Below are 56,177 nucleotides of genomic sequence, written 5' to 3' on the forward strand. Positions count from 1 at the left end.
CGCCCGTGTGCCGTGCGCGCGGGCGATCGCGGCGACGATGGACAGGCCGAGGCCCGCACCCTCACCGCGCGCGTGGGTACGTTCCCGCAGGCGCCGGAAGGGCTCGAAGAGGCGCGGCACTGTTTCCGGCGGGACGACGGGCCCGGTGTTGGTGACCTCGATGCCGTCGGGCCCTGTGCGCACATCGACCCGCCCGCCCTTGACGTTGTAGTCCACGGCGTTCGCCACCAGGTTGTGCACGAGGCGGTCGAGGAGAACCCCGTCGCCCTGCACGGTGAGCGGCTCCGCGTGCAGGGAGAGGGTGACGTCCCGCTCGGCGGCCCGCCCCGCGAGCCCCCGTGTCACCGCGTCGGCAATGACGTCCAGGGCGATCGGCTCACGCCGCTCTAGACCCTGCTCCGAGGTGGCGAGGAGCAGCAGCCCCTCGATCAGATGCTCGCTGTCGTCGGCGACGGAGATGAGCTTCGTACGGATGCGGGCCACCTGTTCCGTGTCGGGCTCCCCGGCGAGCCCGATCTCGGCGGCGGCCCGCTGGACGGCGAGCGGGGTGCGCAGCTCGTGCGCGGCATTGGCGGCGAACCGCTGCTGCGCCCCGACCAGTCGCTCTATCCGACCGAGCATCTCGTCGAAGGTGTCGGCCAGCTGCTTCAGCTCGCCGGGCGGGGCGTCGAGCGCGATCCGCTCGTGCAGGTTCTCGCCGGACAGGCGCCGCGCGGTGCCGGTGATCACGGCCACCGGGTGCAGGACGCGGCCCGCCATCCACCAGGCGAGCAGGATGGAGAGCGCCGCGTAGACGAACAGCACGATGACGGACACGGTGAGCAGCCTGCTCAGGGCAGCCTGCTCGGCGACATCGCTGATCTTCGTGATGGCGAGCCCCGGAGTGACTTCGCGGAACGTGCCGTCGTCGGCGGGCATCGGCTTCGCGACCGACGCGGACGCGGCCGGGGTGGGCATCCGCCAGGGCGGATGCATTCTGCGGGCGGGGACGGCGGTGGTGACGGCGGTGCTGATGGAGGAGTAGAGACCCTGGCGCACCAGGAAGTAGACGAGCCCGGTGAGCAGCGCGCCCGCGAGGAGGAGCATGCCGCCGTAGAGGGCGGTGAGTCGGGCACGTTCGCTGCGCATGGCCGGGCGGCGCATCATCCGGACACGGGCCGGGGCGCGGCGCCCCACCCCAAGCCGGTCCACGCGAAGCCGCCTCACGCCGACCGGCCCGTGATCCGGTAGCCCGCACCCGGGACCGTCTCCACCACCGGCGGTTCGCCCAGCTTGCCGCGGAGTTTGGAGAGGGTGACGCGGACCGCGTTCGTGCGGTAGCTGGTGTCCTCCTCCCAGACCTGTTCGATCAGGTCATCGCCGCTCACCACCGCGCCGTCCGCCCGCAGCAGCGCCTCAAGGACCGCGAACTCCTTGCGGGAGAGCGCGAGATGGCGACCCTCACGGCTGGCCTGGCGGCGGGCCGTGTCCAGGACAAGGCCCGCGCGTTCGATGACGGGCGGGAGCGCGGGGCGCGTGCGGCGGCCGAGGGCGAGAACACGGGCGAGGAGTTCGTCGTACGCGAAGGGCTTGGTCAGATAGTCGTCGGCGCCCAGGCCGAGGCCCGCGACCCGCTCCCGGATCGTGGCCGACGCCGTCAGCATCAGGACCCGGGTGAGCAGCCGCTGCGAGACCACCCTGCGGCACACCTCGTCGCCGTGCAGGCCAGGCAGGTCCCGGTCCAGGATGACGACGTCGTACTCGCCGAGCTGTAGCTTGCGCAGCGCCGTCAGGCCGTCGGCCGCGACATCGACCGCGAGCGCGTCGCGGCGCAGCCCGTCGGCGATCATCTCGGCCAGGAATTCCTCGTCCTCCACCAGCAGTACGCGCATGCGGCCCTGTGTACCTGAAGTGCACCTTTCGTCGGTGTAAGCGTCTCCGTTGAGAGAAACGAAACCTCGCTTCCCGCGAGCCTGAGCGCCACAACGCGACCAGTGACGCGACCAGTGACGTGATCAGTGAAGGGGACGCCATGAGGACTCGTACGCGCTCAGGAGCCATCGCGACGGGGTTCGCCGCACTCGCCCTGTTCGCCGGAGCCTGCTCCTCCGGCGGCGGCGAAAGCAGCAGCCAGGACAAGGCCGACGGCGGCAAGGGAAAGCAGGCCGACGCCGCCTTCAAGGAGCGCGAGTGCCTGCGCAAGCACGGCCTCAAGGTGTCCGAGCCCAAGTCCGGCGAGGACGCCCGCGGGATCACCATCGGCGGTGACATGAGCAAGGAGAAGATGCAGGCCGCCATGAAGGCCTGCACCGGCAAGGGCGGCAGCGCGGGCGCCGGAGCGCCCTCGCAGGCCGACAAGGACAAGATGCTGAAGTACGCCCGGTGTATGCGCGAGAACGGCTACAACATGCCCGACCCGAAGTTCGACGGCGGCGCCATGGAAGCCCAGAAGATGCCCGAGGGCGCCGAGGCGAAGAAGATGGAGAAGGCCGCCAAGGCGTGCAAGGACATCGTCGCGTGAGGCGCCGCACCGCCGTCGTCGCCACCGTCGTGGCCCTGCTCGCGATCACCGGAGGCGGCGTCGCCGTCACCGCGCTCGCCGACAACGGCAAGGACGGATCCGTGCGCCAGGACGCCGGACTCCCGCCCGCCACCGCCCCCGTCGAACGCGGCGACCTCAGCAGCGGAACCCAGACCGACGGCACCCTCGGCTACGCCAAGGAACGCAAGATCAACGCGGGCACCACAGGCACCCTCACCTGGTCCACGGGCAACGGCTCGACGATCGAACGCGACGGGCGCCTGTACGAGGTCAACGGCATCCCGGTACGCCTCATGTACGGCACCGAGCCCATGTACCGCACGCTGAAGAGCGGCGACGAGGGCAACGACGTACGGCAGCTCGAGGAGAATCTCCAGGCGCTCGGGTACGGGGCCGGACTCGCCGTCGACGACGAGTACACGGCGGGTACGGCGGCCGCCGTCAAGCAGTGGCAGAAGGCGCACGACGAGAAGCGGACGGGCCGCGTCGGCCCCGACCAGATCGCCTTCTCGCCGGGCGGCGTCCGCGTGAAGTCCACCGAGTCGGCCGTCGGCGACCAGGTCGCGCCGGGCAAGCCGGTGCTCGCCACGACGGGCGCCGAGCGGGTCGTACGTTTCCAGCTCGACGTCGCCGAGGGGAAGCTCGCCAAGGTGGGTACCAAGGTCACCGTGGACCTGCCGGACGGCTCGACGGTCAAGGGCGAGGTCGCCTCCGTCGGCAAGACCGCCAAGCCGGGCGACGACCCGGCCGACAAGACCCCCAAGATCCCGGTGACGGTCTCCTTCGACGACCCCGGCAAGGTCGACGGCTTCGACCAGTCCCCGGTGACGGTCAACCTCACCGGAGAGACCCGCGAGAACGTCCTCTCCGTCCCCGTCAACGCCCTGCTCGCACTGCCCGGCGGCGGCTACGGCGTCCAGGTCGTCGAACACGGCCGCGCCCGCCAGGTGAAGGTCGAACTCGGCATGTTCGGTCAGGGGCGGGTCGAGGTCACCGGCGGCGGCCTGAAGGACGACATGTTGGTCGGGGTACCCAAGATATGAGAGACACGAGCGCCGTCGTGGAGTTGGGCGGGGTCACCAAGGAGTACCCGGGCGGTGTCGCCGCCCTGCGCGGAGTGGACCTGAAGGTGGAGGAGGGCGAACTCCTCGCCATCGTCGGCCCCTCCGGGTCCGGCAAGTCGACGCTGCTGCACATCATCGGCACCCTCGACCGCCCATCGGAAGGCTCGGTGGCCATCGCGGGACACGACGTCGCCACGCTCGCCGACCGCAGCCTCTCCGCGCTGCGCGCACGGCACATCGGCTTCGTCTTCCAGGCGTTCCACCTGGTGCCGGGGATCAGCGCGCGCGACAACGTGGCGGAAGGGCTCCTGTACTCCGGCCTCTCGCGCGGGGAGCGCCGAGCGCGGGCCGCGGAGGCCCTCGACCGCGTCGGCCTCGCCGACCGCATGAAGCACCGCCCGCACGAACTCTCCGGCGGCCAGAAGCAGCGCGTCGCCATCGCGCGTGCGGTGGTCGGAGCGCCGGACCTGCTCCTCGCCGACGAGCCGACCGGGGCGCTGGACTCGGCGTCCGGCGAAGCGGTGATGGAGCTGCTCCACGACCTCAACGCGGAAGGCTCGACGATCGCCGTCATCACGCACGACACGGAGATCGCGGAGAGGCTGCCGCGACAGGTGCGGATCCGGGACGGGCAGGTGGTGGCGGATACAGGCGCCGTGGTTGGCGAGGGGGTGCTCGCCGGATGATCCGTACGAAGAAGGTCAGGAGTACGCGGCTGAAGGCGGCGCGGCTCGGACCCCGGGACGTCCTCCACGTCGGCTCGGCGGGACTGCGCAGCCGCCCCGTGCGGGTCGTCCTGTCGGCGCTCGGCATCGCCATCGGGATCGCCACGATGATCGCGGTGGTCGGCATCTCCTCCTCCAGCAAGGCGCAACTCATGCGCGAACTGGACGAATTGGGCACGAACATGCTGGTGGCTTCCCCCGGGGAGCCCATGTTCTCCGGGGAGAAGGTGGTGCTCCCGCGTGACGCGGCGGGCCGGGTCTCCCGCGTGGAGGGCGTACGGGACGTAGGAGCGACCGGTGACCTCGAACGCAGTGTGCGGCGCAGCGAGAAGATCCCCGAGGACGAGACCGGCGGCATCTCCGTCAAGGCGGCGACCGAGGGCCTGCTGAAGGTCCTTCGCGGCGAGACGGGACACGGCACGTGGTTCAACGCGGCCAACAGCCGCTACCCGTCGATCGTCCTCGGCCACGTCGCGGCCGACCGCCTCGGCATCACGGAGCCCGGCCAGCAGGTCTGGGTGGACGACCGCTACTTCACGGTCGTCGGCATCCTCGACCCGCTGCCGCTCTCGCCGGACGTCGAGCGCTCGGCCCTGGTGGGCTGGGAGGCGGCGAAGAGCGAGCTCGGCTTCGACGGCCGCCCGACATCGGTGTACGAGCGGTCGACCGACGACTCGGTGCACGACGTCCGCAGCCTGCTCGCCGCCTCGATCGACCCGGAGAACCCGCGCAACGTCCAGGTGACGGACCCCTCTTCGGCACTCAAGGCGAAGGCGGCCACGGAGGGCGCGTTCTCCACGCTCCTCCTCGGCCTCGGCGGAATCGCCTTGCTCGTGGGAGGAGTCGGAGTAGCCAACACCATGATCATCTCGGTCCTGGAGAGACGGTACGAGATCGGTCTGCGCCGCTCGATGGGCGCGACGAAGGGACAGATCCGGATCCAGTTCGTGACGGAGTCCCTGATGCTGTCCGGCCTCGGCGGCCTGGCGGGCATCGCACTGGGCGCGGCGGCGACCGGCGCGTACGCGGCGTCGGGCGGACTCCCCTGGGTGGTCCCCTTGTGGGCGGTGAGCGGCGGCTTCGGCGCGACGCTGGTCATCGGCACGGTGGCGGGCCTGTACCCGGCGGTACGGGCGGCACGCCTCTCCCCGACGCTGGCGCTGCACGCGGCTTAGTCGGGCCCCTGGGCCTGGGACCGGGGCGCGGGGCCTGTCGGACTGGTGGGTGGTGCGCCTGGACCGCCGCTTCGCGACGGATATCTCCCGCCCATCCACCCGATCACCCGGGGTTTCGGGCGGGTGGGCGGGAAAAAATCGCCGCGAAGCGGCGCCCTGGAAGCCCGCACCCCGCATGAGGTGAGCCCGCCCCCCCGCACAGGCTCACCCCGCGCCCAACACCCCCGCCAGATCAAGCGAAGCCGCAACCCTCGCCGAGACGCTCTCCGCATACGTCGCGTCCGCCCGTTCGAACTGGGTGCGGCTCGCACCCCGGAGGAACGTCACCACCCCCAGCGTCCTGCCCCGGCTGCGCAGCACCGTGCACAGGGCGTGGACGGAGTCCTCCGGCCACTGCCTGGCCGCCGCCCACCCCCGGGCGCGCTCGGGGGGCGCGGTGCCCGCGCTGGCCCGTACGGAACCCACCCGGTCCACGCACTGCGGGGCCGGGTGGCCCTCCAGATAGCGGACGGGCAGGCCCGCCTTGGCCACCGGCAGACACGGCCCCGGGGCGCCTGCGGGCGTGGCGGCGACACGGATGAGCCGCACCGGCTCCCCGTCCGCCGTCTGGGAGGCCACCAGGTCGATCAGCGCGTGGTCGGCGAACCCGGCAAGGGCGAAGTCCAGCTGGACCGTCGCCGCCTCGGTCGGGTCCTCGCACTCGCCCGCCGCCCGCGAGGCCCGGTGCAACTGCTGCGAACGGAAGCGCAACTGCGCCGCCTCCTGCTCCGTCTGCTTGGCCTCCGTGACGTCCAGGAAGAGCCAGGCGACCCCCAGGGGCACCGGCTCCTCCGCGAGCGGCGATGCGAGCCGCAGGAAGCCGCTGCGCCAGCAACGCCGCTCCGGCTCACCGCTCTCCGTGGCCCGCACGGACAGCCACATCTCGGCGGGCGCGGGCGGCGCCCCCTCGGCGAGCACATGGCTCAGCGCGCTCTCCAGCTCCTCCACGCCCTGCCCGAGCAATTCCCCCAGGGGCCGCCCCAGCAGAGCCGTACGCCCCATCCCCAGGGCCCGCGCGGCATGTTCGTTCGCCACGGCAGGACGGAGATCGGCGTCGACGAGCACCACACCCCACGACGCGTTCTCGAGCAGGGCCTCGCTCAGCGCGATGGACCGCTCCAGGTCGATCTGCGCGTGGACCTCGCTGAAGGCGCAGTACACCCCGGCGGGCTTACCGTCCCCGCCCCGCACGGCCGCGGACTGGGTCCGCACGAGCACCCGCCCGCCGTCCTTCGTCAGGAGCGCGAACTCGTGCACCTGCCGCCCGTGCGCGTCCATGGCCGACAGGAGCCGCGCCTCGACCTCCTCGGCGTCGGCCGTCCGCACCGCCCATCCCGAGAACCCCTGCCGCCCGACGGCCTCCGCCGCCGACCAGCCGAGAATCCGCTCGGCCTCACGATTCCAGTGCGTCACCACCCCATCGGCATCGAACGCACACAACGCGGCGTCCATCCCGTCAAGCAATGCCGCAAGCAATTCGGCCCCACCGGGCCCGGGTTCTTCAGGCCCGAGCTCATCGGTGGTCCCACTACGCCGGGAAGCACTCACCTGGCACCCCCTGCAGGCCGTGTCCTCATGAGCTGCATGTTCTGCGACTTACGCATGTACCGCACGTCAGATCATTGAACTCGAACGTGACGCAGCCCACAGGTACTTCCCAGAAGTTGGACGAAATCGTTGCCCCCAAAGGCTCGAGCGAAGCTCCCCAAAAATCGCTTGTGCGACGGACAGGCCCGTTCCTAGGGTGGCACGTACACACGAAGGGAGGTGGTTCGGCAGATGTATGGAAACCGGACGCGTGAGGTGACTGCGGGCTAGTGGCCCGTCGTCGCAACTCGATTTCGGCGCCGGACCAGCACGTGTGATGTGCGTGCAACCGGCCCAATCCCAAGCAGTCACCCGACCCGCGAGCCGCCGGTGAGTCCGGCCGGCTTCCCGCCGTCCCGTACGGCGGGGACCACGGCTCGCGGGTCGTCTGCGTTCCCTGGCTCCAATAAAAGTTGTCGGCCGCTGTCGATCCGGCCCCATCTCGTTCGACGTCATGGTGTGCGGCACCCCGCCGCGCGATGACGTGACAGGAACTGGCGAGGGAAGACGTGGATCAACTGCTGAGAGTCATGAACTTCAACGTCTCGGGTGACGGCATCGGTGCCGGTGCCGGTGAGCACCAGAGGCTCGATCTGCCGTTCGGCCTCGACCGTCCCGAGAGGCTGTTCTCCTGGGCCGGAGCCACCGCGAGCTGGCCCATGCGTACGGATTCCGGAGGGAGCCGGGGTCTCGACGACTACTTCACGCGGGACTTCGCACGCAACGTCGGCGCCGAGATCATGGGCCGCAACAAGTTCGGGCCCCAGCGCGGGCCCTGGCAGGACCATGAGTGGCAGGGCTGGTGGGGGGACGAGCCCCCGTTCCACACACCGGTGTTCGTCATGACCCATCACGAGCGGCCGTCGTTCACGCTCTCCGACACCACGTTCCACTTCGTCGACGGCGATCCGGCCGCGGTCCTCGAACGGGCGCGGGAAGCGGCGCGGGGCAAGGACGTCCGACTCGGCGGCGGGGTCAGCACCATCCGGCAGTTCCTCGATGCCGATCTCGTCGACACCCTGCATGTGGCGGTGGCGCCGATACAGCTCGGGTCCGGACTGCGCCTCTGGGATTCCCCCGACGAACTGCTCGACCGGTTCCACCTGGAGGTCGTGCCGAGCCCGAGCGGCGTGACGCACCACCTGTTCTGGCGAAGGTGACCCCCCGCACCCCCGCACCCCGGCACAGCACCGGCGCCTCTCAGCCCCTGCTGACCGCCGTCAGGATCTCCGGCAGCCGCCGCGCCACCCTCGGCGCCGCCAGTCGTACGCCGAAGTACGTGATCGCGGCTCCGTAGGCCCCGCCGAGGGGCAGCAGCAGCCACGTCCAGGAGTCCGCGCCCGATACGTGCAGCCAGATGGTGAAGGCGATGACCGGGGCGCAGAGCAGGGCCGCGGCGACCATTCCGCCGAAGATCGAGATCCAGGCCAGGCCCGCCTGCCCGGGGGCCACGTTCTTGTAGCCCTCCTGCGGGATCGAGTACGGGAAGCGGGCCGATGTCCACGCGCCCGTCGCCAGCATCGCGCCGAGCAGGGCGAAGGAGAGGCCGAGCGCCTCCGGCAGGCCGGTCCAGTCGCCGAGCACGGCCGCCGTGATGACCGTCACCAGGGTGGCGTACGGAACGGTGATCACTATCAGTGCCAGTGCGCGGGCGCGGAGTTCGATGTACGCGTCGTACGTCGACGAGATCGTCGTCGCGACCATCCAGAACGCCGAGGTGTCCTGGCCGAACTGGTTGTACATCAGGACGCCGAGCATCCCGGCCGCGAAGCACGCGAAGTAGATCGACCCTGTGCCCTGCAGGGCGTTGAAGAGCGGCACGATGAGCCCGATGGCCAGGGATGTCACCCAGGCCGCCTTCGTCTTCGGGTCGCGCCACACGTAGCGCAGGCTGCGTTCCATGACCGTGCCGGTGCGCCCGCCGGGCAGCAGCCTGCCCGGGCCGCGCGCCGCGCGGCCCTTGGTGGGTTCCGCCGCCGCGAGCGTCGAGCCGTCGGGGGTCGTCATGAGGTGGGTGAGGCTGCGTTGCCAGAGGGCGAGGAGGGCGGCGAGCGCGGCGGCGCTCAGGGCCAGTTGCGCGATCCCCGCCGCGTACGATCCCTCGCTCACGGAGTCGACGGCGCCGATCGCCGAGGCGGGCGGGATCCAGCGGATGACGTCCGCCGTCGGTTCGAGTTGCGAGAGGCCCGATGAACCGAGCCGCTGCGCCCCGAAGTTGACGAGCTGCGCGCCGATCGCGATGACCAGGCCGCTCAGAACGGCAAGGTCGCGCCCCTTGCGGCTGGTCAGGAGGCGGATGTTGGCGGCGGCGACGGTGCGCGCGAGGGCCACGCAGACGAGCAGGGTCAGCGCGATGGCGATGACGCCGGTGACGGCCGCCGCCGCACCGTGTGCGAGGGAGATGACCGAGCCGAGGGCGAGGCAGAGGGTGAAGAGCGGGCCGATGCCCACCAGGGACGCCACGAGGAGGGCGCGCACCAGTGGCCGCGGGCGCAGCGGCAGCATCACCAGGCGGGTGGGGTCGAGGGTCTCGTCGCCGCTGGGGAAGAACAGCGGCATCACCGCCCAGCCGAGCGCGAGCACCGCGGTGAGCAGGACGGAGACGGTGGCGGCGTGTTCGTTGCCGCGCAGGGCGATCAGGCCGAGGAGCTGGAGTGCGGCGACGAGGAGCGCCGCGACGACGGACGCGATGTAGGCGGCGCGGCGTCCGGACGACTGGTGCAGGCCGTTGCGCAGAAGCGAGAGCTTGAGACGTACGAAGACGGGGGTGATGGAGGGGGCGGAGGCAGGGGCGGGCGCGGACGTCGTCGTCGGCGCGCTCATCGGGTGCCGCCGCCCAGCCAGTCGAGGTGTGAGCCGTTGTCGCGTCCGTTGGCGCCGACCAGCTCCAGGAACGCCTCCTGGAGCGAGGGTGCGGCGCCGCGCACCTCGGCGAGGGTGCCCTGGGCGCGGATGCGTCCCGCCGCCATCACGGCGACCCAGTCGCAGAGCGATTCGACGAGTTCCATGACGTGCGAGGAGAAGACGACGGTGGCGCCGGATGCGGTGTAGCGCTCCAGGACGCCGCGGATGATCTGTGCGGACACCGGGTCGACGCCCTCGAAGGGCTCGTCGAGGAAGAGGACTTCGGGGTTGTGGAGCAGGGCCGCGGCGAGGCCGATCTTCTTCCGCATGCCTGTCGAGTAGTCGACGACCAGTTTGTGCTGGGCGCCCGCGAGGTCCAGTACGTCCAGGAGCTGGGTCGCCCTCTTGTCGACCTCGTCGCCGGGGAGCCCGCGCAGCCGTCCGGTGTACGCGAGGAGTTCGCGCCCCGAGAGGCGCTCGAAGAGGCGAAGCCCTTCGGGGAGGACGCCGATGCGGGCCTTGACCTGGACGGGGTCGGCCCATACGTCGTGGCCGACGACCTCCACGGTGCCTTGATCCGGGCGGAGGAGTCCGGTCACCATGGAGAGGGTGGTGGTCTTGCCCGCGCCGTTCGGGCCGACGAGGCCGATGAACTTGCCCGCGGGGAGGGTGAGGTCGATCCCGGCGACGGCGACTTGCTGGCCGAAGGCCTTCCACAGTCCCTGTACCCGTACCGCCGGTGGTGCTGCCGATGCTGGCTCGCTCACCGTGTCCGCCCTTCGTCGCCGCCGCTGGATTCGCACGATACGTCCTGCGCACCGCCGATCACCGGCTCCGCCGAGTTCGCCCTCAATCGCCGGACAGGCTCTATCTGCGCGCCTCCCGCCCGCACGCGTACGCCAGCGGCGAGATGATCTCCTCCGCGTCGGGGAGCCACCGGTTCGCCGCGGTGGGGCGGCAGGCCCACTGCACGGCGCCGAACGCCCCGAACCGCGTGGGCGGCGCCGCCACGTACGCTCCCTCGCCCAGCGACACGAGGTCGATCGTGGCCGGCGGCCACCCCAGCTTGCGTACGAGGTCGGGCACCTTCGCGGTGGCTCCGGGGAGGACGAAGAACTGCATCCGGCGATCGGGCGTGCAGGTCACGGGGCCGAGTGTCAGCTCCATGCGCTCCATGCGGGCGAGCGCGAGGAACCCGGCCGTCTCCGGTACGTCGATCGCGTCGAACGTACGGCCTGTCGGCAGCAGGATCGAGGACTTCGGCTGCTTGGTCCACAGCCGCCTGGCCACGGTCGCGCTCCCCGTCGCCTGCGTCGCCCAGTCCTCGCGCGCCGGGTGCGAACCGGGCGTCGTACACGCGGTGTCACCGCACGAGCAGATTTCGGACCCCTCGACGGACTCGAGCCACGTCCCCGGGAACACGTCCCAGTGGCGCTCTTCCGCGTATCGCACGGCCGTGTCCAGCAAGGATTCTCCGCGCTGCTTCGGGATGTGCGCGGCTGACGTGACTCCCAAGGTCTCTTCCACGGACATCTCAACTCCGTCCGACACCTACGGTTACGGCCGTCGTGTGCGCGGGGGCGGAGCATCGATCCTGCATGTGGGGCGCATGGGTGCACGGGCGGGGGCGCGCATGGGGAATGGGTTCCATGTGCGGGTAGCCAAGACTGGGGCACTCCGAAGAAGCAGCCCGGTTACCGACTTATGGTCCGTTTGTGGTGCATCTTCCGTTTGTTCCAAGGGCATTGATCATCTGGGGTGGCTGATTCCGGCCTCTCCGTCCGGTCCGTCCAGATGAACCACGGTGCACATCAGGGGGTACGCCATGGCCGCAAGGCCGCTCGTCGCGCGGCAGCCCAATGAAAGGCTGCAGGCACTCATTCAGGAAGCGGGTTGCTCGAACGCGGGCCTGGCCCGCCGGGTCAACATGTGCGGCGCGGAGCATGGTCTCGACCTGCGCTACGACAAGACGTCGGTCGCCCGGTGGCTGCGGGGCCAGCAGCCGCGCGGCAGGGCGCCCGGCATCATCGCGGAAGCCCTCGGCCGCAAGCTGGGCCGGACCGTCACGATCGACGAGATCGGCATGGCGAACGGCAAGAACCTCGCGTCCGGCGTCGGTCTGCAGTTCTCGCCCACCGTGCTCGGCGCCATCGAGCAGGTCTGCGAGCTGTGGCGCAGTGACGTGGGGCGGCGGGACTTCCTGTCCGGTTCGTCGGTCGCCGCGTCCGCGCTCGTCGAGCCGAGCAGGGACTGGTTGATCTCGTCCCCTGACGCGCAGGTCGGGCGGATGGCGGGGCCGCGGGTCGGGCTCTGTGACGTGGCGGCGGTGCGGGCCATGACGGAGGCACTGACGAAGCTGGACCATCAGTACGGCAGCGGGCATGTGCGGCCGGTCGTCGTGCACTACCTGAACAGCGTGGTGTCGGGGCTGCTCGCCGGTTCGTACCGCGAGTCCGTGGGGCGTGAACTGTTCGCCGCCGTCGCGCGGTTGACGGAACTCGCCGGGTACATGGCGGTGGACACGGGCCAGCCGGGCCTGGCCCAGCGCTACTACATCCAGGCGCTGCGGCTCGCGCAGGCCGCGGGCGACCGGGGTTACGGCGGCTATGTCCTTGCCGCGTCCATGAGCCATCTCGCGGCCCAGCTGGGAAATCCGAGAGAGATCGCGCAGTTGGCGCGGGCGGCCCAGGAGGGGACGCGCGGCCGGGTCACCCCGCGCGCGGAGGCCATGTTCTACGCCGCCGAGGCGAGGGGGCACGCGCTGCTCGGGGACGGGCGGTCGACGCAGGTGGTCGCGGGCCATGCGGTCGAGGCGATGGACCGGGCGGCGGGGCAGGCGGAGTCGGGCGACGACCCGGTGTGGATCCGGCACTTCGACCACGCGTATCTGGCCGATGAACTCGCTCACTGTCACCGTGACTTGGGGCAGGCGGACGCGGCGGCGCGCAGCGCGGAGGAGTCTCTCGCGGGGCATCCCGAGACGCGGGCGCGGCGGCGGGCGATCGGTCTCGTCCTGCTCGCCACCGCGCAGGTGCAGCGGCGGGACGTCGAGCAGGCGTGCCACACGGGCCTGAAGGCGGTCGAACTCCTCGGCACGCTGCGGTCCAACCGCGGCGCGGAGTACCTGGAGGACTTGCAGGACCGGCTCGCGCCGTACCGGGAGGAGCCGGTGGTAAGGGAGTTCGGGGCGCGAGTGGACATCCAGGCGGCGTGAAGGGGCGCGGGCCGGGCGCGGGATCGGTGCGGGATCGGGCGCGTGAAGAATTTGTGATGTGTGTCGCGCAACAGTGAACGTGGCCCGTCCCCGCCCTTTCCGTACCGTGAATGTCCAACTTCCGTGCGCGAGCGATCCTTCCTGGTGACGTAACCAGCGTTTCGCGGAGAGCTTTTGTTACTTCCGCGATTTATGCGGCTACAGAGGTTTGAGCTGCGTAGCAGAGGGCTGTGGGGACCCGGTAGCGTGAGCCGACGGTTCCGTAGGTTCCCCCATATGTAGGAGTCCCGGTGACGCAGCAGAGCGGGCATGGCGCCGCTTCCTCCGATCCGCATCCCGCGGACCGGCACGCGCACGAAGGCATCGTGCTGCCTGCCGACGGAAGCGAGCCGTTGATGCCCGGCACCACCGGCGACCACGTGGCCCCTCCCGGCGGCAGCCCCTGGGGCCAGCCGTGGGGCCCGGCACCGGCGGACCCGCAGCCCGGCTCCGGCCAGGCGTGGGACTCCGCGGCCGGCCAGCAGCAGTCCTACGGCGCGGGCACCCCGCTGCCCGCCGAGGGCGCGCAGCATCAGGGCTATCCGCAGGGCCCTTCTTACGGGGGCCAGCAGTCTTACGAGGGCCAGCAGTCCTACGGTGGCCAGCAGTCCTATGGGGGCCAGCCCTCGGACGCTTCGTACGCTCCGGGCGCTTCGTACGGAGGGCAGCCCTCGGGCGCCTCGTACGGCGGCCAGGCGCAGGGTGCCGGGTACGGCGGACAGCCCCAGGGCGGGCCGTACGCGGGCCAGGCTCAGGGCGGCCAGCACGCGGGTCAGCATGCGGGCCAGCACGCCGCCGACGGCCCCTACGCGGGGCCGGGCGCGGGCGGGGCCCACGCGGGGCAGCCCGCCGACGCCGCGTACCCCGGACAGCCGGGACAGCCGCTTCCCCCGGCCGGTCAGGCAGGGCAGTCAGGTCAGGCAGGGCAGTCAGGTCAGGCAGGGCAGGCGGGGCAGCTTCCGCCTGCCGTCCAGGCCGGGCAGCTTCCCCCCGGCGGCTCCGGCGCGGGCGCACCGCTGCCGCCCGTCGCAGGTGCCGTCGCACCGCTGCCGCCCGTCGCCCCGGGTGACGCGGACGCGACGCAGTACATACCCGCGGTGCCCGGCAACGGAGCCGGGGTCGACGAAGGTGCCACGCAGTACATACCGCCCGTGGCCCCCGGCGCCCTGCCGCCCGAGGCGCCCGCCGGAGAGGCCACGCAGTTCCTGGGGCGCTCGCCCATGCCGGGCGCGCCGATGCCCCCCGCGGCCGGTTCCGACAGCGAGCCCACGCAGTACATCGCCCCCGTGCCCGCCGAACCCGGCAAGGCACCCTTCGGGATACGGCCCGGCGCCCCGGGTGACCGGCAGCCGCCCGCCGAGTTCGACAGCCTCTTCCGCACCGAGCAGCCGGAGCCCGAAGGCCCCGCGTCGACGCAGCAGATGCCCCGCTTCGAGCCGCCGCAGCCCGCCGCCCAGGCCCAGGCCCCCGCGTACGGGGACGGCGGAGGCGGAGGACGTGCCGCGCGCCGAGCCGCTGCCGCCGCCCCCGCGTCGCGCGGCGGGGGCCGCACCGGCTCGAAGGTGCCGCTCTTCGCGGCCATCGGTGTCGTCATCGCACTGATCGGCGTCGGAGCGGGCGCCCTCCTCAGCGGCGGCGGTGACGAGGAGAAGGAAAGCCCCAAGACCGTCTCCGAGTCCGCGCCGTCCGACGAGAAACCCTCGCCGACCGTCGACCCGGCCAAGGAGCAGGCCGTCGCCCTGGACAAGCTCCTCGCCGACAGCAACAACAGCCGCGACTCGGTGATCGCCGCCGTCCGCAACGTAGGAAAGTGCGACAACCTCGGTCAGTCGGCCACCGATCTGCGCAACGCGGCCAAGCAGCGCAACGGCCTGGTCACGCGCCTTTCGCAGCTCTCCGTGGACAAGCTCCCGGCCAACGCCCAGCTGACCGCGTCCCTCACCAAGGCCTGGAAGGCGTCCGCCGCGGCCGACAACCACTACGCCGCGTGGGCGGGCCAGGTCGCGGGCAAGAAGGGCTGCAAGAAGGGCCGCGCCCACGGGACGCCGCAGGCGGTCGCCGGGAACAAGTCGAGCGGCGAGGCGACCACGGCCAAGCAGGAAGCGGCCGGGCTGTGGAACACCATCGCCAAGCAGTACGGGCTCACCACGCGCGACAAGTCACAGCTGTAGGACACCGACGGTGTGGGGTCCTGCAGCGGGTTACTGCACCCGCTCCAGGGTCTTCGAGACGTTCACGAAGCCCTTGCGCGCGGGCACCAGGCGGCCGTCCCGCACCACCTGGAACGTGATGTCGGCGTTGATCAGGCGCGGGAAGTCGCTCGCCGCGAGCATGTCCTTGAAGCGCCAGCTCAAGGTGGGCGTGAGGCCGCCCGTCTCGACCTTGAGCCCTTGGTCGAGGGCCCGCCGCAGCGTCCGCGACGAGACCTCGCCGCCGTCGAGCGACTCGACGGCCTTCTTCAGGACGGTGTAGGCGATCCATGTCGTCTGCACGCCCGCGTCCGTCGGGTCGATCCTGTTGTCGCCGAAGGCCTGCCGGCGGATGGCCTCGCGCATCTCGTCCCAGCGGGCATCGCTCGCCGCCGGGTACCAGCCGGTGACGTAGGCGCCTTCGTACGGTCCTTCGCCGCCGCCCGTGCGGTCGACGAGGGACTGGTCGACGCTGCCGAGCACGGAGGAGATCTTCGTGGTCGGGTACGTGTCCCGGGTGCGCCGGTAGGAGTCGTAGAACGTGTCCGTGCGCTCGCCGAGCGCCGCCGTCACACAGCCGCCGGTGCCCGCGCGCTGCAGTGCCTGCTCGGCCTGGCCCGTGAAGTCGGTGCCGTCCTCGGGTGCCCGGATGTCGGCGGATGGCCTCCGGTGGCCTTCGGTGAGGCCCGCGTCCAGGAGCTTGTGGAGATCGTCGCCTGCGATCGTGTCGGGGCGTACGAGGGAGACGCGTTCGCAGCGGGCGGCGAGCTGTCTGCCGTTGCCCGCCATGAGCGCCGGCTGGCCGCCGTTGACGGGGTACGACAGGGGGCTGCTGAACTCCTCGTCGGTGACGCCGTATCCGCCTATGTAGGGGATTCCGGCGACCTGGAGGGGGGAGAGGAAGGACTGGCCGTGCTGGCTGTAGGAGCCGACGACGGCCGCGACCTCCTTGTCGACCGCCTCGCGGGCGCAGTCGGCGGCGCCCACCGGGTCGTTGTGGTCGTTGCAGGTGATGACCTTGAGCTTGTGGCCGTCGAGCCCGCCGTTCGCGTTGACCCAGCGCGCGTAGGCCTGCGCCATGGCGGGGATGCCGGGTTTGTTGGTCGCCTTGGTCTTCTCGGGGGCCCAGGTCATGACGGTCACGGGGTCTTCCCTGGATCCCCCCGTGGAACCAGGGATGACCCCGCACGCGGTGGTCAGGGACGCACAGACCGCCACCAGGGCGACCGCGGCGAGCGATGCGGTCTTGGAGGGGCTTGAGGGGCTTGAGGGGCGGCGGGGGAGCAAGGTGCGTCGCGAGGCGGGCATGGTCATGCACGATTCCGCCGCAGTGCCAACCATGGAGTGACGCGCTCTCAACGCATGGTGACAAGAAGGTGAATGGCAGGGGCCGATTCGGCGGCGCGAAGGGGGAACGTACGATCGATGACCGTGCAAGGTTCGGAGAACTCTTCCCGTCGCGGCAGTCGCTCAAGCACCATGGGCGGCATGCCAACGAACGACATGCCGTGGTGGCGCTGGCGCAGCAACGTGCGCTCGGCGCTGCACATGCTCTCCGACCCGGGGTTCCAGCGTGAGTGCTGGCTCGCCGGGCGCGACGAGTACGGGGACGTGACTGACGCCGTATACCGCCTGGTCGAGGACACGTGGCTCGACAACTGGTCCGCCGAGAAGTACGTCGGGACGATCTTCCGCGATGCGGAGGAGGCGGCCCTCGTCGACGCTGCGGTGCTGAGGGTCCTGCGGATCATGCACGAGGTCGGGCCCGACGCGTTGGTCTCCGCCTATCTGGATCACCCGGGGTGGCCGGAGGCGGTCCGGGCGGCGCGGGAGGCCCATGTGCGGCTCTCCGTGAGTGACGGGGAAGAGCCGGATGTGCCGCCGCGGACGCTTGAGATCCTTCGGATCATGACGCGGGCCGCCAGCTAGGCCCTCACATGCGGCGGCCCGGTCCCGACCTCTGGAAGGGCGGACCAGGGGGGTGCCCGATTGTGGGAACCTTGGGCGCATGAACGAGCCGTCCGTCGCCGCGTCCGCCGACCCCGCTGAGCAGTACGTCCTCACCCTCGCCTGCCCGGACAAGCAGGGCATCGTGCACGCCGTGTCGAGTTACCTCTTCATGACCGGGTGCAACATCGAGGACAGTCAGCAGTTCGGCGACCGTGACACCGGTCTTTTCTTCATGCGCGTCCACTTCTCGGCGGAGCCGCCGGTGACGGTGGAGAAGCTGCGGGCGAGCTTCGCGGCGATCGGTGACTCCTTCCACATGGACTGGCAGCTGGGCCGCGCCGACGACAAGATGCGCATCGTCCTCCTGGTGTCCAAGTTCGGGCACTGCCTGAACGACCTGCTGTTCCGTTCGCGGATCGGCGCACTGCCGGTCGAGATCGCGGCGGTCGTCTCCAACCACACGGACTTCGCCGAGCTGGTCGCGTCGTACGGCATCCCCTTCCACCACATCCCGGTGACCAAGGACAACAAGGCGCAGGCCGAGGCGCAGATCCTTGAGGTCGTGCGCGGCGAGAACGTGGAGCTCGTCGTCCTCGCCCGCTATATGCAGGTGCTCTCGGACGACTTCTGCAAGCAGCTCAGCGGCCGGATCATCAACATCCACCACTCCTTCCTGCCGAGCTTCAAGGGTGCGAAGCCCTACCACCAGGCGCACGCGCGCGGTGTGAAGCTGATCGGCGCGACCGCGCACTATGTGACGGCGGACCTCGACGAGGGGCCGATCATCGAGCAGGAGGTCGAGCGGGTCGGCCACGACGTCACGCCGAACCAGCTGGTCGCGATCGGCCGTGACGTGGAGTGCCAGGCTCTTGCGCGGGCCGTGAAGTGGCATGCGGAGCGCAGGATCCTGCTGAACGGGCACCGCACGGTCGTCTTCGCCTAGCGGCGGCTCTTCGCTCGGCCCTCTGCATACGACATACGACACATATGGCTCGACGCCTTACATACGGCTCAGCGACGCCGCCGCGGACAGCACGTCCTTGATCGCCCTGCGGTCCCCGTCCTGCCCCGCTGCCGCCTCCTGGGGAGAAACATGGCCCGCGGCCAGGCGGCAGAACTCGACGCCGTCCAGCGCGACATGGGCCACCTCACGGTCCGCCGACGCCTCGGCGCCGGGGGAGTCGAGCGGGATGAACCACTCGCCGCCGCCCATGCCTTCGATCTCCAGGCGCAGGCTGCGGCCGGGAGCGCCCGCCGCCACCAGGCCGTGCGACGGGTCGGCGAGGCCAGAGCGGCGGCGCGCGGCGAGCGTGCCGGGGAGCAGCCGGGCGGCGAGGTCGATCATGCGGTGCAGATGGCGCGGGGACGGCGGCGCGTAGGGATAGTCCACGGCGTCGGCGATGTCGCCCGCGTGGATCCAGCACTCGAAGGCGCGGTCGAGCATCGAGTCCCGCAACGGCAGTTCGACGCGGCGGCCCTCGTCGTCCGGGGCGCTGTACGGAACGGCGAGGCGGCCCGAGCCGGGGCCGTACGCGCCGCCTGCCGTGAAGGACACCGTGCGGATCAGCTCATGGCTCTGCTCGCGCCAGGGGCCGCGCACCCCGCGCGTGGGCGGGAAGTACGAAGCGCTCCAGTAGGCCTCGGTGCGGCGGCTGGGGTCGGAGGGCGGCGTTCCCTCCCTGCCCAGCGGGTCGTCGAGGCCGAGGGCGAGCGCGACCAGGCCGTCGACGGCGAGGAGATGCGCGATCACCCCGGCCACCGTCGTCTCGCGGCTGACGGGGTGGTCCTCGTCGAACCACCGCAGCTGCACCGGAGCGTGCCACTCCGATGTGCCGATGTCGCGCAGGAGCGCGTCGAGCCGCGCGGTCTCCGCGTCGTACGGCATGGCCCACTCGGGTACCGGGATGCGTGGTGGGCGCCGCCCCAGGCAGCTCGCGATGACGCGGTTGCGCAGGCCCGGGTCGAGGTCGAGGCTCTCCTCCTGGTGCAGCAGGCCCACCGCGTCGCGCAGCCGCAGGGCCTCTTCCGCGCAGGGCCCGCAGTGCCCCAGGTGTTCCTCGACGGCGATGGCTTCGTCGACGGAGCAGGCGGCGAGAGCCCAGGCCCCGAGGAGGGACTTCAGAACGCGGTGGTCGAGGGCGAGGGGAGGATCGGGCAAGGGGTTGCCGGTGTCCTCTATGGAGGTGCGGGGCAGCGGTATGCGGGGCGGCCTGCGGGCGTCCTTCTGCTCGCCCCGGCCCTGCGCGCCCTCTCCGCTCTCGGGGCGGTTCGGTTCCTCGAACGGGTCTTGCCGGTCGGGCCCGTTCACAACGCTCTCCCGTAACCGGGAGGCGGGCCCGTCGCGGGATGCGGCTCCACGGGCCCCGCCACGTCGTTCGCGGTGGAGAGCAGCTGCAGGCCGAGCCGGAGACGGCGCCGCGCCTCGTCCTCCGTCACGCCGAGATCGGCCGCCGTCTGGCGGTAGTCGCGCCGCTGGAAGTAGGCGAGCTCGAGGGCGGCGCGCAGCGGGGCGGGCATGGCCGTGACGATGTAGTCCGCGCGGGCGGCGGCCGAGGCGCGGCGCACCTTGCGCTCCAGGTCCTCCGTGGTGCCTTCGCCGCCACGGGCGAGGGCGGCGGCCTCGGTCTGGCGCAGCCGCCGGACGGCCCGCTGGTGGGTGAGCGTGGCGACCCAGGAGCGCAGGGGGCCCTGCCTGGGGTCGTACGCGTCGGGGTTCTCCCAGATGTGGGCGAAGACCTCGCGGGTGAGCCGGTCGGCGGCGTCCTCGTCGCCGAGCACGCGGTGGGCGAGGCCGTGCACGAGCGAGGCGAAGCGGTCGTACAGCTCGCCGAGTGCGGCGGCCTCCCCGTGCGCAAGCCGCTGCTGCATGCGACGGTCCCAGCGACGCGGCGCGTCCTTCGCCATGCGGCCCCCTCGCGTGCCGTTCCTTGCTAACTCCCCATCGAATGTAGTCGCCACCGCCGACAACACGCTCCCTTTGCGGCAAAGTACGCCGCTGTCCGGCCTCGGATGATAGGGAAAGGCGTTCCTGGTGTTTCATGGGGAAGAGGTGGGGCAGCCGCGACGTACGCAGGAAGCGTAGGGAAGGCTTCCGCATAGGCGAGCAGAGCTACGAGCGAGCGGTATCAGCGAGCGAGAGGCGTGCGAGTGACGCTGCAGGTGGCGGTGGACGAGCAGGACGGCTGGGCCGTTCTGCGGGTGTCAGGCGAGATGGACCTGGTGACCTCGCCCATCGTGCGCCAGCGCGTGCACGACGCGGTGGCCGACGGTCGCCACAGCCTTGTCCTTGACCTCTCCGACGTCCTGTTCTGCGACTCGAGCGGCGTCGGCGTGCTGATAGCCACGCGCCGCCTGTTCCGCTCCTGCCAGGGCCGCCTGCGCCTGATCCTGCCCGCGAAGGGCGCCGAGGACGGCTCGCACGTGAACCGCGTCTTCGCCGCCCTCGGCGTACGCCGCCTCTTCGAGGTCTTCCCGGACGTGACGGCGGCGGTCGACGACGAGGCGATCCCGCTCTCCGCCTGACGCCGCCGCCCTCCGCGTGAGGCCGCCCGCCTCCGCTCGTACCCGGCAACTCAGTCCCGCCGGATCAGCTCCGGATCGATGCGCCGCCCCACCAGCGGCAGCGTCCCCGCGACCGCAAGGACGAGCACGCCGGCCATGGCCGCGACCAGGAGCGGCACCCCGGCCCCGTCCCAGAAGGTCTCGCCGCCGCCGGTGACCAGATAGGCGGACTCGGCGAGCTTCCCCGCGACGAGCGCGAGCAGCAGGCCCACGGCCAGCGGCAGCACGACCTGGGTGCACTGCACGAGACGCAGGGTGCGGGCCCGCGCACCGATCAGGGACAGCGCGGTGACCTGCGGGCGGCGCTCCACGGCCCGGTCGGTGACGGAGACGAGGAACGCCGCGACGCCGATGATCAGGCCCATCACCATGCCGAGCGCGAGCAGCGTCTCGATGACGGTGATCTGCTGGAGGCCGTCGATGTTGATGCCCGCCGGATCGACGTCGGCCGTGGGCGCGACGGCGCCGACGCGGTCGAGCACGTCCCGTACGGTCCCGGGGTCCGAGCTGCTCGTGAGGACGAGCGTGGCGGCGGTGGGCAGGGCGTGCGCCGGGAGTGCGGAGGGCGGGACCAGGAGGCCGGGACTCGGCATGTTGGTGACGTCGTACCCGTCGAACAGGACGGTGGCGTCGGGCACCTTCACCTTCAGCGAGGCGTGCTTGCCGCCCTGCTGCTGCTTCATCGCGTACGTGGAGGTCTTGATGGGCGACTCGGACACGTTCGGGTCCTGGAGCCGGAGCACCTTGCCCTCCTCGCAGCCCGCAGCGTGCTCCACCAGCTTCGCGAGCTGCGCGCAGGTGGCGACCAGGGCCGGGGCCTGCCAGTCGCCGCCCTCCTTGTCGGGGTCGGTGCGCGGATCCATCACGATCGCGTCCGCCCGCACGGCCGGAATGTCCCGCAGCCTGCCCTGCTGCTCCCCGCTGAGCTGCGAGAGCCGCAGGCCGTACTCCTGCACGGGCGAGTCGGAGCGGGTGATCTGCTGCTCCTCCACCAGAACGCCCTGCGCGAGCGACGCCGAGAACACGAGCAGGACGAGCCCCGTGACGACACGCATCGCGCTGCCCGGCTCGACCTCGTTGCGCCGCATGGCAAGGCTCAGGGCGAGATTGCCGGAGCGGGCGAGGCGGGTTGCGATGCCGTACGAGAGCAGCGGCATGACCGTCACCAGGCCGAGCCCGGTGAGCAGCACCCCGCCGGGCACCAGAAGGGAGTTGATGCCGGTGGACTGCGCGGGGTTGTCGGTGAGGCCGGTCGCGCTGTAGCCGACGACGATGCCGAGCCCGGTGACGAGCAGCAGGCCGCCCCAGACGCGGGGCGCTCGGGGGGCCGCGGTGCGCCGGGTGCTCAGCGGGTTGGTGGCCGCCGCGCGAGCGCTCCCGCGGCCGACGAACCAGGAGAGCGCCGTGCAGCCGATCAGGCAGACGGCGATCGTGGACGCGGAGAGCGCGCCGTCGGCCGGGTACCACTTGAGGCCCGGAAGGCCGGTCCTCGCCATGATCTGGTTGAGGAGCCAGAATTCGGCGAGGCCGATGAGCGCCCCCAGGAAGGCGGCGACGACGGTCTCGGCGGCGTTCACGCGCTGTGTGCCCTTGGTGCTCAGACCGAGCAGGCGCAGGGCGGCGAGGCGCCGGTTGCGGCTTGCTGCGGAGAGCTTGGCGCAGACCGAGAGGAAGACGCCCAGGGGCAGCAGCACGAGGGCGGCGAGGGCGAAGCGCAGGATGTCGAGGGTGGACTTCTCGACGGCGGTGGTGGGCGGGTGCTCGGATCCGAAGCTCTTCAACGCGCGTGCGTCGTCGCCGAGTCGGTCCTTGGTGGTGCCGACGTAGGCGTACAGCTCGTTCGGGTCGGTCAGGCCCGAGGGGCCGATCAGGCCCTTCTCCTCGCCGGGGAGCAGCCCTTTGAGGCCGGGCTCGCGGCGGAGCTGGTCGTGCAGTGCGGGGGAGACGAACACCTCGCCGGGTGCGGGGAGTTCACTCAGTCCTGGCGGTGGCCGTACGTCGGCGCCGTCCTTGCCGCGGGCGAGGAAGACGCGGCTGAACGGCTTCGAGCCGTGCGGGTCGGAGCGCTGGACGACGAGGGTGGGCTGCCCGGACTTCTTGCCGACGAAGACCTGCGGGTCGCGGTCGGCGGCCCGTCCGTCGTGGGCGCCCAGGATCGAGGGGATCGTCAGGACGAGCGCGAGGCAGCACACCCCGAGGGAGCCGCCGAGGGTCATGAGCAGGAAACGTACGCGGGAGCCGCGCCCGGAGCCGAAGAGGAGCCGCAGGCCGAGCAGGAACTCGCTCATGCCGGTGCGCCCTTCGTGGCGAGGACTCCGTCGGCCATCGTGTAGTTGTGGTCGGCCTGGGCCGCTACGGCCGCGTCGTGCGTGACCAGGAGGACGGCGGTGCCCTGCGAGCGGGCGAGGCCGAGGAACTCCTTGAGGACGGTGGCGGCGTTGGCGCTGTCGAGCGAGCCGGTCGGCTCGTCGGCGAAGACCACGGCCGGCTTGTGCACCAACGCCCGCGCCACGGCGACGCGCTGGCTCTGCCCTCCGGACACCTGCGAGGGCCGCCGCTCGCGCAGGTCGGCGATCCCGAGGCGGTCGAGCACCTCGGCGGCGGCCTTGAGCGCGGGGCGCTTGCGCTGTCCCGCGAGGCGCAGGGGCAGGGCGGTGTTCTCCTCGATGGTCAGCTCGGGGAGCAGCTCGCCGTACTGGAAGACGAAGCCGAAGCGCTCGCGGCGCAGCGCGCTGATGCCCTCGTCGTCGAGCTCGCCGTACGCCCGTCCCTCGAACCGCACCTCGCCGCGTGCGGGCGGCAGCACGCCCGCCAGGCAGTACAGGAGCGAGGACTTGCCGGAGCCGCTCGCCCCGGTGATCGCCGCGATCTCGCCGCGCGCCAGGGTCAGATGGGCGTCACGGACGGCGGTCGTTGAGCCGTAGGAGAGGTCGACTCCCGTGGCGCTGAGGACTTCTGACGTACTGCCTGACGTACTGCTCGACGTACTGATCGCTTCCCCCGACGACAGTTTGCTCAAGAAATGCAGGAACGTAGCACCCGGAAGCGACAGCGTCAGTTGAGATTTGGCGTGCACGGACCGTAGGGCATGTCTCGCTGTGTGTTCGCTTTGCGCGTCCGTAAATGATCTTTGACCGGATCATGACACTCGGGAGGTTTGGATCACTGGTCGTGGCCGCATGAAAGCGCGCACATCGGCAAGGTGTGTGACGAGGTCAAGGCGGACCCAAAAGATCACCAAGGATCGCCCCCTGGTACAACCTCTCTTGTTCCGGTCTTGGCACAAGCGTCGGCTTCACGCCTCCGGGCGGTCGCCGAAGACGTACGCTCGCTGCCAGAGACACCCGGGGAACCCCCTGTGCACACGCACCCAACCGCAGAAGTGAGGCGGCCCGAACACCATGGACAGTGCCGAGTACGAGCGTAAGATCGCGGCCCGTTTCGCCACCTTCGATCAAGATGGCAATGGCTACATCTCCCGTGAGGACTTCAGCACGGCGGCCGCCGCCCTGCTCACCGAGTTCGGCGCGAAGGCACGCTCCGAGAAGGGCCAGTCCCTCTACATCGGGGCCGAGGCCTTCTGGCAGGGCATGGCCGGGATCGCCGACCGTGACGGTGACCAGCGGATCACCAAGCCGGAGTTCGTGGGCGGCGCGGTGAAGCGCCTGCGGGACAACCCGGCCCGGTTCGCCGAGATCGCACGGCCCTTCCTGGACGCCGTGATCGCCGTCGCGGACGGCGACGGGGACGGTGCGCTCAGCCCCGGAGAGGTCGAGCGCGTCCTGAAGGCCTTCGGTGTCCCGACGGACATCGCGAGCGCCGCGGGCAGCTCGCTCGACACGGACGGGGACGGGCGTGTGACGGAGGAAGAGGTCGTCGCGGCGTTCGCGGCGTACTTCACCGTTCCTGAGTGAGCCGGGACGATCGGACCGGCTAGGGCCCTAGCCCCGCGCGAACCGCTCCCGCAGCTTGTACTTGAGCACTTTGCGCAACGTCTCGTTGCGGGGAAGGGCCTCCACCACCTCCAGTTGCTCCGGCAGCTTGTACGTGGAGAGCCCCTCCCCGCGCAGATACGCCGTCATGGAATCCAGGGTCAGGGCGGGGACATCGTCGCCCGCCGGTCGCTGCTCGATCACCGCGCAGACCCGTTCGCCCCGTTCGGGGTCCGGGAGGCCGATGACCGCCGCGTCCCCCACGGCCGGATGCCGGTGGAGCAGGTCCTCGATCTCCTTCGCGGAGATGTTCTCGCCCTTGCGGATGATGATGTCCTTGGCCCGGCCGGTCAGGACGAGGTGCCCCGTCGTCCGTACGTGCCCCAGGTCACCCGTGATCAGGAAGCCGTCCGCGTCGAAGACCCCCGCACTCTGCTCGGGGTCCACATATCCCTGGCAGACGGCCTCGCCGCGCAGCCGCACCTCGCCGTCGACACCGGCGGGCACCTCCTTGCCCTCGGCGTCCGTGATCCGGATCTCCATCCCCTTCGGCGGCAGCCCCTCCGTCGTCGCCAGGTTCTCGGCGGTGTCGTCCGGCGCGCCCATGGTGATCATCGGCACCTCGGTCATGCCGTAGCCGTGGGTGAGCTGGCAGCCCATCTCCCGTACGACCGCGTGATAGATCTCCGGCGGCTTCGGCGCCCCACCGCCCGCGAGGAGGCGCAGGGTGGGAATGACCCTCGCGCCCGGCGCCAGCTTGCGCTGCTCGGCGAGGAACATCGAGTAGAACGCGGTCGACCCGCCCGCCACCGTCACGCCGTGCCGCCGGTAGCCGTCGAGCGCGTCCGGCAGCGCGAAGTACTCGAACATGACCGCGGGGAAGCCGTACAGGAGCAGCATCACCGTGTAGTCGGGGCCCGCGATGTGCGCGAAGGGGAACGCCATCGAGCCGATGTCGTTCGCCGACAGATGCAGCGCGTGCGCGAGACACGAGCCGCCCGCTATCAGCGAACGGTCCGTGTGCAGCACGCCCTTGGGGTCGGACGTCGTGCCCGATGTCCAGTAGATCCAGCGCACCGACGTGCCGTCGGACGGCGGCGCGGGCAGCACGGAGGGATCGGCGTCCGGCAGATCGTCGTACGCGTACGCCTCGAAGACGCCCCGCGCGCCGAGCCGTCGCGCCATCTCGGTGTGGTCGAAGCCGCGCCACACCCCCGGCACGGCGAAGAACTCCGCCTTCGACTCCCGTAGTGCGAAGCCGACTTCGCGGTCGCGGTAGAAGGGGATGACCGGCGACTGGACCGCGCCGATACGGGCGAGCGCGAAGGAGAGCAGGGCGGTCTCGATGCGGGTGGGCAGCTGCCAGGCCACTACAGTGCCGGGGCGTACGCCCATTTCGTAGAGCCCGGCGGCCACGCGTTCGCACCGGTCGCGCAGCTCGCCGAAGGTGAGGCGCCGGTCGTCGGCGGGCAGGGCCCGGCCTGCGGACGCCTGGATCAGGACCGGGGCGTCGGGCGTGAGAGCGGCGCGGCGTTCGATGAGCTCCCAGAGGGTGCGGGAGGCGCCGAGTGCGTGCGCGGTCTCGTCGACTGCGTTCCCTGAGGCCTTCATGTGATCCCCTCGCGGCCGGAGTCCAGCGGGATGAGAGACAGACAGCTGACGGTCAGGTAGCTGACGGATAGTCAGATCGTGCCGAGAGCGTAAGGCTCACCGCCTTGTCGGTCCAGGGGTGCGGAGCTAGCCTGCCATCTGACGGGTCATCAGATCGCCCGCCGGGACTGGACGCGCGGCCGGAGGAGACACCATGACCGACAGGCGGGCCTGACGTGGACCTCACGTACACCGATGAGGAGGAATCCTTCCGGGCCGGACTGCGCGAGTGGCTGGCCAAGACGCTGCCCCAACTGCCCGCACGGCCCGACCCGTTGGACTGGCCCGGCAGGCGCGCGTACGACATGGGGTGGCAGCGCAGGCTGTACGACGCGGGGTACGCGGGCCTGCACTGGCCCGTCGACGCGGGCGGCCGTGGGGCCACCCCCACCCAGCACCTCATCTTCCTGGAGGAGACGGAGAAGGCGGGCGCGCCCTACGTGGGGGCGAACTTCGTGGGTCTGCTGCACGCGGGCCCGACCATCGCCTCCGAAGGGACGCCGGAACAGCGGGCCCGATGGCTGCCGCCCGTCCTTCGCGGCGACGAGGTGTGGTGCCAGGGGTTCAGCGAGCCGGACGCGGGCTCGGACCTCGCGTCACTGCGCACGCGCGCGTGGCGGGACGGCGACGACTACGTGGTGAGCGGTTCCAAGATCTGGACCTCGCACGCGGAGGTCGCCGACTGGTGCGAGCTCCTCGTGCGTACGACACCGGTGAGCGAGGACGTGCCCAAGCACCGCGGCATCTCCTGGCTCGCGATGCCGATGGACGCCCCCGGGATCACGGTCAGGCCGCTGCGCACGCTCGCGGGCTCGGCCGAGTTCGCCGAGATGTTCCTCGACGAGGTGCGGGTTCCGGTGGCGAACCGGGTCGGCGCGGAGAACGACGGCTGGCGCGTGACGATGGTGACGCTGTCCTACGAGCGCGGGACGGCCTTCGTGGGGGAGGTCGTCGCCTGCCGCCGTGTCCTGGGCGAGCTCGCCCGCGAGGCCCGCAAGAACGGGCGCTGGGACGACGCAGTCCTGCGTCGCAGGCTCGGCAGGCTGAGCGCGGAGTTCGGGGCGCTGTGGCGGCTCACGCAGTGGAACGTGAGCGAGTCGCAGCGGGCGGGGAGCGGTGTGCCGGGGGTGGGCGGGTCCGTCTTCAAGCTGCGGTACTCGTACGCACGACAGGAGCTGTACGAGGCCGCGGGCGAGGTCCTGGGCCCCGGCGCGCTCGACCTGGACCACGAGTGGACCCTGGACCGGCTCTCCTCCCTCTCGTACACGATCGCCGCCGGGACCTCGCAGATCCAGCAGAACATCGTGGCCGAGCGGATACTCGGCCTCCCGAAGGGGCGGTGAGGGTTCGTATGGACTTCCAACTGACGGAGGACCAGCGGGCGTTGCGGGGCGGTGTGCGGGAGATCTTGGAGGGTCGGTTCGACGTGGGTGCCTTGCGGGCCGCCGCGGACTCCTCCGGGGTTCCCTCGCTGGACCGGGCCCTTTGGCGGGAGCTGGGGGACGCCGGGTTCTTCTCGCTGCGGGTGCCGGAGGAGGAGGGCGGGGTCGGACTCGGACTTCCTGAAGCCGTGTTGGCCTTCGAGGAGGCGGGGCGGGCGCTGCTTCCCGGACCGCTGGTGGCCACGTTCCTCGCGGCGCGGGACGTCGAGGGTGCGGATCGGGGGGCGGTCGTGGTGACTGCTGTATCCGGCGGGCTCGGTGGCGGGATCGAGGGGGGACTTGGTGGCGGGCTCGTTCCCTGGCTGGACGAGGCGGATGTGGTCCTGGGGGATGTCTCCGGCGCCGTTCCGCTGCGGTCCGTCGATCCGCTGACGCCACTGCACCGGGTGCCCGGTGGCGGGGCGGGGGCGAGGACAGGGACGGAGGCGGAGGCGGACCTGCTGATCGCCGCCGAGCAGGTGGGCAGCGCGGGGAAGACCTGCGAGATGGCCGTCCAGTATGCCCGGGAACGTACGCAATTCGGCCAGGCCATCGGGGCATTTCAGGCCGTCAAGCACCTCTGTGCACAGATGCTCGTCCGCACCGAGGTCGCCCGGGCCGCCGTCTACGCCGCGGCCGTCACCGGTGACGTACTGGAGATCGCGGGAGCCAAGCTGCTCGCCGACGAGGCGGCGGTGCGGGGCGCGCGGGACTGTCTTCAGGTGCACGGCGGGATGGGGTTCACCTGGGAGGCCGACGTACATCTGCATCTGAAGCGGGCCTGGGTGCGGGCCGGCCTCGGGCGGACGGCGGCCCGGGCGGAGGAGGAGCTGGCGGCGGCGCTGTGAGGCCTGTGGCCTGTGGGGCCTCTGTGCGAAGAGTGATCGACTTGTGGAGTCCCCCAAGTGGGGGGAGGCTACTGAGCGTCGATATCGGGTTGTGTCCTAGGCGTGACTCGTCACGGCATGGAGTCGGGCTTCCGCTCCGGTACCTTGTGTGAGATGCGAGTGGTTCTGAGGTCGAGCCATGCCGGTGTTGCCCCTGAGGCAGCGCCGGACCTGGCAATGCGTGCCGCTCGCAGTGCAGGAAGGGGCTGTATGCCCGCCTGTTCGACCCCCCGCAGCGCGCGTCGCACAGTATGCCGCACGCGTACTCCTTCGCGCTGGTATATGCCTGAAGCGCTTGTTGGGGTGACTGAACGTCAACCATGCTGTCTCTCAAGGGGATCACGTTCCGTGACCCTTTGGAGTCGCGAGGCGATGTGTCCGCCGGTTCGGATGGTGTGAGCGGTGCAGGTGCTTCATGTTCAGCTGGAGGTCAGGCCCGACCCCGCGGAGGTGGGGCGGGCCCGCAGGTGGGCGCGTTCGCGGCTCGCCTGTTCCGGGATAGGGGTCGACGAGCCGCTGGCCGAGACGTTGATCCTGCTGATCTCGGAGCTCGTCACCAACGCGGTCGTGCATACGGGCTGTCCGGCCGTACTGCGCATGCGGCTCCCGGACGCCCCCGATGCCGCCGATGAAGCCGCGGCCACGGGGAGCACGGGAGGCTCGGGCGCCGCGCAGGCGGGGCCCGGGACCGTTCGGGTCGAGGTCGCCGACGCCAGTGCGCGCCCGCCGACACCGCGGCGCGCGGACGGCGACGCGACCAACGGCCGCGGCCTCGAACTCGTCGAGGGCCTCGCCGACCGCTGGGGCTGGCAGGCCGAAGGTGTGGGCAAGAGCATCTGGTGCGAGGTGGACCGGTGCGAGCCGGGCGTCGAGGCGGCCGCGTTCGACGGAGCGACCTATGAGGACTACGAGGGCGTCGCATACGAGGCGGTCTGAGCCCCGCATCTCGGCGCCGTGCGCCTGCGTATCGGCACCGGACGCCCGCATGCCGGCGTCGAACGCCTGTATGCGCCGCCGAGTGCCACGGTGCGCGGCCGTGCGCAGCCGGTACAAAAACGGCATAATTCACTAATCATCGAACGGGTGTTGACGTACCGTGTCCGCGTGGTCACGCTTGTGTGCAGCGATTCGCCGCGAGGGGACGTCGAGGGACTGTGGCCTGTGGCCCGGCCCTTGACGAGATGTGGGTCGCCGTCGGCGCCGGTCCCTTCGTGGCCGGAGAAGGCAGGACCTGTGCGCCGGAGCCGGATGGCGGCGCGTGCGGCAACGCGCTCGGGCGGGAGCCGGGGCGCCGCCATCCGAAGGCTCACGGGCCGCAGGCCACGGCTCGCAGATCACATCCCGCAGATCACAGCACCGCGACCGGTGCTACGGGCGTTCCCGTGCCGCCGATGAACGGCTCGGGCATCGCGGAGAGCAGGAAGCTGTAGCGGGAAACTTCTGCACAGGCTGTGGACAACTTTTCCAGATTCCAGTTCTGGCCCTGCAGCATCCCCATCTCGACCAGGTCGAGCGCGTGCACGGGCAGCCAGAGGTTCTCGATCTCGGGCGGGAAGATCTCGAAGGTGAGAGTGTCGTTGGCGACCGCCGCGACATCCCGCGCGTGGAACCACTCCGGGGTGCGGATCGAGAGGCCGGGGGACGGATAGCCGTACGCGTGCTTGTCGCCCGCCAGATAGGTCTGGATCTGCCCCGTGCGTACGAGGACGATGTCGCCGGCGCGGACGGTGAGCCCCGCGAACTCCTCGGCCTCCGCGAGGTCTTCGGGGGTGACCGCGTGATCGCCGGGCAGCCGGTCGACGCCCTTGGCGCGGGCGACGTCGAGCAGGACGCCGCGTGAGACGAGGTGCGGCACCTTGTCGATGCCGCTGAACCGGGCGCCGGTGTGGGCGGCGATGGTGTCCGCGGGGCGGCCGTTGTAGATCTTTCCCGAGTGCGACGCGTGGGTGAGGGCGTCCCAGTGGGTGGCTGTCTGCAGCCCCATCGTGACCGCGTCGTCGCTGGTGGCGACCGTGCCGGGGCCGAAGAGCTCCTGGTTGATCTGCACCATCGTGTGGAGGGGGTTGACCCGGCCGGGTATCAGGCCGGTCTGGACGCCGTCCTCCTTGAGGTCAAGCGCGATCGGAATGCGCCTACCGGCGCGAATGGTGGCGGCGGCCTCGCGTACGACCTCGTCGGTGATGAGGTTGAGGGTGCCGATCTCGTCGTCGGCTCCCCAACGGCCCCAGTTGTTGACGCGTTTGGCGATGTCGTGGAACTCGGGTGGCAGGGCGGAGGGGGTGGAGCTGGGGGCGGTGGTGCCTGTGGATGCCGAGTCTGAGGGTGCCGAGTCTGACATGGGTCCTCCCCGGGGCTTGTCTTCTGGTATCTGACGGGTCATAGAATCTAACGGTCCGTCAGAAACCGCGGGAAGGGGCCGGACGTGGGGAACTTCTTGGCAGGCAAGGTGGTGGCCGTGACCGGTGCCGGGCGCGGCATCGGCAGGGCGGTCGCTCTCGCCGCCGCAGCCGAGGGCGCGAGGGTCGTCGTGAACGACTACGGCGTCTCCATGGAGGGCGCGGAACCGACCAGCGAGATAGCCGACGGCGTGGTCAAGGAGATCCAGGCGGCGGGCGGCGAGGCCGTCGCCGTCGCCGACGACATCTCGACCATGGCGGGCGGCCAGCGGATCGTGGACATCGCGCTCGCCGAGTACGGGCGCATCGACGGTGTGGTGTGCGTCGCCGGGATCCTGCGCGAGCGGATGCTCTTCAACATGTCCGAGCAGGAGTGGGACCCGGTGATCGCCACGCACCTGAAGGGCACGTTCACCGTCTTCAAGGCCGCATCGGCGGTCATGCGGAAGCAGGGCACGGGGACGCTGATCGGCTTCACGAGCGGCAACCACCAGGGGTCCGTCGCGCAGGCCAATTACAGCGCGGCCAAGGGCGGGATCATCTCGCTGGTGCGGAGTGCGGCGCTCGGTTTGAACAAGTACGGCGTGACGGCGAATGCGGTGGCGCCCGTCGCGCGGACGAGGATGTCCGCCAACGTGCCCATGGAGCTGAAGGAGATCGGGGAGCCGGAGGACGTGGCCGCGCTCGTCACGTACCTGCTGAGCGACCGGGCGCGCGAGGAGAAGATCACCGGGCAGGTCTATACGGTCGCCGGACCGAAGATCGCCGTATGGGCCCAGCCCCGTGAGCTGCGGGCCGGGTATGTCGAGGGCGGCTGGACCCCGGAGAAGATCGCCGACTTCCTGCCGGGGACGGTGGGGGTCGACCCGATGCCGATGCTGGCGCAACTGGAGGCGATGGCGAAGGCCGCCGCCGCCAAAGACCGGCCGAACGCGTAGGCCGGGGCCGGGCGGTGGAGTTCGGATTCGGGCCCGAGGACGAGGAGTTCCGCGCGGAGGCACGGGCCTGGCTCGGTGAGCATCTGACGGGGGTGTTCGCCGGTGCGGTCGGGCGGGGCGGGCCGGGGAGTGAGCACGAGGGGGCGGCGGAACGGCGGGCCTGGGAGCGGGAGTTGGGGCGGGGTGGGTGGATCGGGCTCGGGTGGGATGTGGGGGCGGGGTCGGGTGCGGGGGTGGGTGCGGGTTTGGGTCCGGGGTCTGGCTCTGGTTCTGGCTCGGGTTCGGGGGCGTACTCGGGTGCGTACGGGAATCGTCGGGCGTCGTTGACCCAGCAGGTGGTCTGGGCCGAGGAGTACGCGCGGGCCCGGGCGCCCGGGCGCCACGGCCACATCGGCGAGAACCTGCTGGCCCCGACGCTCATCGCCCACGGCACGCAGGAGCAGCGGGACGAGTTCCTGCCGCCCATCGCACGCGGGGAGACGCTGTGGTGCCAGGGGTACAGCGAGCCGGGCGCCGGGTCGGACCTGGCGGGGCTGCGGACGGTGGCGGTGCGGGACGGGGGCGGGGACGGGGGCGGTGACGTGTACCGCATCACCGGGCAGAAGATCTGGACCTCGCTCGCCCATGAGGCGGACTGGTGCTTCGTGCTCGCGCGGACGGAGGAGGGGTCCCGTGGGCACCGGGGGATTTCGTTCCTGCTGGTGCCGATGGATCAGCCCGGACGTATCGAGGTGCGGCCCGTACGGCAGTTGACGGGCACGAGCGAGTTCAACGAGGTCTTCTTCGACGGGGCGATCGCGCGTGCCTCGCACGTGGTGGGCGGTGCCGGGAACGGGTGGCGCGTGGCCATGGGGCTGCTGGGATTCGAGCGGGGCGTCTCCACGCTCGTGCAGCAGATCGGGTTCGCGGAGGAGTTGGAGGGCGTGGTCCGGGAGGCCGTCGACAGCGGGGCCGTCGAGGATCCCGTACTGCGGGAGCGGCTCGTACGGCAGTGGGCGGAGTTGCGGGTCATGCGGTGGAACGCGCTGCGTACGTTGGGCAGTTCGAGCGGTAGCGCCACTGGTGACGAGGGCGCGCCCAGTGTGGCCAAGCTCCTGTGGGGGCGGTGGCATCAGCGGCTGGGGGAGCTGGCCATGGGGGTGCGGGGGGCCGTGGCTGCCGTCGGGCCCGCGGACTGGAGCGAGAGCGCTCCTTACGAACTCGACGCCCTGCAAAGGCTCTTCCTCTTCACGCGGGCCGACACCATCTACGGCGGCTCGGACGAGATTCAGCGGAACATCATCGCCGAGCGCGTGCTCGGCCTGCCGAGGGAGGCGCGATGAGGGGTGTCGTTTTCGACAGGAGCAGGGCCGAGGGGAGCCGGGGCGGGGGGAACGGAGGGAACGGCGTCGAGGTGGTCGACGACCTTGAGATACGGGTCCCCGGGCCGGGGGAGGTGCTTGTCGCCGTCAAGGCCGCGGGTCTCTGCCACAGCGATCTGTCCGTGATCGACGGGACCATTCCCTTCCCTTCGCCGGTGGTGCTCGGGCATGAAGGGGCGGGGGTGGTGGAGGCGGTCGGTGCGGGCGTGACGCATGTGGAGATCGGCGATCACGTGGCGCTCTCGACCATTGCCAGCTGCGGGGCCTGCGGGGAGTGCAACCGGGGGCGGCCGACGATGTGCCGGCGGGCGATCGGGATGCCGGACCAGCCGTTCTCGCGGGGCGGCAAGCCGGTCTATCAGTTCGCGGCGAACTCCGCTTTCGCGGAACGCACGGTGGTGAAGGCCGTGCAGGCCGTGAAGATCCCGCAGGACATTCCGCTGACGTCGGCCGCGTTGATCGGGTGCGGGGTGGTGACGGGGGTCGGCGCTGTCCTCAACCGCGCGAAGGTGGATCGCGGGGACAGTGTGGTGGTCATCGGGACCGGGGGCATCGGCCTGAATGTGCTGCAGGGGGCGCGGATCGCGGGGGCGACGCGGATCGTGGCCGTCGACTCGAACCCTGAGAAGGAGGGCGTGGCGCGGCAGTTCGGGGCGACGCACTTCTTGTCCTCGGCGGAGGGGGACGCGGTCAAGGAGATCCTGCCGACGGGGGCCGACCACGCGTTTGAGTGCGTGGGCCGGGTCGAGCTGATCCGGCAGGCGATCGACCTTCTGGACCGGCATGGGCAGGCGGTGCTGCTCGGGGTTCCGGCGGCGACGGCCGAGGCGTCGTTCCTGGTGTCGTCACTGTTCCTGGACAAGTCGATCCTGGGTTGCCGATACGGGTCGGCGCGACCGCAGCGGGACTTCGCGCTGTACGCGGAGCTGTATCGGGAGGGGCGGCTGCTCCTCGACGAGCTGGTGACGGAGACGTACCCGGTGGAGGACTTCGCCAAGGCGGTGGCGGATGCGGAGGCGGGGCGGGTGGCGCGGGGGGTGCTGACGTTCTGAGGGGTCTCGCCGGGGGCGGCTGTAGCGGGGCGGCCCGGGTGCGGGTGCGGGTGCGGTTCCGGTCCGGTTGTGGGGGCGGGGCCGCGCCGGTATGTCCGTCCTCGCTATCCGCTACTGGTCGCTGCCCGCTTCGGTGGGGGGGAGCGCTGAGTACCGTGCTCCGGGCAGACATACCGACACGTCCCCTCGCGTCTCGATGCCGACTGCGGGTGTGTCGGGGCTGGTCCCATGGCTGGGGCGCGTCGCGTCCTGCCTGCTTGCCTGCCGACGTCCAATGCCCCACCCCGTCGGTGGCACCTGTGCTCTCCCACCGGCCCCCCCCGGTGGCACCCGAGCTCTCCCGCCCACCCCCGCCTGTGCCAATCAATCCACCCGCCCACCGCTTGGCGACGCGGGGCAATCGGGCGGGTGGGAGGGAAAGGCTTGTTCGTTCAGGACTGGACGCGGGGTGATCGGGCGGGTGGTGGGGAAGGCCTGTTCGGGGCGGGGGTACCCCGGGTCACCGCAAGGCCCGTTGGGCGAAGGTGCGGCGGTATGCCGTCGGGGTTACGCCCAGGGCCGCCTGCAAGTGCTGCCGCATGGACTGGGCCGTGCCGAACCCCGCGTCCCGGGCGACCTGGTCGACGGAGAGGTCGCTGGACTCCAGGAGGTGCCGAGCCCGTTCGACCCGCTGCTGCGTCAGCCACTGCCCGGGGCTGATCCCCACCTCCTCGCGGAACCGGCGCGTAAAGGTGCGTACGGACATGGATTCCTGATCCGCCATGTCGCGGAGCTGAATCGGCTCGTGGAGTCGGGCAAGGGCCCAGGCCCGCGCAGACGTCGTGGTCGCGAACTGGGGTTCAGGGACCGGGCGTTGGATGTACTGGGCCTGGCCACCGTCCCGGTGCGGGGGCACCACCGTACGGCGGGCGACGTCATTGGCGACGGCCGCCCCGTGGTCGCTGCGTACGACATGGAGACAGAGGTCGAGGCCCGCCGCCACACCCGCCGAGGTGAGGACATCCCCGTCGTCGATGAACAGCACCTCCGCGTCCACCGTGATCCGGGGGAAGAGGCGCTGGAAGTGCTCCGCCGACGACCAGTGCGTCGTCGCGGTGCGGCCGTCGAGATAGCCCGCGGCGGCGAGGACGTAGCCGCCGGTGCAGATGGAGATCAGGCGCGTGCCCGGCGTGATGTGGGCGAGTGCTGACGTCAGTTCGTCGGTCAGGCGGCCTTCCTCGTAGACCGGGCCCAGTTCGTACGACGCCGGGATCACGACTGTGTCGGCCGTGGCCAGGCATTCCGGGCCGTTCTCCACGAGGATCGCGAAGTCGGCGTCCGTGCGCACCGGGCCCGGAGCGCGGACGGAGGCGGTCACGACCTCGTACAGCGGCGCGCCGTCGGCGGTCCTCGCGCGGCCGAAGATCCGCTGCGGGATGCCGAACTCGAAGGGGATGACGCCGTCCATGGCGAGGACCACCACGCGGTGAGGGGTGGCGGTGGTGGTGCCGGTCGATGAGGCCATGGCCCGATTCTAGCTAATGCTGTCCTTTGGGCCACTCGTTCGGGAGTCGAGCGACCCGGATGCTGTTTGTCGTGACCCAGACAGACGTGAATCAGCCGGTCGAGCCGCCCGTGGACGCGGCGGGGCCGCCCGTGGAGACGCCGGGGCCCTCCATGGAGGCGCCGAGGCAGCGGCGTCGTATCCACCGGGCGTGGTTCGTCGCCGCCGTGACCTTCGTGACGATCATTGGTGCCGCGGCCTTCCGGTCCCTGCCGGGCCTGCTCATCGACCCGCTGCACGAGGAGTTCGACTGGTCGCGCGGCACGATCGGCCTCGCGGTCTCCATCAATCTCGCGCTGTACGGGCTCACCGCGCCGTTCGCCGCCGCGCTCATGGACCGCTTCGGCATCCGGAAGGTGGTGGCCGTCGCTCTTGTCGTGATCGCGCTCGGGTCCGGTCTTACCGTCTGGATGGAGTCCGCCTGGCAGTTGTTGCTGTGCTGGGGGCTGCTCGTCGGGCTCGGGTCGGGGTCCATGGCGCTCGCCTTCGCCGCCACCGTCACCAACCGGTGGTTCACCACACGGCGCGGCCTCGTCACCGGCATCCTGACGGCCGCCTCCGCCTCCGGGCAGCTGATCTTCCTGCCGGTGCTCTCCTGGCTCGTGGACGCCTACAACTGGCGCCCCGCCGCGGTGACCGTCGCCTTGGCCGCGCTCGTCGTCGTTCCGTTCGTGTGGCTGCTGTTGCGCGATCATCCCGCGGACGTGGGCCTGAAGCCGTACGGGTCCGAGGAGTTCGTGGAGAAGCCGCCGCCCGCCACGGGGGCCGCGCGGCGTGCGGTCACCGTGCTGTTCAAGGCGGCCCGCACCGGACCGTTCTGGCTGCTGGCCGGGACCTTCGCCATCTGCGGCGCCTCGACGAACGGTCTGATCCAGACGCACTTCGTGCCCGCCGCACACGACCACCACATGCCGGTCAGGGCGGCCGCGTCGCTCCTCGCCGTCATCGGCATCTTCGACGTCGTGGGCACGATCGCGTCCGGCTGGTTCACGGACCGCTTCGACGCGCGGCGGCTGCTCGCCGTCTACTACTCGCTGCGCGGCATCTCGCTGCTCTTCCTGCCGCTGCTGCTCGATTCGACGGTGAACCCGCCGATGATCTTCTTCATCGTCTTCTACGGCCTCGACTGGGTGGCGACCGTGCCGCCGACCCTCGCCCTCTGCCGCGAGCAGTACGGCGACGACAGCGCCATCGTCTTCGGCTGGGTGCTCGCGTCGCACCAGGTGGGTGCCGCGCTCGTGGCATTCATCGGCGGTGTCGTGCGGGACACCTTCGGGAAGTACGACGTGATGTGGATCGCCTCGGGGGCGCTGTGCGCGGTGGCGGCGCTGATGTCCCTGGTCATCCGGCGTCGGATCGGTGACGACGAGACAGCCGCGCGGCCCGCGCTCACGTAGCGAACTTGCCGAACCCGCCGAACTTGCCCCGGTGGAACAGGAGCGGTTCGCCGTCGTCGGTGGCGCCCAGGGCGTCCACGCGGCCGACCACGATCAGGTGGTCGCCCCCGGTGTGCACCGCCTGGATCGTGCAGTCGATCCAGGCCGGTACGCCGGCCAGGCGGGGCGAGCCGGAGACGGGCGCGGAGTCGTACACGACACCGGCGAACTTGTCGGCGCCGCTCACCGCGAAACCGCGGCACAGCGCGCCCTGGCCAGCGCCCAGGACGTTGACGCAGAAGACGCCCGCGCGGGCGATGCGCGGCCACGTCGTCGACGTACGCGCGACCATGAAGGAGACGAGGGGCGGGTCGAGGGAGAGCGCGGAGAAGGACTGACAGGCGAATCCGGCCGGGCCCGGTTCGCCTTCGGATGCCGGTGCTGTCACAACGGTCACGCCGGTCGCGAAGTTCCCGAGGACGCGCCGGAATTCGCCCGCGTCGAGGGGCGCCCGCTCGTCGTCGCCGACCGCCCGCAGCCGCGGGCGCGGGCGCGGAAGGGCTTCGACCGGTCCTGTGGTGGTCGGTGCTCCGACCGACCTGAGGTATCGGACGGCGGTGGCCGCCATTCCCGCATGTCCCATCACATCAATCATTGAAGCTGACGGGGCATCAGATTGGAAGAGTGTGGGGGCGGTCCCGTGCATCCTTGGTGTGTCGTGGGAGTCCTCGGACGGACTCAACGTCCCTCGTACGAAGGTGAACGGCGTTCCACGAAGCTGGCCACGCCCTCGTTCGCGTCCGCCGTCGTCATGTTGATCTCCTGCGCCGCGGCCTCCGCCGCGAAGGCCGTCGCGCGGTCCGATTCGAGCGCCGCGTTGACCAGTTGCTTGGTCATGGCGATGGCGCGGGTCGGCCCGCTCGCGAGGCGTTCCGCCCAGGCGCGGGCCGTCTTCTCCAGCTCGTCGACGGGCACGACGCGGTTGACGAGCCCGAGCCGTTCGGCGTCCGCGGCCGGCACGGAGTCCCCGAAGAACATCAGCTCCTTGGCCCGCTGCGGCCCGATGAGACGGGGCAGCAGATAGGCCCCGCCGCCGTCCGGGACCAGGCCACGGCGCACGAACACCTCGATGAACTTGGCCTGTTCGGCGGCGATGACGAGATCGCAGGCGAAGGCGAGATGCGCGCCGATCCCGGCCGCGGTCCCGTTCACCGCGGCGATCACCGGCTTCTCGCAGTCAAGGACGGCGGAAACGAGGCGCTGGGCGCCCAGCTTGATCGTGCGGGCCACGTCACCGGGCACGCGCTCGGCACTGCCCGGCGCACCGCGCAGATCGGCCCCCGCGCAGAAGCCCTTGCCGGTCGCGGTGATCACGACCGCACGGACGCCGGGATCGCCGGAGGCTTCGGCGAGCAGCGAGATGACGCGTTCGCGCTGGTCCCAGGTGACGGCGTTCATGGCTTCGGGGCGATTGAGGGTGATCCACGAGACGGCGTTGTCAGTGGCGTGGAGTACCAATGAGTCGAGGGAGGTGTCCGACATGGGCGAGTGGCTCCGAATCGTGTGCGGGGTGATCAGGTGGGTTGGCGGGAAACACCCGCTGCGAAGCGGTGGTCTGCTGCGACACTCACCGGCATACGGCCAAGGCATCGAGCGCGACAGCGCCCTGCCCCCGCGGCAACACCATCAGGGGGTTGATATCCAGCTCCGCAAGTTCGTCACCAAGCTCAAGAGCCATCCGCTGTACCCGAAGCACCACCTCGACGAGGGCGTCGATGTCGGCCGGGGGCGCGCCACGGACCCCGTCGAGCAACGGCCTCCCGCGCAGCTCGGAGAGCATCGCAAGCGCCTGGTCCTCACCGAAGGGCGGCACCCGCACGGCCACGTCCCGCAGGACCTCGACAAGGACACCCCCGAGCCCGACGGTCACCGTCGGCCCGAACAGGTCGTCGTGCGTCACGCCCACCACCATCTCGACGCCCCGCTCCACCATCTGGCAGACAAGGACGCCGTCCAGCGCGATCCCTTCGTAGCGGGCGATGTCGGTCAGTTCCCGATAGGCGTCGCGCACCTGGCTGGCCGAGGTCAACCCGACCTTCACCAGGCCCAGTTCCGTCTTGTGGGCAAGGTGCGCCCCGGACGCCTTCATCACCACCGGGTAGCCGACGAGCCCCGCCGCCCGCACGGCGGCCGCCGCACTGGTCACCAACTGCTCGCGCGGCACGCGAATCCCGTACGCGCGCAGCAACTGCTTCGCCGCGTGCTCGCTCAGCTGCTGACCGGGCCGCATCAGGGCCTGGGCCTTGCGGAAAGAGGGGGAGGCCGTGCGCGGCGCGTCGGCGAAAGGGGAGCGGTAGCGGGTCGTGAACCGGTGGTGGTCCAGATAGGCGCGCACCGCCGTGATGCAGTTGGCGAACGTGCGGAAGGTGGCGACGCGCGACGAGCCGAGCAGCGTCGTGCGGTAGGCCTCCTCGGTGCCCACGGGCGAGCCCCACACCACGCACACCAGCTTGTCGGTCTGCTCCGCCGCGTCCACCAGGTCCTGCGCCAGCTTGTCGCTCATGGGCGGAAAGGGCCCGGTGATGGGACAGATCAGCACCCCCACCTCCGGGTCGTCCAGGATCGCGTCGATGATCTTCCGGCCGCGCCAGTCGCCCACCGGGTGCCCGCCGTTGTCGACGGGGTTCGCGACGTTGAGGTAGTCCGGTATCCACTGGTGCAGCTCCGTCTGCTTGGCGTCGGAGAGGGCGGGAAGCCGAAGCCCCGCCTCGGTCGCCAGGTCCGAGAAGTGCGCGCCCGTGCCGCCCGAGATCGAATACACGACGACGCCCTCGGCCTGCGGAGCCCGCGCCCGCGCCAGCAGGGCGGAGGTGTCCTGAAGTTCGTCGAGCCCGTCCACGCGGATCACGCCGAACTGCCGCATCGCCGCGTCGACGACCGCGTCGGCGCCGGTGAGTTTGCCGGTATGTGAGGCGGCCATGCGGGCGCCGGTCTCGGTGCGGCCGACCTTGACCGCGACGACGGGCACGCCTTGCTGGGCGGCGCGGTCGGCGGCGAGCAGGAAGGAGCGGCCGTCCTTGAGGCCCTCGACGTAACAGGCGATGGCTCCGACCTCAGGGCGTTCGGCGAAGTAGGAGATGAAGTCGGCGGTCTCCAGATCGGCTTCGTTGCCGGTGGGCGCCCAGTGCGAGAGGCGTACGCCGATCTCCTGCATCGTGAAGACGGGGCGGCCCTGGTGGCCGGACTGGGTGATCAGGGCGATCGCCGGTCCTTCGAGGTCGTCGCGGAACTTCTCGAAGGCGTTGAGATTGGTGTTGGGCCCGAGGAGACGGAGCCCCGAGCGCTCCACGGCGGCGGCCAGGCGGGCCTGCGCGGCCGCGCCCTCCTCACCGGTCTCGGCGAATCCGGAGGCGAAGGCGACGGCGAACTTCACCTTGGACTCGGCGAGTTCCTCGATCACGGGAAGGGGGTCACTGACGAGGAGTACGGCCAGATCGACCTGTTCCGGCAGGTCGGCGACGGAGGGGAAGCAGGGTGTGCCGAAGACGGACTGGCGTGTGGGGTGCACGGGATACAGCCGTGCGCCGCCCCGCTCGGCCCAGTCCATGAGCTGACGGGTGATGCCGGTGTTCGGCCGTCCGTCGGCGTCGGACGCGCCGATGACGGCGACGGATTCGGGCCGGAAGAACCGGTCCAGGTCCGGTATGTCGGCGTGCAGGGGCCGTCCGCCGACATCCAGGTCGTCCGCCGTGGCGGCCTGTCCGTGGACGGCGGGTGCCGGGGTCTCGCCGCAGGCCACAACACGCGCGCGGCGGGGGTCGGTGGTGAAGGTGCCGTAAGTCGATCCAAGCATCGGTCCGCCCCGCTCCTGTGTGACAGCAACTCAACTGACGCATAGTCAGATTACTTAACTGACGCTGTGTCAGGAACAGTGCTGCACGCAAAAGCCTGAAGCGGGGCCTGCCCGTACCGCCCGTAACACCCTTGTCGTCCGTGCCGGAACGCTGCCTCATCCGTACCCATGTGCACGCGAGCGCTACCCCGCCCCGGCGGTCGAGGCCACCGGGGCGGGGGGTTCAAGCCATCGGAGAGAGGGGCGCCGCAGGAGAGCCGCCCGAGGGGGTGGGGAGCGAGGGGCCTCGTCAGCTCGCTCTGGACACCGCCTTCGCGATCTTCTCGGCGTCCAGGGCCATTTCGCGCAGCATGCCGCTGATGGGGTTGGTGAACCCGGTGAAGTAGAGGCCGGGGGCCGACTTCGAGGTGCGGGCGCCGCGGACGAGCGGGACGCCCTTCTTGTCGAGTACGCCGAGGTCGCCGATGAGCGGCTCCAGGGCGCGCCGGTATCCCGTGGCCGCGATGACCGCCTCCGGGGCGATCAGCGTGCCGTCGGTGAGGGTGATCTTGCCGTGCTCGAAGGACTCGACGGCCGCGACCGGTTCGACCCGGCCCTTGCGCACCGCGTCGATCAGGCCCACGTCCTGTACCGGGATCGCGCCCTCCTTGACGCGGGAGTACAGGCCGGTGCCGGGGCGCGGCAGCCCCTGCGCGGACAGGTCGGGGACGCTCACCTTCGCGATCGGGCCCGCGAGACGGTCGACGAGCGAGACGGGCAGCCTGCGGCACAGGATGCCCGTGCGCTGCGCGGGCCACCCCGCCGTGGAGCGGCGGACGATGTGCGGCGCGGTGCGCACCGCGAGGCGCACGTGCGCGGCGCCGCCTTCGACGAGGTCGACGGCGATCTCGGCACCGGTGTTGCCCGCGCCCACGACCAGGACGTCCTTGCCCTGGTAGGGGTGCGGGTCGCGGTAGGCGCTCGCGTGCACGAGTTCACCCGTGTACGTGTCGCGGCCGGGCCAGTCAGGCAGGTGGGGGGTGTGGTTGTACCCGGTGGCGATCACGACCGCACTGCCGGTCAGCTCCCGTCCGCCGGTGGCGTGAAGGAGCCAGCCCGTGCCGTCGGCCGCGCGCTCGAGGCGGGAGACCTCGACGCCGGTGACGATCTCCAGCTGGTGGAACTCGGCGTACTTCTCCAGGTAGCGGAGCACGTTGTCACGTGACACCCACCGTCCGAAGGCGCGCGGTATCGCGAGCCCCGGCAGTGCGGAGAGGCGTCGCGTCGTGTGCAGGTGCAGGCGGTCGTAGTGCGTGCGCCAGGAGGCGCCGACCCGGTCGGACTTCTCGAGCACGACCGCGCGTACGCCTCGTGCACGCAGGGCGGCCGCCACGGAGAGTCCGCCGGGTCCGCCGCCGACGACGTACACGGGGCGATCTTGCTGTGGCGTTTGTGGGGGAGTGGTGTCGGCCATGGACCTGAGAGTAATCACGTGGTCACTTGATGGGGGACGGTCAAGCCCCAAACCGGTTGCGAATTGATCACGGGTGTACGCGGCGGACCCTCTGTCCATGGGCTGCGCAGCACGTCGCAGGGCCCGCGCGCCGTACGCCCTCTTGCGTACGCCTCTTGCGCACGGGTCGGGCATGCGCTGAACTGACGTACCGTCAGAAGACGCATCAGGAGCCTGTATCCGGAGTGGGAGAGACCGCCGCATGGACACCATCTGGCTCGAACTGTGAACCCGCGCTTCGACATCCCCGAGCCCGACGCCTTCACCCGCCCCTACTGGGACGCGGCCTCGGAGGGGCAGCTCCTGATCCGCCGCTGCGGGGGGTGCGGCAAGGCGCACCACTACCCGCGCGAGTTCTGCCCGTACTGCTGGAGCGAGGAAGGCGGCTGGGAGCGGGCGAGCGGCCGTGCCACGCTCTACACCTGGTCCGTCGTGCACCGGAACGACCTGCCGCCGTTCGGCACGCGCGTCCCGTACGTCGCCGCGGTCGTCGACCTCGCCGAGGGGCCGCGCATGATGACGGAGATCGTCGACAGCGGGGAGGGCGAGCCGCGGGCCGATCTGCGGATCGGGATGGCGCTGGAGGTCGCGTTCCGTGAGGTGGGGGAGCGGGAAGGGGCGGGGGCGGGGGAGGGTGTGACGGTGCCGGTGTTCAGGCCCGCGCCCTAATCCGTTTCCGCGCGGTACGCGGTCCGGGGGATCATGGCCCATGGCCTCCTCAGACACCCCCTCCGCCACCTGGCAGTTGACCTCCGACCTCGATCAATTCCTCGACCGAGCCGGGGACTTCCTGCGCTCCGACCCCGCCGCGCACACCGCGCTGCTCAGCGTCTCCGACACCCTGCGCACGCGTGGCATCCATGTGTACGGGGAAAGGGACCCCCTCTTCGGTATCCACACCGAAGGCGGCGGCACCGAAGGCAGCGGTTCCGGAGCCGACGGCGCCGTGGACGGCGTCTTCCTGTGGACCCCGCCGCACCGGCTCTCGCTGAGCCCGCTCACCGACAAGGCCGCCGCCGATGACCTTGCCGCGCTGCTCGCCGACGCGGGCGAGGAGCTGCCGGGAGTCGGCGCCGAGCGGGAGACCGCCGAGGCGTTCGCGCAGGCCTGGCAGCGGAACACCGGGGCCGTCGCCGAAGTGTCCTACCGCGACCGGCTGTACCGCCTGGGCACCCTCACCCCGCCCGATCCCGCCCCCGAAGGTGCCGCGCGCGTCGCCACCGAGGCGGACCGGGAGCTGCTGACGCGCTGGCACCGGGAGTTCGCCGAGGCCTTGGGGGAGAACGCGGGGATGGACTCAGGTACTTGGGCCGACTCCCGCATCGCTTACGGAGGCATCACCCTCTGGGAAACCCCCGACGGCACCCCCGCCGCCATGGCGGGCCGCACGCGCCGCGTCGCGGGCCAGGCCCGGGTGGCCCCCGTCTACACCCCTGCCGAACTCCGTGGCCGTGGCTACGCGGGAGCCGCGACCGTCGAGGTCAGCCGTGCCGCGCTGGCCGACGGGGCGGACGAGGTGCTGCTCTTCGCCGACATCGCCAATCCCACGAGCACCGGGCTGTACCAGCGGATCGGCTTCCGCCCGGTGCGGGACTTCGCGCAGTACGTCTTCACGCGGTCCGGTGTCACGCCGTGACCTTCACGGCCACAGCAGCTCCTTGACCCAGCCGCCACCGTCCGTCCCCCTCCGGTACCGCAGCCGCACATGCCGGCGCCGCGCGTCCCCCTGGAAGAACTCGACCTCCGCCGGTTCGAGTACGTACAGCGTCCAGCTCGGCGCCGGGGCGTCCGGCTCCGCCTGGGCGTGCTCCCAGGCGGCCTGGGATGCGGCCACCAGATCTCCGTACGACGGAAGTACCTCGCTCTGCCTGCCGACCAGGGCCGACGCCAGTGCCCCGGGCGAACGGCGGGCGAGGTCGGCGCGGCTCTCGGTGGCGCTCGCCGTCGTGACCCGGCCCCGCACCCGGACCTGGCGGCCCTGCACGGGCCAGTAGAAGCCGAGCGCGGCCTCGGGGCGTGCCGCGAGCTGGCGGCCCTTCGCGCTGCCCGCGTGCGAGCCGAAGTGCCAGCCGGCCGCGTCCGCGTCGTGCAGCATCAGCGTCCGTACGTCGGGGTGGCCCGACTCGTCCGCCGTGGCCAGGGTCATGGTGTGCGGCTCCACCTGGCCCGCCTCGGCCACGTCCACGAACCACTGCCAGAACAGGGGGAGCGGGTCGGCGGGAGCGGTCGCCGTGTCGAAGGGGGGCAGTTCGGTGTCCCAGACGCGCAGGGAGCGCAGGAGGGCGCGGCCGTGGGCGGTGTCATCAGGCCTGGTGTCGGAGTCGTCCATCCGGCGAATCTACGGGAGCGGTCGCCGGGGCCGCGCGCATCACCCCGGCCGTGCGTCACCCCGGCGGGGCGGGGCGAGGGCCTCTCGCCCCCGCCCCCGCCCCCTCCGCGCTCAGCTTCACCCCCGCCCCAACACCACCGTCCCCGACGAGCAGAACCACCCGCCCGTCCCCGACGCCACCGCCACCTCCGGCAGTCTTCCTCCCGCCTTCCGCACCTGGCGGCCCTCGCCCGCGTCGCCGCGCAGTTGCCGTACCGCTTCCACAAGCAGGAACAGGCCGCGCATGCCGGGGTGCTGGGCGGACAGGCCGCCGCCGTCCGTGTTCGTGGGCAGTTCGCCGTCTCTCAGCAGGCGGCCCTTCTCCACGAACGCGCCGCCCTCGCCCTTCGCGCAGAAACCCAGGTCCTCAAGCGTCACCAGGGTCATGTAGGTGAAGGCGTCGTAGATCTCCGCCACGTCGACGTCCTCGGGACGCACTCCCGCCCGCTCGAACGCCAGGCGCCCGCTCACCGCCGCCGGGGAGACCGTGAAGTCCTCCCACTCCGACATCGTCGTGTGCGAGACGTGCTCGCCGGTGCCGAGCACCCAGACCGGCGTCGACGCGCAGTCGGCCACGTACTCCTCCGCCGCGAGGAGCACCGCGCATCCGCCGTCGGAACGTATGCAGCAGTGCAGTTTGGTGAACGGGTCCGCGATCATCGGGCCGCCAAGGACCTCGTCGACCGTGATCGGGTCGCGGTACATCGCGTCGGGGTTGGTCGCGGCGTTCGCCCGTGCCTGGACCGCGACGGAGGCGAGCTGTTCGAGCGTCGTGCCGTACTCGTGCATGTGGCGGCGCGCGGCCATCGCGTACTTGGAGATCAGGGAGTGGCCGTACGGGACCTCGAACTGGAGGGGGCCGCGCGCGCCGAACGCCAGGTTCGACGTGCGCCGTTTCGCCTTGATGTCGGCCCTCGCCGTCGATCCGTACACGAGGAGTACGGCGTTGGCGCGGCCCGCGGCGATCGCGTCCGCCGCGTGGGCCGCCATGACCTCCCAGGTGGAGCCGCCGACGGAGGTGGAGTCGACCCAGCGTGGCTTCAGGCCCAGGTACTCGGCGACCTCGACCGGGGCGAGCGTCCCGAGGCCCGCGGAGGCGATGCCGTCGATGACCTCGCGGCCGAGGCCCGAGTCGGCCAGGGCGCGGCGGGCGGCCTGGGCGTGCAGGGCGTAGGGGGTGGCCTCGTCGACGCGGCCGCAGTCGGAGAGGGATATGCCGACGACGGCCACCTTGCGCGGGCGGTTCGCCGTGTCCGCACCGGTCGGCGCCTCACGGGGTCCTGAAGGGAGGGGAGTTGGCATGAATCTGACGGTACATCAGATACAGGTGACCCAGGGAGGTGTTACGTGCCGTCGCGGCCCTGTGCATCTGGCGATCGCCGTCCTAGCATGACGGCTCGTCAGATCCGGGTCGGTTCGCCCTCGTGCACGGCGCCGAGGGGTACGGCCGCGACCCGGGGGAGGAGCTCGCCGATGGACGCCGCCTTCACCGCGGAGCAGGAAGAAATCCGCCGCACCCTTCGTGAGCTCGTCACCAAACGCTGCGGCCCCGACGAGGTGAAGACCGCGGTCCGCACCCCCGCCGGGTACGACGCCACCTTCTGGTCCGCCCTCGCCGAACAGCTCGGCCTGCCCGGTATCGCCGTCCCCGAGGCGTACGGCGGAGTGGGGTGCGGCTCGGCGGAGCTCGCCCTCAGCAGCGAGGAACTGGGCCGCGCCCTCGCCCCCTCGCCCCTCTTCGCCACGGCCGCGCTCGTCGCCCCGCTCCTCCAGCGGCTCGGTACCGAGGAGCAGCGGTCGGAGCTGCTGTCCCGCATCGCGGCGGGCGGCCTGACCGCCGCGCTCGCCGTGCCCGGCACCGGGCTCGCCACCGCGCTCGGCCTCGTCGGCGACAACCTCGGCGACTGGTCGGGCGGCGGCCGTGCGGGCGGCGTGCAGGCCAAGCTCTCGGACGGTGTCTGGCGGCTCTACGGCCAGGCCGAGCAGGTCCTCGACGGGCACAGCGCGGGACTGCTCGTCGTGGCCGCGCACACGGGGGGCTACGCCCGTTCTCGTACGCTCCTCTACCTGGTGCACGAGGGGGCCGCCGGACTCGTACGGACCCGGCAGACGTCCCTCGACGAGACCCGGCCGCAGGCCCGCGTCGAACTGCGTGACGTGGAGGCGGAGTTGCTGGGCAGTGCCGACGACGCCGATGTGCCGGGGGCGCTGGCGGAGGTCGGTGACGCCGCCGCCACCGTGCTGGCCGCGGAGGCCGTGGGCGCGGCGGACCGGGCACTTGAGCGGACGGTCGAGTACGTCAAGCAGCGTGAGCAGTTCGGGAGGGCGATCGGGTCCTTCCAGGCCGTCAAGCACCGGCTCGCGGATGTGTATGTGCAGGTGCAGGCCGCGCGGTCGGCGGCGTACTACGCGGCGTGGGCCGCCGGGGCGGGCTCCGAGCAGGTGGGGGCAGACTCCGGACAGGCCGGGACGGGCTCCGAACGAGTGGGGGGACTGGCGCTCGCGCAGGCCCTCGACACGCTGCGGACCGCCGCGTCGGAGGCCGTGCAGTTGCACGGCGGCATCGGGTTCACCTGGGAGCACGAGGCGCATCTGTACTTCAAGCGGGCGTCCAGCGACGAACTGCTCTTCGGGCCCGGGCACCGGCTGCGGGCGCGCGCGGCGGAACAGGCCGACCTGTTCGCACCGACGCCGACCCGCACCCCGACCCCGACCCCGACCCCGACTCCAGCATTGCGCACGACCCCGCCCCCGACGGTGGCCGTCTGATGCCCCCCGGTGTCCGCCTGATGCAGAAGATGTCGTCCACCCGGACCTTCGCGAAGATCGCCCCGCACTTCATCCCCGCGATGGACCGCACGGTGCACCGCCTCACGCGCGGCAAGGTGCTGCTCAGCGCGAAGATGCTGCCGGGGGTGATCCTGACGGTGCGCGGCGCCAAGAGCGGGGTCCCGCGGCGCACTCCCTTGGCCTGTATGCCGGAGGAGCCGGGGAGTTGGATCCTCGTCGGCTCCAACTTCGGGCGCCCGGGGCATCCCGCCTGGACCGGCAACCTCATCGCCCATCCCGACGCCGACGTCAGCTGGCAGGGCGCGGACATTCCGGTCAGGGCGCGGCTGTTGGCGGGCGATGAGCGGGTGGCGGCATGGGAGGCGGTGCTGAAGTTCTGGCCGCCGTACGCGACGTACCAGTCCCGCGTGGAACGGGAGATCCGCCTGTTTCGCCTGGAGCGACGCACGGACTAGACGCACGGACTAGACGCACGGACCAAGTGCCCGGGGAACACAGCGGCGGATCACTGGAACTCCGTGATCCGCCGCTGCGGTGACAGGACTTGAAGAAGCGTCAGAGAGAAGAGCGTCAGAAGTGACGTACACGTACGTAATGCGCTACTTCGTCGGCTTCTTGCCTGTTACGCCCAAATGCACCAACAGTGCGAGGTTGGGCTTCAGTTCGGCCTGCTTGACGCCCCACGTCTGGAAACCCCGCTGGTGCGAGGCGACCGCGGCGAGCATCGCCACCAGGGAGCCCGCCATCGCCGCCGGGTTCACGTCCTTGTCGACCTTGCCCTTGGCCTGGAGCTCCTTGACCGTGTCGGTAAGGGAGTTGTTGACCGAGTTCAGGATCTTCATGCGGAGCTTGTAGAAGCGTTTGTCGCCCTCCGCGGCGCCCAGATCGACGACCCGGAGGATCGCGTCGTTCTTGCGCCAGAAATCGAGGAAGCCCTCGACCAGCTCCTGCGAGGTCTGCCACCCCGCCTTGCCGACCCAGGACCGGCCGTCGAGGAGCTGGGTCAACTCCGCGCCCTCGGCCGCCATTTGCTCGGCGATCTCAAGGACGGCGCCCTCGACGTCGGGGAAGTATTGATAGAAGGTCGCGGGTGAAGTCCCCGCCTTCCGGGCGACGTCGATGACTTTGACGTCCCGGTAGGGCGAGGAGCTGAGCATCTCGCTGAGGCAGTCGAGCAGCTTCTGACGCGTCGCTTGACCGCGCCGACCGGCCACGCGGCCGTCGACGGTACGTACCTGTCCTGTCATGCCGTCAGCTTACCGAGGGGTGATCGGAGCGCGATTCGGCCGAGTGCAAATGGGGTTGGAGGCGGTATTCGTCCTCCATTCCGCGCACCGGTCCGGGGCCGTACTCGAATAGCTCATGCGTTCGAATCAAATACCACTCGCACATCTCGTCTCTTCCTGAGTCTTCTTTGTCCCACAACACCCTGATCCCGCCCCGGGTTCGCAACCACCGCCCCGTACAGGAAGAATCAGGGTGCGTGCCGCCGGAGCGGCTCGGTGGTGAGACGCTGCACGGGGCCGCTCATACGGCGCCCGCGTACGGGGAGGTGGCAGGGCAAGTGGTGGATCAGCTGACGCAGCACGATCCGAGGCGGATCGGCCCGTTCGAGGTGCTCGGCCGGCTCGGAGCCGGTGGCATGGGCCTTGTCTACCTCGCGCGCTCCGCGTCAGGGCGGCGCGTGGCGATCAAGACGGTCAGGACCGAGCTCGCCGAGGACCAGCTGTTCCGCGTCCGCTTCACGCGTGAGGTCGAGGCGGCACGGGCCGTGTCCGGTTTCTATACGGCCGCTGTCGTGGACGCCGACCCGCGTGCGGCGGTGCCGTGGCTGGCCACCGCGTACGTGCCCGCACCCTCGCTCGAAGAAATAGTGAATGAACACGGGCCGCTGCCCACCCAGGCAGTGCGCTGGCTTGCGGCCGGCGTCGCCGAGGCCCTGGAGTCCATCCACGGCGCGGGCCTCGTCCACCGTGACCTCAAGCCGTCGAACGTCCTCGTGGTGGAGGACGGGCCGCGCGTGATCGACTTCGGCATCGCGTCCGGCGTCTCCAACACCCGGCTGACCATGACGAACGTCGCCGTCGGCACACCCGCGTACATGTCGCCCGAGCAGGCGAAGGACTCGCGCAGCGTGACCGGCGCGAGTGACGTCTTCTCGCTCGGCTCGATGCTCGTCTTCGCCGCCACCGGGCACGCGCCCTTCCACGGCGCGAACCCCGTCGAGACCGTCTTCATGCTGCTCCGCGAGGGCCCTGACCTGGCGGGACTCCCGGACGAGCTGCGCCCGCTCATCGAGACGTGCATGCAGATGGAGGCTCCGCTGCGGCCGAGCCCCAACGACCTCCAGGCCCAGCTCGCACCCCACCTCTTCGCCTCGGAGAGCGAGGACGGCGACAGCGGCACGGCCTCCGCGTGGCTGCCTGAGCGGGCCGTCGCGCTGATCGAGGCCCGCCGGGGCGGCCGTCCGCCCGTGCGGGCCGCGCTCGCCGGCTCCGGGCGCAGCGGCGGCGGCCGTGGTGGCGCCCCCGCCGTGGCACCGCCGCCTCCGCGGCACGCGCCGCCTGCGCCGCCGACGCAGCCGCCTCCCTTCGGGAACGTGCCGGACGCCGGTCCCGTGCACCTCGCAGGGGCGAAGGTACCGATCGGTCCAGGACCGCGCGTGGCCGACGCCCGTGCCGCCGCCGAGAGCGCGCCGCCCGCCGACGGCGGCCTCGCCGCCTCGTGGTCGCGGTCCAAGGCCGCGACGAACGGCGTCGACCCCGTGGTGCCCGCCCCTGCCGCCGCGCCGGACGCGGGGGCCGCGTGGCGGCCGTGGCGCTTCCGGATGTCCAACGACGTGTGGGGGACACCCGCCGTCGCGGGGAACCTCGTGTACGTCACGTCTTTCGAGGTCCACGCCCTGGACGTCGGCACGGGCCGCCGCAGCTTCAAGACGCGCGACGTCGCCTGGTCCATGGCGGTCGCCGACGGACGTATCCACGCCTCGGACGGCCCCACGCTCTACGCCCTCGACGGCGCCGAGGGCACCGACCTGTGGCGCCTGTCGACCGACGCCTGGGTGTACTCCCTGCAGGCCGACCACGGCACCGTCGTCACCGGGACGCGCGGCGGCGGCGTACAGGCCTGGGAGGCCGTGAACGGCGAGAAGCTCTGGGAGATCACCGGGGCCCAGACCGACTTCGAGACCCCCGAGGCGGGACCCGTCGTCCACGACGGCACGGTCTACGTCTGGAAGGGCGCGCGCCTGCGTGCGATCGAGGCCCGTACGGGCGAGGAGCGGTGGTCGTACCCCATCGGCGACGCGGCCTCCTGCGGCGGCGTGCCGGTGCGGCTCGCGCCCGCGCAGGACGGGTACGTGTACGTGTCCGCGGGGTCCCGTGTCCTGGCGATCGACGTGGCCGGCGGGCACGTCCGCTGGCACTTCGAGGCGCCGGCGGCCTTCCTGTGTCCGCCCGCGTTCGCGCCGGGACCCGCGGTCACCGGAGGCGGCGTGTACCTGGCGGACTACCTCGGGACCGTGTACGCCCTCGACGCCATGGACGGCCGTGACCGTTGGCGCATCGCCACGGAGTCCCGGGCGTCGATCGAGCCCGTGCTCGTCGCCGACGGCCATGTGCACGTAGGCAGCGGCAAGGGGCTCTACACCCTTGACGCGGTGACGGGGACGCCCAAGTGGCGCTTCCAGGCCGGCGGAGAGGTCGTCGGCACGCCCGTCGTGGCCGACCGGCGGATCCACTTCGGTTCGACGGACCACCTGCTGTACACGCTGAAGGCCGACGACGGCCGCCTGCGCTGGAAGCTGGCCACCGGCGGCGAGATCACCGGGGCACCCGTGGTGCGGGACGGCGTCGTGTACGCGTGCAGCAAGGACCGGTGCGTGTACGCGCTGGACGCGGAGCGGGGGACCGGCACCGCTCGGTCCTAGCGGACCCGTTCACTCCGGGTCGAGCCCCGCCCGTCCCGTGACGGCCGTCGCGCCGGCGTTGGAAGGGGCTTCGGACGGCGGCCGTCCACTTGTGACGTTACGCCGAGTGGATGAACCCCGCGAGACGGTGGCCGGCTACGGTGGCCGGCCCGCCTCGTTCACTCGTCACCTGGTACGGAATTCGGACCCGCGCCCCGTGAAGAGCCCCGCTTGTCGCTCCGGCGGCAGATTGCCGAGCGCGATGAGGTGTGGTGCCTGGGCCAGGGCCTGGGTGCGGGCCGCCTCCTTCGCCGCCCAGAGCGCGCGCACCGTGCCCTGGACCGGCTCCGTCGGACAGGAGGCGATGACCTCGGCCGCGCGGACGGCCGCCGCCGGCAGATCGGCGGACGCGACCAGCTCGGATACCAGGCCGATCTCGTACGCCCGCCGCGCGGAGAGCCGCTCGGCCGTCCCCATCAGCGACATCCTCGCGACCTCGCCGAGCGGCATGCGCTGCGCCATGAGGATCGCCTCGTACGCGCTGACCATGCCGTACGTGGTGTGCGGGTCGAAGAACGTGGCGTGCTCGGCGGCGATGACGAACTCCGCCTCGCCCAGGAGATAGAAGGCGCCGCCGCACGCCATGCCGTTGACGGCGGCGATGACCGGCTTCCACAGGTCGTTGGCCTTGGGGCCGATGGACAGGAGCGGATCGTCCATCGAAAAGGGGGATCCGGGCTGCGCTACGTCCGTGTCGCGGTCGATGCCCGTGCAGAACGCCTTCTCCCCGGCGCCGGTGAGGACGATCGCCCGAACGCCGTCGTCGAAGCGGAACTCCCGCCAGGCCGCCGCCAGTTGCGCTGCCGTCTCCGCGTCGATGGCGTTGTGGCGGGCGGGGCGGTCAAGCGTGACGACCGCCACGCCCGTGTCCTTGTCGATCACCGTACGCAGGGCGCCCGCAGCCGTCATGGCCGCTCCAGAAGCCAGCGGGGCGTCGCGATCCCGCCCACGTCGGTGAACGCGATCTGCACCTTCGCGCCGATGCGCAGCCGGTCGGGTTCGACGGAGTTCAGCGGGGCGTCCGGGGCGGCGACGAGGTTGCCGACCAGGCGGATACGCGGGGCGTCGGCCAGCTCGACGATGATCGCGTTGTACGGCGCCTGCTCGGCGTAGGCGGGGAGCAGGGGCGGGTGCGGGCGGACGTAGGACCAGATGCGGCCCCGCCCGCTCATCCTGCGCCACTCGCTGTCGAAGGACTGGCAGTGCGGGCAGCAGGGCCTGGGCGGGAACCTCAGCTCGCCGCAGGCGGTGCAGGCTTGTATCCGGAGTTCGCCCTGGGCGGCGTACTCCCAGAAGGGGGCGCCGTCGTTGTCGATGGTGGGGGGCAGTAGGGGCTCGGTCTCTGTCGTCGCGTCTGCCATGTTCTGGCCTCTTCCGGGTGCGGGTCTGATGTGGTTGCTCGCGCTCACGCGGCGGAGCCGCATATGTAAACAGCCTCGCGCCCCTATGGGGCCCGCAGCAGGACCGCCGACGTCGGTACGCCCTCGCCCGCCGTCACCAAACACGTTGCCGCGTTGGGTACTTGTGCCGTGCTCGTGCCCCGGAGTTGCTTCACGCCTTCGTTGATGAGGTTGAAGCCGTGTACGTACGCCTCGCTCAGGCCGCCGCCCCCGGTGTTGATCGGCAGGCGGCCCCCGCTCTCCAGCGCGCCGCCCTCCGTGAACGCGCCGCCCTCGCCCCGGCCGCAGAAGCCGTATCCCTCCAGGGACAGGGGAATCAGCGGGGTGAACGCGTCGTAGATCTGGGCGACGTCCACGTCCTGCGGGCCGAAGTCCGCCTGCTTCCAGAGGTGTCGGGCCGCTGTCCACGCGGGTCCTGTCAGCGGGTCGTCGTTCCAGTAGTTGACCATCCCGTGGTGCTGCGCGGGCAGGCCCTGGGCGACGGAGTGGACGTACACGGGCTTCTGCCGGCAGTCCCGCGCCCGCTCGGCGGACACGATCACGCACGCCAACGCGCCGTCCGTCTCCAGGCAGTTGTCGAAGAGGCAGAGGGGCTCGCTGATCCAGCGCGACGACATGTACATCTCGCGGGTCAGCGGCCGTTCGTACATCATCGCGGCCGGATTCTGGTTCGCCCGGTTCCTGCACGCGAGGGCGACATTGAAGAGGTGGTCGCGGGTCGCCCCGTACTCGTGCATGTAGCGGCGCGCCAGCATCGCGATCTCGTCCGCCGGGCGGAGAAGGCCGAAGGGGCGGGTCCACTGGCCGGGGGTGGGGAGTTGGACCGCGGTGTTCTTCCAGGGGCGCGGCCCGCTGCCCCGCTTGCGGGAGCGCCAGGCGATGCCGACGTTCGCCTGCCCGGTGGCGACGGCGGACGCGAGGTGCGCGATGGTCGCGCAGGAACCGCCGCCGCCGTAACCGACCTTGCTGAAGTAGGTCACGTCGCCCGCGCCGATCGCCTTGGCGACCTCGACCTCGTCCGTCTCCTCCATCGTGTACGAGGCGAACGCGTCGACCTCCGAGGGGGCGATGCCCGCGTCGTCGAGCGCGGCGACGATCGCCCGGCAGGCCAACGTCTTCTCGTCCTCGGGCAGTTGTTTGGCGAACGCGGTCTGCCCGATCCCGACTATCGCTGTAGCGTCTTTGAGTGAAGCCATGGGCAACGGCACCTCCGCGAGTGGCGTAGTGGCGAGGCTCCGGGGCTTCGCCATACGTCGTCCCGACTGCTGACAGCGCGTCAGGTTACAGCTAATCTGACGGATAGTCAGCTACTGCGGCGGAGGGGCTTGTGATGCGCGGCGACCTGGAGTGGGGCAGCATCCCGGGACTGGTCCGGGCGGCGGCCGAGCGGTTCGGGGACCGGGAGGCGGTCGTCGAGGGCCGCACCCGCGTCTCGTACGCCGAGCTCGGCCGGCGCGTGGAGCGGGCCGCCGCCGCGTGCATGGCCAACGGCGTCAACTCCGGTGACCGCGTGGCCGTCTGGGCCCCCAACACCCTGGACTGGATCGTCTCCGCGCTCGGCGCGGTATCGGCGGGCGCGGTACTTGTCCCCCTGAACACCCGTTTCAAGGGTGCGGAGGCGGCCTACGTACTGCAACGCAGCCGCGCGAAGCTGCTCTTCGTGACGGGCACCTTCCTCGGTACGTCGTACGTCGCCTCGCTGCGCCGCGCGGCGGTGGAGGGGAAGGGGGACGGCCCGCTGCCCGGCCTCCCGCACCTGGAGCAGGTGGTGGTCCTGTCCGACGACGCCCCCGAGGACTTCCGTGCCTGGAAGGACTTCCTGGCCAGCGGCGACGGCGTGAACGGCCAGGACGTACGGGCGCGCGCGGACGCCGTCGACGGCGCCGACCCCTCGGACATCGTCTACACCTCGGGCACGACAGGCCGCCCCAAGGGCGCGGTGATCACCCACGCCCAGACCCTGCGCTGCTACGGCATCTGGAGCGAACTCGCGGGCCTGTGCGAAGGCGACCGCTATCTGATCGTCAACCCCTTCTTCCACACCTTCGGCTACAAGGCGGGGATCATCGCCTGCCTGATGCGCGGCGCGACGATGGTCCCGCAGCCGGTCTTCAACGTGGACACGGTCCTCGCGAACGTGGCCGCGGAGAGGATCTCGGTACTCCCCGGCCCGCCGACCCTGCACCAGTCCCTCCTCGACCACCCCGCCCGCGACCAGCACGACCTGTCGGCTCTGCGCCTGGTGGTGACGGGCGCGGCGGTGGTCCCGCTGCAACTGGTCGAGCGGCTGCGCGCCGAACTGCACATCGCCACGGTCCTGACGGCGTACGGCCTCTCTGAGGCGAGCGGCATCGTCACGATGTGCCACCAGGGAGACACCGCGCGGACCATCGCGTCGACCTCGGGCCGGGCCATCCCGGACACGGAGGTGCGGGTGGTGAGCCCCGGCGGCGAGGAGCTCTCACCGGGTCACCCCGGCGAGATCCTCGTACGCGGACACAACGTCATGCAGGGCTACTTCGAGGACCCGGCGGAGACGAAGAAGGCGGTCACGCCGGGCGGCTGGCTGCGGACGGGCGACGTCGGAGTCCTCGACGAGCTGGGCAATCTCCGGATCACGGACCGGATCAAGGACATGTTCATCGTCGGCGGGTTCAACGCCTACCCCGCCGAGATAGAGCAGCTGATCGGCGTACATCCGCAGGTGGCGGACGTGGCGGTGATCGGCGTCCCGGATCCGCGGCTCGGCGAGGTGGGCAAGGCGTACGTGGTGCGGCGGCCGGGCGCCGTGCTCACGGCTGACGACCTGATCGCGTGGTCACGCCGCGAAATGGCGAACTACA

Annotated in this window: 48 protein-coding genes (1 of these 48 running past the window's edge); 24 read left to right on the top strand and 24 right to left on the bottom strand. The window is 71.2% G+C overall.

Annotated elements, in window-relative coordinates:
• Window positions 1–1,128 (bottom strand): sensor histidine kinase (locus ACFQ7F_RS18075; protein WP_383271403.1); only part of this gene is annotated, 1,128 nt, incomplete at its 3' end.
• Window positions 1,129–1,202: 74 nt separating this feature from the next.
• Window positions 1,203–1,871, bottom strand: a complete 669-nt coding sequence (locus tag ACFQ7F_RS18080) for a response regulator transcription factor (protein ID WP_383271405.1) — start codon at window positions 1,869–1,871, stop codon at window positions 1,203–1,205.
• A gap of 140 nt (window positions 1,872–2,011) precedes the next feature.
• Between ACFQ7F_RS18080 and ACFQ7F_RS18085 the strand changes: the two genes are divergently transcribed.
• The 4 genes from ACFQ7F_RS18085 to ACFQ7F_RS18100 are packed head-to-tail and all read left to right on the top strand — an operon-like array spanning window position 2,012 to window position 5,485.
• A complete protein-coding gene (locus ACFQ7F_RS18085; protein WP_383271407.1) occupies window positions 2,012–2,500 on the top strand; it encodes a hypothetical protein in 489 nt (162 codons plus the stop codon).
• Window positions 2,497–3,564 (top strand): peptidoglycan-binding protein, encoded by a 1,068-nt coding sequence (locus ACFQ7F_RS18090; protein ID WP_383271409.1) that lies wholly within the window; start codon window positions 2,497–2,499, stop codon window positions 3,562–3,564. The genes ACFQ7F_RS18085 and ACFQ7F_RS18090 overlap by 4 nt, the downstream gene beginning before the upstream one ends.
• Window positions 3,561–4,271, top strand: coding sequence for an ABC transporter ATP-binding protein (locus ACFQ7F_RS18095; RefSeq protein ID WP_383271411.1), 711 nt, complete (start codon window positions 3,561–3,563; stop codon window positions 4,269–4,271). Before ACFQ7F_RS18090 ends, ACFQ7F_RS18095 begins: the two co-directional genes overlap by 4 nt.
• Window positions 4,268–5,485 (top strand): ABC transporter permease, encoded by a 1,218-nt coding sequence (locus tag ACFQ7F_RS18100; protein WP_383271413.1) that lies wholly within the window; start codon window positions 4,268–4,270, stop codon window positions 5,483–5,485. Before ACFQ7F_RS18095 ends, ACFQ7F_RS18100 begins: the two co-directional genes overlap by 4 nt.
• 204 nt (window positions 5,486–5,689) lie before the next feature.
• On the opposite strand, the gene ACFQ7F_RS18105 is transcribed toward ACFQ7F_RS18100, so the two are convergent.
• The gene (locus tag ACFQ7F_RS18105) at window positions 5,690–7,072 is read right to left on the bottom strand and encodes a PAS domain-containing protein (protein WP_383271415.1); all 1,383 of its coding nucleotides are present in this window, start codon (window positions 7,070–7,072) and stop codon (window positions 5,690–5,692) included.
• A 548-nt stretch (window positions 7,073–7,620) separates the two neighbouring features.
• On the opposite strand from ACFQ7F_RS18105, the gene ACFQ7F_RS18110 reads away from it, so the two are divergent.
• Window positions 7,621–8,271 carry a dihydrofolate reductase family protein gene (locus tag ACFQ7F_RS18110; protein ID WP_383271417.1) on the top strand — a complete coding sequence of 217 codons (651 nt, stop codon included), beginning with the start codon at window positions 7,621–7,623 and terminating at the stop codon, window positions 8,269–8,271.
• A 40-nt stretch (window positions 8,272–8,311) separates the two neighbouring features.
• Here ACFQ7F_RS18110 and ACFQ7F_RS18115 read toward each other — a convergent pair whose 3' ends face one another.
• The 3 genes from ACFQ7F_RS18115 to ACFQ7F_RS18125 form a co-directional block, all read right to left on the bottom strand.
• Entirely contained in the window at window positions 8,312–9,934 is a 1,623-nt protein-coding gene (locus tag ACFQ7F_RS18115; RefSeq protein ID WP_383271419.1) for a transporter, read from the bottom strand.
• Entirely contained in the window at window positions 9,931–10,722 is a 792-nt protein-coding gene (locus ACFQ7F_RS18120) for an ABC transporter ATP-binding protein (protein ID WP_383271421.1), read from the bottom strand. The genes ACFQ7F_RS18115 and ACFQ7F_RS18120 overlap by 4 nt, the downstream gene beginning before the upstream one ends.
• 100 nt (window positions 10,723–10,822) lie before the next feature.
• Window positions 10,823–11,488, bottom strand: coding sequence for a bifunctional DNA primase/polymerase (locus ACFQ7F_RS18125; RefSeq protein ID WP_383271423.1), 666 nt, complete (start codon window positions 11,486–11,488; stop codon window positions 10,823–10,825).
• 292 nt (window positions 11,489–11,780) lie between these two features.
• Here ACFQ7F_RS18125 and ACFQ7F_RS18130 point away from each other — a divergent pair, with 292 nt between their 5' ends.
• Entirely contained in the window at window positions 11,781–13,169 is a 1,389-nt protein-coding gene (locus ACFQ7F_RS18130) for a transcriptional regulator (RefSeq protein WP_383271425.1), read from the top strand.
• A 290-nt stretch (window positions 13,170–13,459) separates the two neighbouring features.
• Window positions 13,460–15,379 (top strand): hypothetical protein, encoded by a 1,920-nt coding sequence (locus ACFQ7F_RS18135; protein WP_383271427.1) that lies wholly within the window; start codon window positions 13,460–13,462, stop codon window positions 15,377–15,379.
• Window positions 15,380–15,409: 30 nt separating this feature from the next.
• Here the strand turns inward: ACFQ7F_RS18135 and ACFQ7F_RS18140 are convergent, their stop codons facing one another.
• A complete protein-coding gene (locus ACFQ7F_RS18140) occupies window positions 15,410–16,711 on the bottom strand; it encodes an ABC transporter substrate-binding protein (RefSeq protein ID WP_383271429.1) in 1,302 nt (433 codons plus the stop codon).
• A gap of 111 nt (window positions 16,712–16,822) precedes the next feature.
• Between ACFQ7F_RS18140 and ACFQ7F_RS18145 the strand changes: the two genes are divergently transcribed.
• Window positions 16,823–17,326, top strand: a complete 504-nt coding sequence (locus tag ACFQ7F_RS18145; RefSeq protein WP_383271431.1) for a hypothetical protein — start codon at window positions 16,823–16,825, stop codon at window positions 17,324–17,326.
• A gap of 79 nt (window positions 17,327–17,405) precedes the next feature.
• Window positions 17,406–18,290, top strand: a complete 885-nt coding sequence (gene purU / locus ACFQ7F_RS18150) for a formyltetrahydrofolate deformylase (protein WP_383271433.1) — start codon at window positions 17,406–17,408, stop codon at window positions 18,288–18,290.
• Between the two features lie 57 nt (window positions 18,291–18,347).
• On the opposite strand, the gene ACFQ7F_RS18155 is transcribed toward purU, so the two are convergent.
• Complete coding sequence (locus ACFQ7F_RS18155) at window positions 18,348–19,655, bottom strand: MDMPI N domain containing protein (protein ID WP_383271435.1); 1,308 nt, start codon at window positions 19,653–19,655, stop codon at window positions 18,348–18,350.
• Complete coding sequence (locus tag ACFQ7F_RS18160; RefSeq protein ID WP_383271437.1) at window positions 19,652–20,251, bottom strand: sigma-70 family RNA polymerase sigma factor; 600 nt, start codon at window positions 20,249–20,251, stop codon at window positions 19,652–19,654. The genes ACFQ7F_RS18155 and ACFQ7F_RS18160 overlap by 4 nt, the downstream gene beginning before the upstream one ends.
• A gap of 243 nt (window positions 20,252–20,494) precedes the next feature.
• On the opposite strand from ACFQ7F_RS18160, the gene ACFQ7F_RS18165 reads away from it, so the two are divergent.
• Complete coding sequence (locus tag ACFQ7F_RS18165; RefSeq protein WP_383271439.1) at window positions 20,495–20,869, top strand: STAS domain-containing protein; 375 nt, start codon at window positions 20,495–20,497, stop codon at window positions 20,867–20,869.
• Between the two features lie 50 nt (window positions 20,870–20,919).
• Here ACFQ7F_RS18165 and ACFQ7F_RS18170 read toward each other — a convergent pair whose 3' ends face one another.
• Together ACFQ7F_RS18170 and ACFQ7F_RS18175 are read right to left on the bottom strand one after the other, a co-directional pair.
• A complete protein-coding gene (locus ACFQ7F_RS18170; protein WP_383271441.1) occupies window positions 20,920–23,196 on the bottom strand; it encodes an FtsX-like permease family protein in 2,277 nt (758 codons plus the stop codon).
• The gene (locus ACFQ7F_RS18175; protein WP_383271507.1) at window positions 23,193–23,918 is read right to left on the bottom strand and encodes an ABC transporter ATP-binding protein; all 726 of its coding nucleotides are present in this window, start codon (window positions 23,916–23,918) and stop codon (window positions 23,193–23,195) included. Before ACFQ7F_RS18175 ends, ACFQ7F_RS18170 begins: the two co-directional genes overlap by 4 nt.
• Before the next feature lie 391 nt (window positions 23,919–24,309).
• Here ACFQ7F_RS18175 and ACFQ7F_RS18180 point away from each other — a divergent pair, with 391 nt between their 5' ends.
• The gene (locus ACFQ7F_RS18180) at window positions 24,310–24,822 is read left to right on the top strand and encodes an EF-hand domain-containing protein (protein WP_383271443.1); all 513 of its coding nucleotides are present in this window, start codon (window positions 24,310–24,312) and stop codon (window positions 24,820–24,822) included.
• 27 nt (window positions 24,823–24,849) lie between these two features.
• Here ACFQ7F_RS18180 and ACFQ7F_RS18185 read toward each other — a convergent pair whose 3' ends face one another.
• Complete coding sequence (locus ACFQ7F_RS18185; RefSeq protein WP_383271445.1) at window positions 24,850–26,451, bottom strand: AMP-binding protein; 1,602 nt, start codon at window positions 26,449–26,451, stop codon at window positions 24,850–24,852.
• 215 nt (window positions 26,452–26,666) lie between these two features.
• On the opposite strand from ACFQ7F_RS18185, the gene ACFQ7F_RS18190 reads away from it, so the two are divergent.
• The 3 genes from ACFQ7F_RS18190 (at window position 26,667) to ACFQ7F_RS18200 (ending at window position 29,734) form a co-directional block, all read left to right on the top strand.
• Window positions 26,667–27,833: an acyl-CoA dehydrogenase family protein gene (locus tag ACFQ7F_RS18190; protein WP_383271447.1), complete on the top strand. Its 1,167-nt coding sequence runs from the start codon at window positions 26,667–26,669 to the stop codon at window positions 27,831–27,833.
• A gap of 8 nt (window positions 27,834–27,841) precedes the next feature.
• Entirely contained in the window at window positions 27,842–28,759 is a 918-nt protein-coding gene (locus tag ACFQ7F_RS18195) for an acyl-CoA dehydrogenase family protein (protein WP_383271449.1), read from the top strand.
• A gap of 441 nt (window positions 28,760–29,200) precedes the next feature.
• On the top strand, window positions 29,201–29,734 hold the full coding sequence (locus ACFQ7F_RS18200) for an ATP-binding protein (protein ID WP_383271451.1): 534 nt from the start codon (window positions 29,201–29,203) through the stop codon (window positions 29,732–29,734).
• A gap of 412 nt (window positions 29,735–30,146) precedes the next feature.
• Here the strand turns inward: ACFQ7F_RS18200 and ACFQ7F_RS18205 are convergent, their stop codons facing one another.
• Window positions 30,147–31,136, bottom strand: a complete 990-nt coding sequence (locus ACFQ7F_RS18205) for a cyclase family protein (protein WP_383271453.1) — start codon at window positions 31,134–31,136, stop codon at window positions 30,147–30,149.
• An 84-nt stretch (window positions 31,137–31,220) separates the two neighbouring features.
• Here ACFQ7F_RS18205 and ACFQ7F_RS18210 point away from each other — a divergent pair, with 84 nt between their 5' ends.
• The 3 genes from ACFQ7F_RS18210 to ACFQ7F_RS18220 are packed head-to-tail and all read left to right on the top strand — an operon-like array spanning window position 31,221 to window position 34,545.
• Window positions 31,221–32,132 (top strand): SDR family oxidoreductase, encoded by a 912-nt coding sequence (locus tag ACFQ7F_RS18210; RefSeq protein ID WP_383271455.1) that lies wholly within the window; start codon window positions 31,221–31,223, stop codon window positions 32,130–32,132.
• Window positions 32,133–32,146: 14 nt separating this feature from the next.
• Entirely contained in the window at window positions 32,147–33,454 is a 1,308-nt protein-coding gene (locus ACFQ7F_RS18215) for an acyl-CoA dehydrogenase family protein (RefSeq protein ID WP_383271457.1), read from the top strand.
• The gene (locus tag ACFQ7F_RS18220; RefSeq protein ID WP_383271459.1) at window positions 33,451–34,545 is read left to right on the top strand and encodes a Zn-dependent alcohol dehydrogenase; all 1,095 of its coding nucleotides are present in this window, start codon (window positions 33,451–33,453) and stop codon (window positions 34,543–34,545) included. The genes ACFQ7F_RS18215 and ACFQ7F_RS18220 overlap by 4 nt, the downstream gene beginning before the upstream one ends.
• Before the next feature lie 499 nt (window positions 34,546–35,044).
• Here ACFQ7F_RS18220 and ACFQ7F_RS18225 read toward each other — a convergent pair whose 3' ends face one another.
• A complete protein-coding gene (locus ACFQ7F_RS18225; RefSeq protein ID WP_383271461.1) occupies window positions 35,045–36,049 on the bottom strand; it encodes a GlxA family transcriptional regulator in 1,005 nt (334 codons plus the stop codon).
• A gap of 152 nt (window positions 36,050–36,201) precedes the next feature.
• Between ACFQ7F_RS18225 and ACFQ7F_RS18230 the strand changes: the two genes are divergently transcribed.
• A complete protein-coding gene (locus tag ACFQ7F_RS18230; protein WP_383271509.1) occupies window positions 36,202–37,485 on the top strand; it encodes an MFS transporter in 1,284 nt (427 codons plus the stop codon).
• Here the strand turns inward: ACFQ7F_RS18230 and ACFQ7F_RS18235 are convergent.
• The 4 genes from ACFQ7F_RS18235 to ACFQ7F_RS18250 all read right to left on the bottom strand — a co-directional run bounded on the left by ACFQ7F_RS18235 (window position 37,478) and on the right by ACFQ7F_RS18250 (window position 42,770).
• The gene (locus tag ACFQ7F_RS18235; RefSeq protein WP_383271463.1) at window positions 37,478–38,107 is read right to left on the bottom strand and encodes a flavin reductase family protein; all 630 of its coding nucleotides are present in this window, start codon (window positions 38,105–38,107) and stop codon (window positions 37,478–37,480) included. The genes ACFQ7F_RS18230 and ACFQ7F_RS18235 overlap by 8 nt on opposite strands.
• Window positions 38,108–38,202: 95 nt before the next feature.
• Window positions 38,203–39,006 carry an enoyl-CoA hydratase/isomerase family protein gene (locus tag ACFQ7F_RS18240; protein ID WP_383271465.1) on the bottom strand — a complete coding sequence of 268 codons (804 nt, stop codon included), beginning with the start codon at window positions 39,004–39,006 and terminating at the stop codon, window positions 38,203–38,205.
• A gap of 85 nt (window positions 39,007–39,091) precedes the next feature.
• Window positions 39,092–41,317: an acetate--CoA ligase family protein gene (locus tag ACFQ7F_RS18245; RefSeq protein WP_383271467.1), complete on the bottom strand. Its 2,226-nt coding sequence runs from the start codon at window positions 41,315–41,317 to the stop codon at window positions 39,092–39,094.
• 289 nt (window positions 41,318–41,606) lie between these two features.
• Window positions 41,607–42,770, bottom strand: coding sequence for a flavin-containing monooxygenase (locus ACFQ7F_RS18250; protein WP_383271469.1), 1,164 nt, complete (start codon window positions 42,768–42,770; stop codon window positions 41,607–41,609).
• Window positions 42,771–43,034: 264 nt separating this feature from the next.
• Here ACFQ7F_RS18250 and ACFQ7F_RS18255 point away from each other — a divergent pair, with 264 nt between their 5' ends.
• Both ACFQ7F_RS18255 and ACFQ7F_RS18260 read left to right on the top strand, forming a co-directional pair.
• Window positions 43,035–43,478 carry a Zn-ribbon domain-containing OB-fold protein gene (locus ACFQ7F_RS18255; protein ID WP_383271471.1) on the top strand — a complete coding sequence of 148 codons (444 nt, stop codon included), beginning with the start codon at window positions 43,035–43,037 and terminating at the stop codon, window positions 43,476–43,478.
• 40 nt (window positions 43,479–43,518) lie between these two features.
• Entirely contained in the window at window positions 43,519–44,445 is a 927-nt protein-coding gene (locus ACFQ7F_RS18260; RefSeq protein ID WP_383271473.1) for a GNAT family N-acetyltransferase, read from the top strand.
• A 3-nt stretch (window positions 44,446–44,448) separates the two neighbouring features.
• Here the strand turns inward: ACFQ7F_RS18260 and ACFQ7F_RS18265 are convergent, their stop codons facing one another.
• Complete coding sequence (locus ACFQ7F_RS18265; RefSeq protein WP_383271475.1) at window positions 44,449–45,138, bottom strand: pyridoxal 5'-phosphate synthase; 690 nt, start codon at window positions 45,136–45,138, stop codon at window positions 44,449–44,451.
• A gap of 117 nt (window positions 45,139–45,255) precedes the next feature.
• Complete coding sequence (locus ACFQ7F_RS18270; protein ID WP_383271477.1) at window positions 45,256–46,479, bottom strand: acetyl-CoA acetyltransferase; 1,224 nt, start codon at window positions 46,477–46,479, stop codon at window positions 45,256–45,258.
• A 171-nt stretch (window positions 46,480–46,650) separates the two neighbouring features.
• Between ACFQ7F_RS18270 and ACFQ7F_RS18275 the strand changes: the two genes are divergently transcribed.
• Entirely contained in the window at window positions 46,651–47,946 is a 1,296-nt protein-coding gene (locus ACFQ7F_RS18275; RefSeq protein ID WP_383271479.1) for an acyl-CoA dehydrogenase family protein, read from the top strand.
• On the top strand, window positions 47,946–48,422 hold the full coding sequence (locus ACFQ7F_RS18280) for a nitroreductase family deazaflavin-dependent oxidoreductase (protein WP_383271481.1): 477 nt from the start codon (window positions 47,946–47,948) through the stop codon (window positions 48,420–48,422). The genes ACFQ7F_RS18275 and ACFQ7F_RS18280 overlap by 1 nt, the downstream gene beginning before the upstream one ends.
• 144 nt (window positions 48,423–48,566) lie before the next feature.
• Here ACFQ7F_RS18280 and ACFQ7F_RS18285 read toward each other — a convergent pair whose 3' ends face one another.
• Window positions 48,567–49,214, bottom strand: a complete 648-nt coding sequence (locus tag ACFQ7F_RS18285; protein WP_383271483.1) for a TetR family transcriptional regulator — start codon at window positions 49,212–49,214, stop codon at window positions 48,567–48,569.
• Window positions 49,215–49,531: 317 nt separating this feature from the next.
• Here ACFQ7F_RS18285 and ACFQ7F_RS18290 point away from each other — a divergent pair, with 317 nt between their 5' ends.
• On the top strand, window positions 49,532–51,895 hold the full coding sequence (locus tag ACFQ7F_RS18290) for a PQQ-binding-like beta-propeller repeat protein (RefSeq protein ID WP_383271511.1): 2,364 nt from the start codon (window positions 49,532–49,534) through the stop codon (window positions 51,893–51,895).
• Between the two features lie 165 nt (window positions 51,896–52,060).
• Here the strand turns inward: ACFQ7F_RS18290 and ACFQ7F_RS18295 are convergent, their stop codons facing one another.
• The 3 genes from ACFQ7F_RS18295 to ACFQ7F_RS18305 form a co-directional block, all read right to left on the bottom strand.
• Entirely contained in the window at window positions 52,061–52,843 is a 783-nt protein-coding gene (locus tag ACFQ7F_RS18295) for an enoyl-CoA hydratase/isomerase family protein (protein WP_383271485.1), read from the bottom strand.
• On the bottom strand, window positions 52,840–53,295 hold the full coding sequence (locus tag ACFQ7F_RS18300) for a Zn-ribbon domain-containing OB-fold protein (RefSeq protein ID WP_383271487.1): 456 nt from the start codon (window positions 53,293–53,295) through the stop codon (window positions 52,840–52,842). The genes ACFQ7F_RS18295 and ACFQ7F_RS18300 overlap by 4 nt, the downstream gene beginning before the upstream one ends.
• Window positions 53,296–53,378: 83 nt before the next feature.
• Entirely contained in the window at window positions 53,379–54,530 is a 1,152-nt protein-coding gene (locus ACFQ7F_RS18305; protein WP_383271489.1) for a lipid-transfer protein, read from the bottom strand.
• Window positions 54,531–54,664: 134 nt separating this feature from the next.
• Here ACFQ7F_RS18305 and ACFQ7F_RS18310 point away from each other — a divergent pair, with 134 nt between their 5' ends.
• Window positions 54,665–56,177: the 5' portion of a FadD3 family acyl-CoA ligase gene (locus ACFQ7F_RS18310; RefSeq protein WP_383271491.1), read on the top strand. Its footprint extends 92 nt past the window's final position; the window shows 1,513 of its 1,605 coding nt (coding positions 1–1,513); its start codon is at window positions 54,665–54,667; its stop codon lies beyond the right edge, outside the window.

The organism is Streptomyces sp. NPDC056486 (genome assembly GCF_042795295.1).
Classification (GTDB): domain Bacteria; phylum Actinomycetota; class Actinomycetes; order Streptomycetales; family Streptomycetaceae; genus Streptomyces.

Coding starts and splice junctions, on each gene's coding strand:
- ACFQ7F_RS18080 (WP_383271405.1), bottom strand. CDS start 1,871: ATGCGCGTACTGCTGGTGGAGGACGAGGAATTCCTGGCCGAGATGATC.
- ACFQ7F_RS18085 (WP_383271407.1), top strand. CDS start 2,012: ATGAGGACTCGTACGCGCTCAGGAGCCATCGCGACGGGGTTCGCCGCA.
- ACFQ7F_RS18095 (WP_383271411.1), top strand. CDS start 3,561: ATGAGAGACACGAGCGCCGTCGTGGAGTTGGGCGGGGTCACCAAGGAG.
- ACFQ7F_RS18100 (WP_383271413.1), top strand. CDS start 4,268: ATGATCCGTACGAAGAAGGTCAGGAGTACGCGGCTGAAGGCGGCGCGG.
- ACFQ7F_RS18115 (WP_383271419.1), bottom strand. CDS start 9,934: ATGAGCGCGCCGACGACGACGTCCGCGCCCGCCCCTGCCTCCGCCCCC.
- ACFQ7F_RS18125 (WP_383271423.1), bottom strand. CDS start 11,488: ATGTCCGTGGAAGAGACCTTGGGAGTCACGTCAGCCGCGCACATCCCG.
- ACFQ7F_RS18130 (WP_383271425.1), top strand. CDS start 11,781: ATGGCCGCAAGGCCGCTCGTCGCGCGGCAGCCCAATGAAAGGCTGCAG.
- ACFQ7F_RS18140 (WP_383271429.1), bottom strand. CDS start 16,711: ATGACCATGCCCGCCTCGCGACGCACCTTGCTCCCCCGCCGCCCCTCA.
- ACFQ7F_RS18145 (WP_383271431.1), top strand. CDS start 16,823: ATGACCGTGCAAGGTTCGGAGAACTCTTCCCGTCGCGGCAGTCGCTCA.
- purU (WP_383271433.1), top strand. CDS start 17,406: ATGAACGAGCCGTCCGTCGCCGCGTCCGCCGACCCCGCTGAGCAGTAC.
- ACFQ7F_RS18160 (WP_383271437.1), bottom strand. CDS start 20,251: ATGGCGAAGGACGCGCCGCGTCGCTGGGACCGTCGCATGCAGCAGCGG.
- ACFQ7F_RS18170 (WP_383271441.1), bottom strand. CDS start 23,196: ATGAGCGAGTTCCTGCTCGGCCTGCGGCTCCTCTTCGGCTCCGGGCGC.
- ACFQ7F_RS18180 (WP_383271443.1), top strand. CDS start 24,310: ATGGACAGTGCCGAGTACGAGCGTAAGATCGCGGCCCGTTTCGCCACC.
- ACFQ7F_RS18185 (WP_383271445.1), bottom strand. CDS start 26,451: ATGAAGGCCTCAGGGAACGCAGTCGACGAGACCGCGCACGCACTCGGC.
- ACFQ7F_RS18195 (WP_383271449.1), top strand. CDS start 27,842: ATGGACTTCCAACTGACGGAGGACCAGCGGGCGTTGCGGGGCGGTGTG.
- ACFQ7F_RS18205 (WP_383271453.1), bottom strand. CDS start 31,136: ATGTCAGACTCGGCACCCTCAGACTCGGCATCCACAGGCACCACCGCC.
- ACFQ7F_RS18220 (WP_383271459.1), top strand. CDS start 33,451: ATGAGGGGTGTCGTTTTCGACAGGAGCAGGGCCGAGGGGAGCCGGGGC.
- ACFQ7F_RS18225 (WP_383271461.1), bottom strand. CDS start 36,049: ATGGCCTCATCGACCGGCACCACCACCGCCACCCCTCACCGCGTGGTG.
- ACFQ7F_RS18230 (WP_383271509.1), top strand. CDS start 36,202: ATGGAGGCGCCGAGGCAGCGGCGTCGTATCCACCGGGCGTGGTTCGTC.
- ACFQ7F_RS18235 (WP_383271463.1), bottom strand. CDS start 38,107: ATGGGACATGCGGGAATGGCGGCCACCGCCGTCCGATACCTCAGGTCG.
- ACFQ7F_RS18240 (WP_383271465.1), bottom strand. CDS start 39,006: ATGTCGGACACCTCCCTCGACTCATTGGTACTCCACGCCACTGACAAC.
- ACFQ7F_RS18245 (WP_383271467.1), bottom strand. CDS start 41,317: ATGCTTGGATCGACTTACGGCACCTTCACCACCGACCCCCGCCGCGCG.
- ACFQ7F_RS18250 (WP_383271469.1), bottom strand. CDS start 42,770: ATGGCCGACACCACTCCCCCACAAACGCCACAGCAAGATCGCCCCGTG.
- ACFQ7F_RS18260 (WP_383271473.1), top strand. CDS start 43,519: ATGGCCTCCTCAGACACCCCCTCCGCCACCTGGCAGTTGACCTCCGAC.
- ACFQ7F_RS18265 (WP_383271475.1), bottom strand. CDS start 45,138: ATGGACGACTCCGACACCAGGCCTGATGACACCGCCCACGGCCGCGCC.
- ACFQ7F_RS18270 (WP_383271477.1), bottom strand. CDS start 46,479: ATGCCAACTCCCCTCCCTTCAGGACCCCGTGAGGCGCCGACCGGTGCG.
- ACFQ7F_RS18275 (WP_383271479.1), top strand. CDS start 46,651: ATGGACGCCGCCTTCACCGCGGAGCAGGAAGAAATCCGCCGCACCCTT.
- ACFQ7F_RS18280 (WP_383271481.1), top strand. CDS start 47,946: ATGCCCCCCGGTGTCCGCCTGATGCAGAAGATGTCGTCCACCCGGACC.
- ACFQ7F_RS18285 (WP_383271483.1), bottom strand. CDS start 49,214: ATGACAGGACAGGTACGTACCGTCGACGGCCGCGTGGCCGGTCGGCGC.
- ACFQ7F_RS18295 (WP_383271485.1), bottom strand. CDS start 52,843: ATGACGGCTGCGGGCGCCCTGCGTACGGTGATCGACAAGGACACGGGC.
- ACFQ7F_RS18300 (WP_383271487.1), bottom strand. CDS start 53,295: ATGGCAGACGCGACGACAGAGACCGAGCCCCTACTGCCCCCCACCATC.
- ACFQ7F_RS18305 (WP_383271489.1), bottom strand. CDS start 54,530: ATGGCTTCACTCAAAGACGCTACAGCGATAGTCGGGATCGGGCAGACC.